Consider the following 57,671-nt stretch of genomic DNA (forward strand, 5'->3'; position numbering starts at 1 on the left):
AATCGTAAACAAATGTGGTAATGCTTGACCGGCACTGTACGCCGCCAGATTATCAAGTCCTGGTTGGTAAAAGACCAGCATCAAGATCGGATAAACAGCCAACACTCCGTGAATGCCAAAGAACCAAAGAAATTCGATAAAAGCCACAATGATCATGCAGGCAAGAATATTCGCTCCTAGCAAGGTCAGTGGAGCTTGTACCCAAGTATAGATCATATCTGTCAGCGTGCCATAAGGGGTTGCCGCCATGCCCACGTAGATGATGCCCATAATGGCTGAAACAATAATTGCTGGCACGATCGCTGCAAAGGATTTGTTGACGATCGGCGGTACCGAATCCGGCATTTTGATCATCAAATTCTTCTGTACACATAAAATGTAAATTCTGGCACCCAACAATCCACCAAACATGGCGACAAACATCCCACCGGAGCCAAGGGTCGACAACTCCATCGTACGAGTTTCTTCTAAAGTCGAAATCGGACTCAAGATCAAAAATGAGACCAAACTCATGATACCGGCATTTAGTTGATCCGCATTTAAATGTTCGGCTAATTTATATCCAACTAGAAAGGCGACATAAACGGAAACGACATCGATCGTCATCGCGTTGACTTGGGTTAATAGTGCTTTCAAACCAATTTGTTCCATTATCTGTTGCGTTGCCCCAATATCGATCGCATTGATCAAGGAAGCAATGGAACTGATCATCATGACGGGCATTAAGCCCATCATTGCATTGGCAATGGCTTTCATATAAATATTGTTTTGTACTTGAATGGCTGCAGCTAGTATTTTATCTTTCAGTGTATTCATAAGGTCCTCCTTCACTTAATCCCGCAAGTATTTATCTTTAAGCAGCTGGATTTTCTGCTGTGAAAAACCCAGTTCTTCTTTTACATACGTTTCAATCCCCCCATGAGCCTCAATCAAATCCAAAGCGGTTTGTAAAAAGCACCGATCAGCTTCTTTGAAGTATCGCATTGCTGCCACAAAATCGGGGTTGTTCGTTTCTTCTTGTATCTGCTTGAGACTCTTGGTATTTTTCTCTCTTTTGTACTCGTTGGTCAGCAGATAATCTTCCATGACCTCTTCATAACTGACACCCAACAGTAACTGAATCAGGGCAACCCCATAACCGGTGCGGTCTTTGCCACCACGGCAGTGCTGAACCACTGCACCTTCAGCTTCCAAATGAATGTCCAATACTTCTTTAAAAACGGTCTTGCATTGACTGTTTTCAACAAATTCATGATTTTGCCGAATCACCAATTCTTTTGCAACTTCGGCGGTGATTTCTTCTGCAGAAAGCGCCATTGGCTCCCCTTCTTCTGAAGAAGCTAAAGCAGCAATATCAGCAATCGGTGTCAAATAAAGCACCTGAGCATTCCCAATGGGTTTGTCTTCATTGTCTACTCTTTCTTGGGCATTACGGTAGTCAATAATTTTCTCGATTCCCAGAGCTGCTAATTTTTTCTGATCGGCTTCTGTCAATTTGCTCAATTCGTCTGAGCGGTATAGTTTTCCAGTCACCACATATTTTCCCTCTTTGGTCCGATAGCCGCCAAAATCGCGAAAATTATATGCACCTTCTAAGGTTACTTTTTCATTTGTCATATACTACTCCTTTAAATAATTAATGAACGACATAAAGTCCGTTGTTGCAGCTAGTTTGTTAACTTTATCCAACGAAGAACATTGTTTGATCAAATGATCATTCAGCGGTTGCACTTTTAAGTGATCTTGTTCAGCAATCACTAATAAGAAAACGAGACGAACCGACTGTTTGTACCAGAACACTGGCTTTTTCAAGTTTGCAACAGCAATCACCGTTTCTGAACCAATCAGTGCATTGGGATGAGGGAAAGCGACCGACGGTAAGAAATCGGTTCCAAAAAAGGCTTCTCGTTCAAAAACTAATGTTTCAAAATTCTCAGGCATTGAATACTGTTCTTTGATTTGTTGGCATAAAAAATGCAATACCGCTTCTTTTGTTTCAAATTCTTGTTCACAGATGAATAATGATTCCTTAAAGTAGTTCAAAAGCACTTCTTCTGTGAAGACAGCGGCCAATGCGGCTTCGATCTTTTTGATCATATCCGGTTGCATAAAATAATCAACATTCATAACAGGAATCGTTCCTTCGTAAGGAAGGGGAATCGAAGAAAAGATGAAATCGAACTCCTGCTCTTCGATCATTTGCAAAAATTCATATTGATTGCATACCGTGACTTTCTTGATATAATTGCGAAAATAAAACTCAAATTTCTCTTTAAGGAAGGTATTGGCCGCTCGGCCTAGGTCATTGACCACTAAAATATACTTGCGCTGTGTTTGCGAATTTTTCTTATTTAAAGCCACATCAAAGTGCATCGCCAAATAGCTGAGTTCATGATCACTGATGGTCTTTTCAAATTGCTTTGCAATGACTTGACCGGCAATGATGGCTAAATCATAAGCGACATTACAGTGTACCTTCACCTCATTCAACAAAGGATTTTTCAGCTCGATCCCCAATTCGATCCGATCGATCAGCGGAGCAAAGTGCAACATCAACATCGTTTGCAGATCCAAGTCTTTGCTGAAATCGATTTGGCGGCTTTCCTTGATCGCTTTTAAAATTTTGCTGACCAATTCTGCTGCTTCATCTGAAACAGTCATCTTTTCATTTCTAGGGACTACTCGTTTGCCAACGATTTGCCCTAAAACATAATTTCGCTCGTATTCGGTAAAGTGTACAGCACATTCTTTTTCAATTCTGGCTATGATTCGCTCTCCTAGTAACGTCTGTTCATCATTGGTCCTGCCGCTGATTGGCAGATTTCGATCCAAGTAGCGGCCGCTTTGCATGCGTAAGACAGCGATCGCTAAATGATTCACCAGATTGTTCAAAATAGCCTCCGACATGGGGTAGGCTTTTTGCGAAAACTCCGACGAAACGATCGCTTTTATCTGCTGATGAAGAAGCGACGGTGTATCTTCGCTGATTGTGCCCTCTTCTAACTGCTTGATATGGGTTCTTTGCAAATAATTACTAGCCATAAACCGTCTCAAGTCAAATTCGCTGCCGCTAAGTTTCATTCCGTAATACGGCTTCGTTTGAATGGAGAGCTGGTAATGGCTTAGTATACGTCGCAGCTTTTTCAATTCTTGAGATAGCTTACTCTGAGAAATGAATAAGCGTTCGCAAAGCATTTCGGACTTAATATACGTTTCTTCTTGAATAAAGAATTCAATAATTCTAGAAACAAAGTCGTCATTGTGTGACGCTTGTTCTTTCCTTCGCTGAAAAGCTTCTTCGTTCGTTATTTGTAAATACAACCCACTCCCTTTTTTCGCTTGGATCATACAACCGTATCGTTCTTGATGCTGGTTGATTTCTTCTGCATAACGGCGAACGGTTTTCCTGCTAACACCCAACTCGGCAGCAGCCGCTTTACTCGTCATAAAACCGTCATGCTTCGAAAGTGTTCTTAACAACAATAGGCTTAATTTTTCCATCTCTCTCTCCCTCGCTTACTAGTTTAGAGTCAAACTCAAGCAACCTCCATAGGTATATCTTCCCTTTCATTAAGGGAAATTTCTACAAGAAGATTTATGGAACGAGTCAAAAAAACCGCCGCAGGCGAAAATCCTTGCGGCGGTTCTGGTTCTATCCGATTGATCAGTCTTCTTACGGATAGGCATCGATAGTCGTGGTGTGTTGCTGAATCCAAAGTCCATGCCCCTCTTTGACAATACGCAACTTGCTGTCAGGCAGCAACCGGCATTCGATTTCTCCCCCTTGAAGCTTCACTCTGATTGCTTCTTGCTGATAAGTGATCGTAAAGGTCAGTGATTCGATTTTCTGTGGCAAATGATTCGCCAAGTGAAGTCCGCGATCATAGGTCAGACCAGCAAAACCATAAATCAAACTCAACCAGCTGCCGCCCATATTGGCAGCATGAACACCGTCTACAACATTCTTTTGCAAATCATTGAGATCCATCAGTGCGGTATCCATGAAGTAGCGATACGCTTTTTCAGTGTCGCCGATTCGGCTAGCCATCACACTAAAGATGGAACGAGACAACGAGGAGTCATGGGTCGTCACCTGCTCGTAATAGTCATAGTCTCTTGTTAATTGATCTGCTGAAAATTCATGAGTAAACAGCATCTCTGCTAAAACAGTATCTGCTTGCTTGCATACTTGATACTTATAAATGATCATTGGATGATAGTGAAGCAGAAGCGGATAATTCTCAGCAGGTGTTTCCTCAAATGGCCACAGCGCTTGATCTAAGAAGGAATCATCTTGTTTCGTTAGCTGCCGCTCTTCATCGTAACCGAAGTACATCAAGTCAGCTGCTTTTTCCCAATCGGCAATCAATTCTTGATAGACATGGTATCGGTTGGCCAATTCGACCGCATAGCGTAAGTTATTTTGTACCATTTTGTTTGTATAAAAATTGTTGTTTACCAAAGCGCTGTATTCGTCTGGTCCTGTCACTCCATGAATACAAAACCGCTCTTGTCCTTCTTTTACAACAAACGTGCCATAATGAAACCAGAATTTCGCTGTTTCAAAAACGACTTCTTTACCAATTTCTTCAATAAAGGGTTGATCACCCGTGATACGTTCATATAATTGAAAACCATAAACGATATCGGCATTGATATGCAGTTGTGCTGTACCTGCTGGATAATAGGCACTCGTTTCATTACCGTCAATCGTACGCCAAGCAAACAATGCCCCAGCTTGATTCAATTCTTTTGCTCGTTTTTTGGCTTGCGGCAAAATACTTGCACGATAGGAAAGCAAGCTTTTGGCTATCTCGGGGTTCGTATAAACGAAGAAAGGCAGTAGATACATTTCTGTATCCCAAAAATAATGTCCTTCATATCCTTCACCCGTCAGCCCTTTTGCGGCGAAATTCGTTTTCCCATCACGCCCTGCACCTTGGTTCAAATGAAACAAATTGAAACGGATCCCTTTTTGCAAATAGTCATCCCCCACGATTTGAATATCGCTGGCTTGCCAGAAAGATCGATAGTAATCCGCTTGTTCTTTTAATAAGACAGAAAACTCGTCGACTTTCTGCTCAAATGGTGTCTCACCAAACCTTTGCAGCAATTTGACCTGAAAAATCGAAGTTGACGGTTCTCCAACTGTCAAATACTGCTTTTCTTGATGCAGCCGAATAGCGATTTGCTTTTGACTATTTGGTGCTGTCCATACTTGGTATGCGCCCATTTGTTCTTTTTCCAATTGATGATTCTTACTGGCAACTCGAGGATCATCTGTTTTATTGACAGAGAATTGCTGATTTAATGTGTGGGATAGTTCGATCGGTTCTGAAAAATCGGCTGTTATCACTTCATAGCGGCAAACATAGAGTTCACAACGCGTCATTGACGCAAACGAAGTTAACCCCAACTCAAAAGACTTTCCGGTCGGAGTAGTGATCCGATAACTTTCCGTCAGAATCCCGTCAGCTAATGCAAGACTCATTTGCGTTCGTTCGACTTGCCATTCCTCAACCGAAGAATCCTCCTCGCCGATTTTCAAAATAACTCCACGCAAGTTTGGCAATTTGCAAATCGTTTGATGTTCTTTTGCATACCCATAAGCCCATTCGCCATACTGAATCGGCTCACTGTCAAAAAAGCCGTTGACAAACGCCCCAGGATTTCCTGGATACAGTTGATTGACCTTCAAAGGATGCCCTGCACGGACGCCGATTTGCCCATTTCCTACAGCGAACAATGTTTCTAGATACTCCATTTTCTGATGGGACAGCTCATCAGCTGTCAATAGAAAGTCGTTTTTCTTCATCCTTTATCCTCCAAGTCTTTTGGTTTATTCCTCGTTATCTTCACTTAGTTTCTATCCTACACTTCTAGCCAATGATTGCAAGGCTCAGCTCTTAGTCCTTTTGCCACAAGCATCTCTTTAGAGCCGAGCAGCGAATGTATGATACCATGAAGCAAACACGAAAGAAGGCGATTTCTTGGATTTATGGCTTACAAATGTTCAACTTGAGACGAGTTATTTAAAAGAAGGCGACTGGTCTTATGGAACCAAAACAGAAAATACAGCAATCGGGATCAATGATGGAAAAATAGCGGAGATCGTGCCGATGACTGAATGGCAGGCATCAAGTGAGGCGACGATCATTGATGGGGAAAATCAGTTATTGTTGCCAGGATTGATCGAAAAACATTGTCATTTGGACAAAAGTAAATTAGGTACTCCTTGGCGTCCAGTAACGCCCGCAGCTAGCTTGGTGGAACGATTTGAAACTGAGATTCCCCAATTAGATGCCTTACCGTTATCAATCAAAGAACGCGGACAAGCGCTGATTGATTTAGAACTACCTCACGGTGTGGTGATGTTCCGCTCACATATCGATATTGAACCAATGACTCAGCTGCGTTATTTTGATGCGATCACTGAATTAGTCGCCGAACAACCTTTTGGCTCGGAGTTGGTCTTATTCCCACAACATGGCTTATTGCGCTCAAATGCAGCTTCTTTGATTGAAGAAGCCTTAGCAACGGGCAAAGCTTCTTATATTGGCGGTGTTGATCCTTATACACTCGATCAAGATTATAAAACTTCCTTACGGACAACTTTTGAACTTGCTCAAAAAGGGCATGTCGGTATTGACCTCCATCTTCATGATCGGCAAGAAGCTGGCAGAGCGACCGTCAAAGAAATGATTCGTTTGACGAAGGAATTCAATATGCAAGGAAAAGTAGCGATCAGTCACGCCTTTGGTCTAAATGACTTTGAGGGAGAAGAACGCAAAGAAGTCTTTCAAGCCTTAGCAGACTTAGAGATCCATATCATTTCAAGTATTCCCATCAGCCCAGGAACGATCCCGCCACTGAAGGAATTGCAAAGCTATGGCGTGGCTGTTCATATCGGTTGCGACAATGTCTATGATTCTTGGTCTTCTCTTGGCGACGGTTCTTTACAAGAAAAGCTGGCGCGCTATTTAGAGATTTTTGCCGTCAAAAGTCAGGAAGACTTGACGCAAGCCCTAGGTCTGGTTACTGATGGCAAAGTGCCCTTAGATAAAAACGGTGCGCAGCAATGGCCTAAGGTTGGTGATTCGGCTGATTTCTTGCTGACACCAGCTGCTTGTACGGCAGAATTCGTTGCCCGCAAAGGCTTCGTCAGCAAAAGTTTTTATCAAGGAACGGTTGTCTTTTCAGCTGAATAAACTATCTGATAACAACGAAAAGAAAAGCCATTGTCTGAACTCAGCAGACAATGGCTTATTTCTTTCGATCATTAAACGTTTCTCAAAAATTCCATTTTACCCAATCAGCAAATAATTCTGGCCAACGGACAACCGACGCTTCGATCCCATGTTGATCGCTGTTGGCGGTTTCTGGCGTTCCTAAACTTAACCCGTGACCGCCCCGAGGGAAAATGTGTAGCTCATAAGGTATATTAAATTTGCGCAGCTGTTCGGCAAAAAGGAGGCTGTTTTCCGCCAAGACTAATCCATCTTCTAACGTATGCCAAAGAAACGTTGGTGGTGTCTGTTCATTGACTAAAGTCTCTAAAGACAAGGCGGCTTTTTCTGTTTCGTAACGATCTGCTAATAATGAACGGAAGGAATCTTGGTGCCCAAGTTCTCCACTAGATAATACTGGGTAGCTCAATAGTAACCCGTTAGGCCGCCATTCTTCATTGGCTCCTTGTAAAGCCTCTGCTAGAAAAGGTTGCTGCCAAGACACACCCAAGTTAGCAGCTAAATGGCCACCAGCTGAAAAACCAGCAACGATGATTTTTTCAGGATCGACGTGCCAGGTGTCATGATTGGTGCGGACAAGACGAACGGCAGCAGCCAATTCCTTTAAGGCTAACGGATAGACAGCCGGTTTGATACTATAATGCAACACAAAGGCTTGGAAACCAAAGCTCATCATTTTGATGGCGATAGGTTCCGCTTCTCGATCCGACAACATTTCATAGCCGCCGCCAGGACAGATGATGACAGCTGGTCGGACACGATCTGGTTCCATTTCAGGAGAATTTTCGATGACATAGGTAGTTAAACTTGCTTGGCTTTCTGGTAAAAGTGCAGATCTTTTTTCATGTATCACGGGTTGCGCCTCATTTCATTGTAATTTTATAGACAATTGGTTGGTCGGTTTCAATTGGTTCAAAAGTTAGTTGCAAGCCTTCATCGGTCACTTGCCAATCAACAGGCTGTTCTTCGTATCCTAGAATCGTGACGGTTTTGATGATGCCGTGAAATTCTGGCAAATTTTGGTCTTTGGATTGTGCCAGTGCTTGGATCCTTGCGTGTCCATTCTGAGGACTTACCATGCCAATCGCATACATCGAATCCCCCTGAACCGTAAAGCGGAAATCTTGGCTCGTGTATGTCGTCGCCTGTGCTTCTTGAAATTGGCCCGAAACTACGGTCGTGGGCCCTTCCCCTGCTTTGCGCCATGGTTTCGCATCATAAATGGCTTCACCATTTACATCCAGCCACGCACCGATTTCTTTTAAGATCGCTTGATCTTTTTCTGGGATCGAACCATCCCCTTTCGGCCCGATATTCAAAAGGAGATTGCCGTTTTTACTGACGACTTCGATCAAATCCTGTAAAATCTCACGTGTTGTTTTATAATCCAATGTCGTGGTATAGCACCATGAATTACGTGCGATTGCTGTGTCTGTTTGCCAGTAAAATGGTTGTGGTTCGGCAAATTTCCCCCGTTCGATCTCCACGATACCGCTACCAAACATCATGGCATCGTGTTTGTAGCAAATACCAACTTGTTTGCCCCATTCAGCCCCACGATTGTAATAGTAAGCAGCGAAAAGTTGCAAATGCTCCTTGAAGGCTTCATGTTGGATCCACCAATCAAAATACAGCAGCTCTGGTTGATAGTTGTCGACGAGTTCACAGGTTCTAAGTAGCCAATCATCTAAAAATTCTTTTGACGGGTATGGCTCGCTAAAGAGACTTTCATGGTCTGGCTCTGGCATCGCTGGCCAGTAAAAGTCGCCTTTTTCTAGCGGCTCCTTGATATCACTGTCAAAATCCTTACCGTGTCCCATAAAAAACCAATGTTCGGCACGATGAGATGAGGTACAAAAATGCAGGCCTTGCTCCTCTGCTGCTTCTTTTAGTTCCCCAAGAATATCTTTTTTCGGCCCCATAACTGACGCATTCCATTCAGACAGTTCGCTTTTATACATCTGAAACCCGTCGTGATGTTCTGCAACGGGAAAAAGATAATTGGCACCGGCTTGTTTGATCAAGCGAATCCATTCATTTGCATCAAATTTATCTGCGGTAAACATCGGAATAAAGTCTTTGTAGCCAAAGTTTTTTTGTGGACCATAGGTTTCAATATGGTGATCATATTCTGGGTGGCCTTTGATGTACATATTTCTTGAATACCATTCATTGTGAAAGGCTGGAACACTGTACAGTCCCCAATGAATGAAGACCCCAAATTTTGCTTTGCGGAACCATTCCGGTAGAACAAAAGCGCCCAATGACTGCCAATTTGGAAAAAAGGGGCCTTGATGTGCGACTTGCTGGATCGTTTCTACTGTGATCATTGTTTTTCCTCCAAAATACCGACTGTTTCCAGCCATGTTTTTGCAATCAACACATGTCCGGCAGTCGAGGGGTGCACGCGATCACTGCTTAAGACATAGGATGATTGATAAAGCAAAAAATCATCAAACTTTTCCTGCGTATCCCCTAAAAGGATACCATACTCTTGCGCTACTTTGGCAAGCACTTGTTGGTAATTGGCAAGCATTTTTCTTAATGGATCTTCTTTGTTGGCTTCAACCATAAACGGGCTCAAAAGAATCATCCCCTTGACATTTGACAAGGTCTGCTCGATCAAATCACGCAGCTCTGATTCAAATCTCTCGATCCCCACTAGTTCCGTTTGAGCAAAGGTTCCATCAAAATGCCGCCACACATCATTCACACCGATCATGATCGTTACCCAATCTGGTTGAAATGCCAACACATCATCCTTCCAGCGCTTCTTCAAATCGACAACCGTATCCCCACTGACACCCCGGTTGACGATCATTAATTCCATTTGCGGGAGTAATGCTGTGGTATAGGCGTTGATCAGATGAACATAGCCGTCCCCCCATGAAGACCAACCTGCGGGTATCGCTTGATAATTTCGATTGCTATCTGTGATCGAATCCCCCATAAAAAGCAAACGATCTTTTTTTTCCACTATCATTGTTTTCCTCCTTAAAGAAAGAAGACTGATCCGCTGGTGCTGGATCAATCTTCTTAAGTGATTGCTTATCCAAAGGCTGTATACTCACTTTTGCCAAGGAACCGTTGGCAAATCACTCGAGCGATTCTTTGTTTGTTTTTGATTAGTCTCCAAATTCTTTCGCTACTTCTATCCGTTTTTCGTTTTGATCTTTTGCATTGTTCATGTCAAATTCCAAAACGGTTTGATAGCCAAGACCATCTGCTGTTTCTTGCATTTCTTTTAGCAATTGATCAAATTCTGCTTCATCTTTGGCAAAAACCATTCGCCAAGAGTACTCGATGATCGTCGCTTTGGCTTGGTTACGCAACGTAGAGATCTCTGAACTATCTTCTGGCGCTACATAGCTGGCACCAGGGGCAACTAACAATTGGTCGTTCTCCTCTAAATAACCAATGGTGGATTCTGCACCACCCATATTTTTTGACCAATCTTCTTTTACAGGATCGGTTGTTTCATTTTGGTAGCTTTCCCACATCGTATAAGCATAAGGGAAGCCTGTATCAGGATTGATATCGATCGGTAATACCGTATTGACGTTGAGTGCAGATACGCCATCTTTGTAACTTCCGCCACCGTATTCTTCTGGCACATCCCCATCACCATCTAGCAATGCTTGTTTTCCGAACTCAGTTAAGACAGGCTCGCCGTCTTTCATTTCCCAAGTCAACCCTTCTGGACCACTACTGCCGCTTGTTTGAGAAGAATTTGCTAACACACCTTCTGATGAGTAGAGCCAGTCAATGAAGGCTGCGATTCGTTCTGGGTCTTCGGCATTAGAACCGATCCCGATAAATTGTTTGCCCCCGTATACTTCCGCACCATAAGAGAAGATTTTTTGGTCTTGGATCGGCGCCAACATAAAGCCTTTTCCTTCAGTCAAGTTCGTGGTCGTATTAAAGGCCGCTTGACCTAACCAAGGCCACCATGAGAATAACACTTGTCCTTCTTGGAATTTTGCAAAAAGTGTATCGTAATTTTGCGTCGTTGATTCTGGGTCAACTAAGCCCATTTGATTGGCTTCGAAGTAAAACTTAAGTGCACGAATATATTCAGAGTCACTATCGAGAATGCTTTGATAATCAGATCCATCGGCTTTTGCCAAGACAAATCCTGATTCATCGTACCCATAGTAGGTGACCAGCTGTTTGCCTGCATTCATCATGTTGCCGTCCCAATCGCTGAATAGAGAAAACCCATAAACTTTTTTGCCAGAATCTGTTGTTGGATTGGCTTCTTGCATTTTTTGAATCACAGGAAGCAGGTCTTCCAATGTCCCGATTTCTGGGTATCCTTGCTCCCCATAAAGATCCCAACGCACGTAAGCACCAAATGTAGGGTCTAATCCTTCTGAAGGATCGGTGGCTTTTAAGGTAGAAACAGAAGTTGGAAAGCCATACAGCCCATCGGCATCTTTGTTTAGATTTTGAACAGCCGCATCGAAGCGCTGAACATTTTCCATAGTTTCATAATACTCGCTCGCATCGGTCAACAAACCTGCTTCAACCAATTCGTTGTATTGTTGGCCATTATCAACAATGATCAAATCACCCAAATCGCCTGCTGCCGTTCTCGTTTGATAAAGGGTATCACCGTTTCCAGCAACGTTTGGTGCGATGATGTTCAATTCCATATTGAATTTATCCCGCACGATTTTGGCAAACCACCCTTCTTGCATCCCCATATAGTTGGCTAGCCCATTATAGACATCGATCGTGATCGTTTCATCGTAGCCACTTTCGCTAGAAGCGGCATCTGTGTCAGATTCAGCTGCTCCTCCACAGCCGGCTAAACTACCTAGCAATGTCATGCCTAACAAACCTGTTGTTACATATTTCGACATTTTTTTCATTTTCTTCCCTCTTTCTTTTTATTAACCTTTCACCGCACCCAACATAATTCCTTTAACAAAATACTTCTGGAATAGCGGATAAATGAACATGATTGGTAAAACAACAATGACTGAAACGGTCATGCGGATCGACGTCGGCGTCTGCGTTGTTGCTGCTGAAGCGATGCTGGAAAGTGATCCCGAGGTATTTTTGACCATTTGTGCCAACGAATTGGCTTGATTGATATACGTATAAAGAAGGTATTGCAAGGAGTAGAGACTTTGATCCGTAATGTAAATCAGTGTATCCTGGAAGGAATTCCATTGACCCACTGCCGAGAAAATCGCTACTGTTGCTAAAATCGGCGTACAGTTGGGTAAAATTACCCGAAAGAATACTTGAATGATGCCAGCTCCATCCATTTCAGCTGCTTCTTGCAATGATTTGGGGATCGACTCAATATAGGTTTTCACCAAGATGATATTAAAGGGCTGAACGACAGCCGGCAATATATAGACCCAAAAGTTATTCGTTAAACCTAATGTCTTCATCGTGATGAATAATGGAATCAACCCTGCATTGAAATACATTGTAATCACGACAAAGCGATACCAAAATTTTCGTTTCCACATTTTTTCTTGGGTAAACATGAAGCCTAAGAAGGCTGAAGCTAAGACAGTCGCGGCGGTACCAATCACCGTTCTAGCCACCGAAACCGTTGCGGCTAGAGGCAATCCTTTTAGCTGTAACACTTGACTATAGTTTTCAAAATGGATCTCTTGTGGAAAAAAGCGAATTTGGCCTAACGCACTCAACTCATTATTACTGATTGAATTAATGATCAAGTAATAAAAGGGATACGCGCAAATCAACGTAATCAAAAAGAAAAAGGTATAGTTGAGAATACTAAACGTCAGATTTTCACGTTTGCGTACTTTTTTCGCCTTTTTCTTTTCACTAATCGATAGTTCCATTGATATCCTCCTCTTCTAAATAATGGATGTCCCCCGAATTTTTTTCGAAGCAATATTGACGATGGCTAACAAGGCAACAGAAATGACGCTTTTTAGCATACTGATCGCGGTCGCTAGCGATAGACTATTTCCGCCCATCCCTAAATTGTAGACATACAAATCGAGGACTTGGATCGTGTTTCGATTGAATGCATTTTGGAAGACAAAGTACTGATCCATTCCGTTGTTCAGCAAGTTGGCGATAGACAGCATCAGCATCACAAGGAACGTCGGCATCAAGGCAGGTAGTGTGATATGACGCATCAGGTGGAAACGATTCGCCCCATCAATTCGTGCCGATTCATACAATTCGGGGTCAATTCCTGAAATGCCTGCAAGATACATGATGGCACCCCAGCCCAAGCCTTTCCAAATATTCCAAAGACACATCATCAGCCACGTATGATTGCCGCTATCCAAAAATTTGACTGGATCGGTAACGAAGCCCCATTCTTGCAGCAACGTGTTTACCAGCCCTGTTGAAGAAAACAAGCTAAAGGCAATCGTATACACCAAAACCCAACTGATAAAATTCGGCAGCGTGGTCAGCGTTTGGACCAAATTTTTAAACCATTTGCACTTGATTTCGTTCAGTAAAATGGCGAAGCCTACTGGTAGGATCGAAGTGGCGATCCCTAAAAAACTCATGGCAAAGGTGTTTTTCATTACTTGTACGATCTGATCCACTTGTGTTGGACTAGAGACAAGAAGTCGAAACCATTTGAAGCCTACGAACTCGCTGCGCGCTAAACCTAATGCTGGTTTGTAATCATAAAGTGAATAAATCCATCCATGCAAAGGAAAATAAGAGAACAAAAACACGAGAATCAGAAAGGGAACGATACATAAAAACAAAATCTTCCCTTCTCGTGTCACCCGCTTATTTTTTCTTGGGACACTGCTTAGTTTACTTTCCATTTTCCTCCCCCTTTTTTTGTAACCGCTTTTACATTTTTAATACTAGCACCTGAATGCTTATTTGCCACCTGTGAAAAATAGAGGTCAATCCGTACATTTTAGACTTCATTTTTCTTTTATTTATAAAGAACGTTGATCTATCAATGTTTTCGCTAGAAACCGCTCGAATGGTAAGGCTTTCAAAATTTGTTTTTTGCGAGTACTATAGGAATATATCAATTTTGGAGGGATAAAAATGAAGTACAATCCTGATGGTCAACTGTACAAAATAACCACCGTTTTTTCACAATTTACATTGTTAAATTTACTATATATCATTAGCTGTTTGCCAATTATTACGATTGGTGCTGCGACAGCTGCCCTTTATGAAGTGACGATTCGTTATGCGGATGAGGAGCGTGGTGAATTGATTGTAGGCTATGTGCGAGCGCTACGAGCAAACTTTATGAAAGCCACCGGTAGTTTTCTCCTTCTTGGGCTCCCCATGGTAGCACTACTGTATAGTAGCTTGTTTTGGTTTTCCTCAAAAACCATTCTTGCCAGTATTTTTGCTTTCGTTCTAATTGTTACAGCTATTTATCTGTTTATTGTGTTAGTCTATTGCCTTGCCTTAATTGGACGTTATGAAAACAGCTTTAGGCAAACACTAAAAAATGCGTTTCTGTTACCGATCGCGGACCCTGTCCGTTCGTTAGCTCTCGCACTTATTCCTATCGCTGCGTTTTGTTTTGTTGTTTTATTTCCGTTGTTTAAATTTCTCTTGTTGATTTTCGGCTTTTCTTTTGTTATTTATTGTAGTTCGTTCCTGTTGCTTTCTATCTTTCGTAATCAACAAGTATGAAAAGAATCAGTCATCTCTCACTTTTTCGTCGTCTGAGTCAGTTTTCCATTCGGCGACAATTGTTCATTCTTTATCTACCTGTTGTTTTTTTATCCACAGTGACTATAGGTCTCTTATTGGTCTACGATTCAACCAAACAGCTGACAGGCAATTACCAACACTTGGCAGAGTTGAATGCTCAGCGTGTCAAATCTGTTCTTTTTGATACAACAAACACGCTGACAAACACGGCGAGTTCCTTATCAAACGATACCCATCTACGTCAACTTTTAACTGCCAATTACCTTGACGATCAAGAAGCGATTGTGGACATCAATAGCTATGATCAGCTAGATGAGATCAGAAATCTTCAAACCTCGATTGCGAAATTAACCATCTATACGACGAATCAAACCATTCCGAACTATAAATATTTTCAACAGGCAGATGACACGATTCAAGCGACCGCCTGGTACCAACGAGCTCTTAAGCAACCCGATGCTTTTTTGATGACGATGCCAGAGGATTACAAAGCAAATCGTTTGAGTCTTTATAAAACGTTGCCTTTGCCTTTATCAAAAGAAACAGCCGTTTTGGAGATCCAAGTCGATTACAATTATCTCAGTAACCGACTTCGTAATTCATCCTATGAATTGGAATTACAGTTAAATGATGATGTCATCTTTTATAGCGACAAAATCAATCAAGTTGGGGAACCGGGACAGCTGACAGCTCTTTCTGAGCCGCAAACGAGTGCTGCCTTTTTAAAAAATGATGGTACCAAGGTGATGCTCACCAAAAGCACCTTACCCATGAGTAACAAAGAAGATATCATCACGATTTATAGTGCGGATACAAATGCCTATCGCAATCTACGCACTAATCTGATCCGGTGGAGCACGATCGTTTTGGTGATTTTGATCACTACTTTCATCATCGTCTTTCTCTTTGCTCGATTCTTTACCAAACGAATCTCTCAACTGCAGCAGGCGGTCTACTTTGCCTCGATCGAGGATTATGATTTCTTTCAAAATATCAGCGGCGAAGACGAGATTTCACAGATCTCTCTTGATTTCCATAAGATCATTCAACGAATCAAGAAAAAAGAAGAAGAGATCTACCGTTCACGTTTGGCACAGCAAGAGCTGTTGACTCAGCAGCAGCAAATGGAATTTAATATCTTAGCGGGGCAGATCAACCCCCACTTCTTGTTCAATACATTAGAAACGATTCGTATGATGGCGCTGACTTCTGGCAATTCTGACGTCGTTTATGCCATCAAGTTACTGGCAAAATCGATGCGCTATACGCTAGAAGCCCACGGAACCAAGCGAACGAGCTTAGAAGAGTCCTTAGACGCGGTTCACGTGTATGTCAAGATCCAGCGGATGCGCTTTGGCGATCGAGTCAACTTTTCCTATTCAGTCTCCAATGAGATCGACCAAAAAGAAGTCCAAATATTGCCCCTCCTGATTCAACCATTGGTGGAAAACGCCATCTCCCATGGCTTGGAAGGCATCACCTATCCAGGGTTTGTCCGTTTGACGATCACCAAAGACGGCCATGATCTGGTGATCGTGGTACAAGACAACGGCAGCGGGATACCGCCAGAAAAACTCGAACACTTGCAGCAAAAAATCAAGACGCCCTCCACCCATGCCAAAAAGAACATTGGGCTAGCCAACGTCAATCATCGGGTCAAAATGTTTTATGGACCTGAATACGGCTTGACGATCGAGAGTGTGTTGGGCAGCGGCACACAAGTCACCTTGCGGATCCACGATCTAAGCCAAGATTCATCTTCTCCTCACTAAAACAGCAAAGCCCCCCTTCGATTCCTGTTTCAGAAATCGAAGGGGGGCTTTTGATTGATTAGAAATCCCGCACACGAAGGGTTTGTTGTGATGAAGAGGCGCTGGCATAGCAGCCTACCATGATTCCAGTAAAGACACCGCCAACTTCAGTAGTCAGATATTTTGTTTCTCCCCTACCTAAAGGTTGTGCTTGTCCTTGCTCATCAACAACAGAAAAACGATAAGTTTCTTTATCTGCGCTCAGCTGCAAGGTGACTGTATCTGCTGCATAAGGCAGTTTCTTTTCCACTTTCCATAGGGAACCGATCTGTCGGCGGAAAACTAACTGCTGACTGGACGCCGTTTTTTCCAGGTATCCCTCATAGTGATGGGTGGCATTTAAGAAAACCGTCAATCCCGCTTGTCCATCCGTTAGTTGCCGACAATCAAAGGTTGCTTGAAATTGTTGATCAAAGGCGGTTTGCCGTTGGAACACAGCCGCAAGTTTGCCTTGATCAGACAGACCCGTCTGATTAGGATGCAGCAAGAAGCCATGCGGCTCTTCTTCAATCAACGTCGAGTCCCATTCGAATAAAGTCACGTAATCAGGCTTGCTGCTCTTCTTTTGTGTTTCCTTTGGTGCCGCCGCTGTGTCTACCTGAATGCTTTCTGGCAAATGACCTTCTTCGCCAAACTCCGGCCATGGGTTTGACCAGTCTACTGGCAGTAGGCATGTTTCCCGCCCTAACAAATGCCTCAAAGGATAGCTGATGGGGCGTACTGCTAGACAGACTGCCCACCAGTTGCCTTTAGTATCTTGCACGAGATCCGCATGCCCTGCGGCTTGCAGCGGCAGATTCGTACTGCGATTGGTCATCACTGGATTGTTGGGGCATGCTTCATAGGGTCCCGTCAAGGAACGGCTGCGGGCCATGGTCAGCATATGCCCATAAGACGTTCCGCCTTCGGAGATCAACAGGTAGTAATAACCGTCTTTTTTATACAAGTGGGGGCCTTCTGGATCAGCCGCTCCGCTGCCCGTCCAAATATTTTGCCGCGGGCCTAGTTCTCCAGAAGCCAAATCGATCGTCCGCAGATAGATCTCCTTATGGGTGCCTAAGTAATAGGTCTGTCCATCGTCATCTACGAAAATTGTTGGGTCGATCCCAGGGGTGTCCAGCCAAATCGGGTCAGACCATTCACCAGCGATGTCATCCGTCCAAATCAGAAAATTGCCTTCTCCTCCTTCGTTTGCGCCAACATTGGTGCAAACGAGGTAAAAGCGGTCCTTGATGAAACGCAAGGTTGGGGCATACAGACCAAAAGCATTGGGGTTTTTCGTCGGTAGCTGCAACTGCTCAGGTCGCGAAAGTCCATGGCCAATCAGCTGCCAGTCTGCCAAGTTTTTACTGTGATAGATTGGTAATCCAGGAAAATATTCAAAGGTACTCGTCACCAGATAAAAGTCTTCACCGACACGGCAAATACTGGGATCTGGATGAAATCCAGGTAAAATTGGATTCGTGATGGTTCGCATGGGCATCTAAAACTCCTTTATCGTGGTTTGGTCAGCCGTCAGCTCATGGCTCGTTTTTCCAGCAGTCGTGTGTATCTGCAAGGATGCTTGCTGGATGCCAGTCAGCTTGACGATCAGTTCTTGATCGACTCTTTCGACAGCCACCTCACCAATCCACTCACCATGGTGATCATAGATAGCGGCAGCGGTCTTGTCTTGCGGATCAAAAAGATGGATCGTTGGATGTTGGGCATAGTCATAGACTGCTTTGGTTTGTTCATGGCCTTCGATAATGACTTGATTTGGTCGGACTAACAGTGGCAAGTGGAAATAGTCATAGGTTTCTTGGTACCAGCGTCCGCCCTCGTATGCTTTGCCAGATAAATAGTCGATCCAATGCCCCTTCGTTTTCGGTACGTAAAAGGAGACTGTTCCTTGATCATTAAAAATGGGCGCCACTAAAAGGTGTTCCCCCAGCATGTATTGCCGATCCAAATGATGGGTCATCTCGTCTTCAGGAAACTCTAAGACCATTGCCCGCATCATCGGAATCCCCGTTTGAGCGGTTAGCACCGATTGGGCTTGCAAGTAAGGCATCAAGGACAGTTTTAACTTGGTAAAGGCTTTAGCTACCGCCACGGCTTCGTCGTCATAGACCCATGGCACTTTGTATTCCCAGCTGCCATGGTAACGGCTATGGGAAGACAGCAGACCAAATTGTGTCCAGCGCTTGTAGAGGTCTGGAGTTGAGCCAGCTTCAAACCCTGAGATATCGTGGCTCCAATACCCAAAGCCGCCTAATCCAAAGGATAGACCTGCTCGCAGCGACTCTGCCATCGATGGATAATCCGAGGTACTGTCGCCGCCCCAGTGTACAGGCAAACGTTGCGAACCAACCGAAGCTGCCCGCGCAAAAACGATGGCTTCTTCTGCTCCCTTGACTTCTTTCAGCAAGTCAAAGACGACCTTATTGTATAGATAGGCGTAATAATTGTGCATTTTTTCTGGATCAGAGCCATCATAGTACACCGCATCGGTGGGAATCCGTTCACCAAAATCCGTTTTGAAGCAATCCACCCCCATGTCTAATAAGGCACGCAGCTTGCTGTTGTACCAAGCGATCGCTTCAGGGTTGGTGAAGTCGACGACCGCCAAACCAGCTTGCCATTTGTCCCATTGCCAGACATCTCCATTGGCGCGTTTCAAAAAGTAGCCATTCGCCATCCCTTCATCAAACAAGGGTGATTTTTGCCCAATGTAAGGATTGATCCAGACACAGATTTTCAATCCTTTGGCTTTCAAGCGCTGCAGCATTTTTTCAGGTTCTGGGAAAGTTCGTTCGTCCCACGTGAAGTTGCACCACTCATATTCTTTCATCCATAAGCAGTCAAAATGAAAGACCTCAAGAGGGATATCACGTTCTGCCATACCGTCTACAAAAGACGTCACGGTTTGTTCATCATAATCCGTCAAGAACGAGGTACTTAGCCACAAACCAAAGGACCACGCAGGCGGCAACGACGGTTTCCCCGTCAAATCAGTGTAGCGCTGAATCACTTGTTTTAACTCATCACCAGCAATCACAAAGTACTGCAACGATTGTCCTGGATTGCTGAATTGAACACGCGAAACTTTTTCACTCCCCACTTCGAATTGCACACGATCTGGTGAATTGACAAAGACGCCATACCCTTTATTACTTACATAAAAAGGAATATTTTTATAAGCTTGCTCTGTACCAGTGCCCCCGTCGGCATTCCAGATATCAACACTCTGGCCGTTCTTCACGAAATTTGTAAAGCGTTCCCCTAAACCATAGATCGTTTCTCCCACATCCAGGGTCAACTGTTCGCTGATATGGGTATTTGCTTGCGGATCGATCACTAAGGCTTTGCTGCGAGGCTTGCTTTGGGTAATCAGCTGTTCTTTGTAATAAAACGAAGCTGTCACATTTTCCTCTTTGGTGATTACGACTTGCAAGTCTCCCGAGCGAAAAACATATGATTGCTCGTCTTCTGAAATATCAGGAGTGATCGCTTCTGTCATTAATTCAAAATCGGGGGCTTTGGCTTGGACCCCTTTATAGTTATAGAGGGTGATCCCAATGATATTGCTTCTAGGGGTAGTGACTTCCATCGTTAACAATCCGCCATCCAGCGTTGCCCCTTTATGTCCGACATAGCTATAAGGCAGATATAAAACCAATTTGTTTTCTTCTTTACGGGCATCGTAGACATGCACCGCAAATTTCACATCAAATCCTTCACGAAATAACCAACCGCCATCTGAAAATTTCATTTTTTTCCTCCTTGTTGGATCAATGTCAACGCCCCTAACAGACCAGAATCATTATAGTAACGACAAGTCTCGATCGGCACTTGGAAATCTGGCCAATGGGGGTTCTCATTGATTGCTTGTTTGATTATAGCTAATAGATCAGGGTGTTGGCTGATGCCGCCGCCGATCAGTATTTTTTCGGGATTCATCGTGACAGCTAGGTTGTAAATCGCAAGTGCGACATAACGTGCCCACTGTTTCAGGATCTCCTGCGTTTCAGGATCACTCGACCACTGTTGCATGATGGTTTCACCTAAAATCTCCTCTGATTCAGGAATCGCTTTTGTCCGCCGATAGGCAGCAATCAGTCCTCTCGTTGAAGCTAGATCATGGAGGGTCGCAAAAGAAGATGCTTGAAAATCAGTGATCATCATTCCAAATTCTCCTGCCCGAAACCCATGTCCGTGAATCAACTGGCGCTGATGAACGAGCGCGCCACCAATACCGGTGCCTAATGTGATCATGACAAAATCTTGTACGTCAGCAGCATTGCCGGTAGAAAGTTCTGCTAAAGCAGCACATTTCGCATCATTTTCGATCCAGATCGGATAGGACTTGTTTAAACGCTGCTGCAGCTCTTGTACAACAGCACAGCCGTGTAAAGGAGCCAACGCCCCCGCCATGATCGCTCGGCCATTGACTGAATCAATGAAACCAGGAAAACTCAGCCCGATCCCTTCGATGACATGCACTTGCTCGACTTCTTGTATTTTGGCAGCTAAGGCAGCAAAAAATTCATCCCGCGTATTACTCGGGGTTTTGATTTTGCCTCGGTCCAGCCATTGATTCTTCTCGGTAAAAACCCCGAATTTGATATAGGTCCCCCCTACATCAAAGCACAGGCGTACATCTGTCATTTCTCCTCCTCCGTTCGAAAAGCGCTTACAGTTTCATTTAAATTATATAAAAGAAAAAAAAGAAAGCCTACTTCTTAGAATAGACTTTCTTACTATAAAAATTAGCTTTTTTCTGTCTCCGATAGGCAATAGGATACTTCTTTTTTATTTCAGCATTGCTCCATTTGAAGCAATGACTTCCTTATACCAATCAAAAGAATCTTTCTTGATTCGATCAAGCGAACCATTCCCTTCATTGTCACGGTCTACATAGATAAACCCATATCTTTTTCGCATTTCACCTGTAGTAAATGAGATGAGATCAATACAGCCCCATGCTGTATACCCAATCACATCAATGCCGTCTTCCTCGATGGCAAGCATCATTTGTTTGATGTGTTCAGCTAAATAGTCAATCCGTTCGGGATCATGAATGCCGGTTTCTGTCATTTGGTCATTAAAACCAAAGCCATTTTCCACAATAAAAATCGGCAGTTCATAACGGTCCTGCAAGAGATTCAGCATATAGCGCAATCCCATGTGGTCAATCGTCCAGCCCCATTCCGTCATCGTTGCATAAGGATTCGTTGTCAGCACACTGCTGCCCAACAGAGGATCATGTAAATAGTTTGCATCTGAGCGGGTAGATACTGTATTGCTTAAATAATAAGTAATCCCGATATAATCAACGGTGCCCTTTGCCAAATCATCAAGATCGGCTTCTGTTACATCGATCGTGTACCCTTTTTTCTGCCATTCATTGAGAATTCTTTTTGGGTAGTGTCCACGGACATGTACATCTGTGAAATAGAGTTGATTATTATCTTCTTGTTGTGCTAACAATTGATCACGAGGATCAGAAGTCAGCGGGTAATTAGGCGTGGCAGCTAAACAGCAGCCAATTTGAAACTCAGGATTGATTTTTTTCGCAGCTGTGACGACACGAGCAGAAGCAACAAACTGATAGTGAGCGGCTTGGTACATGCCTGCTAGTTTCTCCTCATCCTCGTCAAAGATCACACCAGAATTGGTAAAACTGTAAATTGGATTATCGATGATCCGCTGATTGTTGATCTCGTTAAATGTTAGCCAATACCGCACTTTTTCTTTGTAGCGTTCCATTACAGTTTGCGCAAAACGTTCAAAAAATCCGATCATCTTTCTGTTGCGCCAAGCCCCATAGGTTTCAACTAAATGATAGGGCATCTCGAAATGAGACAACGTCACAACAGGTTCTATTCCATATTTTTGCATCTCGTCAAAGACCTGATCGTAAAAATACAGCCCTTCTTCGTTCGGTAGTTGTTCATCTCCTAAAGGAAAAATTCGTGTCCATGCGATACTGATTCGCAAAGCTTTGAAACCCATTTCCGCAAAAAGTTTGATATCTTCCGGGTAACGATGGTAAAAATCAATGCCTTCATGATTCGGGTAATATTCCTCAGGCAAGATTGTGTTGGTAATTTTCCGAGGCCGATCTTTCGTTCCTGCTGTCATCACATCGGCAATACTGATCCCTTTCCCGCCTTCTTGCCAAGCACCTTCCACTTGATGAGCGGAGATCGCACCGCCCCATAAAAAGTTTTCTTTCATTTTCAAACTCCTATCCTTCGTTGTTTACGGTAAACAGAATCCCTTCTACTTCAATTGTTCCGGCCGTTGTTTCGTACTCGATTACTGTATCTGGTCCACAATTTGTAACGATCACGGGTGTCGATAATTGATAGCCTTTATCCAGAATCGCCTGCCGGTCAAAGGTCAACAAACGATCTCCTCGTGCAATTGTCGCACCATTTTCGACGTTAACATCAAAAAACTCACCATTTAGATTCACGGTATTCAATCCGACGTGGATCAATAATTCAACCCCTTGATCAGATTTAATACCAATCGCATGCTTAGAAGGGAAAACAGCAACAACAGTACCTGCAAAAGGTGCCCGAATGATTCCTTCATCGGGGATGACCGCAATTCCTTGTCCAGCGATTCCGCTGGCGAACACATCGTCTTCCACTTCTGCTAAAGGCATCACTTGTCCTTTTACCGGTGAATAAATCGGAGTTGCTGCATTGGTTAAGATACTTTCTACCTCTGATTCAGGCTCTGCTTCAAATTCTGTTAGTTCGCTTTCCTTCACGCCGAAGAAATAAGCCAGTAAAGCTCCTGACAACAATGAAACGGTGATTCCGATCAGATAACCCACCAAAGGACTGTAAACAGGCAAGGAAAAAATATTATGGAAAACATACGCATTCATCGTCACACCAAAAGCACCTAACACTGCTCCGCCTAAACCACCGGAAATAGCTACGATCGGCAAAAGTCTTTTGTAACGAAGAATAATCCCATAGACGATGGGCTCTGTCACGCCGGCAAAGAAGCCAGTCAATGCAACTGGGCCTGCCAAAGCCCGCATTTTCGAATGTTTTTTCGCTCGTAAGAAGAAGCCAACTGCAATCCCGATTTGAGCAAAAACAGCGGCCAATGCCATTCCTTCAATAGGGTCTCCACCTAATCTTGTCAGATTATCTAACGTTACAGGTGTAAAGCCCCAGTGCAAACCAAACATAACCATGAAGGTCATCCCGCCGCCTAAAACGATGCCTGAAAGGATCCGGCTTTTTTCAAATAACCACATTACACTTCCTGATAAAAGATCCCCGAAAAAAGTGCCGAATGGACCAAAAAGGATAACGGTCAATGGAATCATGATCATCAAACTAAGCATTGGTACGGCAAACAATTGAATGTCTTTATAAATAATCTTTTTCAAAAATTTATCTACAAATTGATAAATAAAAATAGCCGCAAAAATCGGAAATAGGGTTGTGGCATAGTCCACGGCTTGAACTGGTATCCCTAAGAAATTTGTATTTTCAACGCCAATCAACCCAGTAAACTGAGGTTCCAACAATGCTGCACCAATCACACCGCCAACGTACATGTTGGCACCTAATCTTTTCGACAACGTGATCCCTAAGAAAATCGGTAAAAAATAAAATATTGCATTACTCGTGGCACTCAAAATGACATAAGTAGAAGATTCTGCTGATAACCAATTAAATTGGGTCAAAACCGTCAGCAGTGCTTTTAGCATCCCCGAACCTGCTAGAGCAGGAATTAAAGGAGAAAAAGCACCTGAGATAATTTCAAATACGGCGTTCAAATTAAAACCTGTTTTTTTCGAAGAACCTGTTTCTTGATCTGATAACCCAGCCATAGCTGAGATCGTCGCATAATAATCTGATACATTGCTGCCGATTACGACTTGATATTGTCCTCCACTTTGTACAACGGACATCACATAGGGTAGTTTTTGAAGTTCCCCTTTATTGGCCTTGGCGTCATCCTTCAAGCCAAAACGCAATCTCGTTGCACAATGAACCAAGCTGTCGATATTTTTTTCACCACCGATCAAGCGAATGATCGCGGCACTTTCGTTTTCAAATTTCATAGTTACTCTCCTTTTGCGTATAATAAAAAGCGTGATCTAGAAGACACCTCAAACAAAAGACTCGTTTGAGTGCTCACTCTAGGTCACGCCTGCTTTACCAGTAACGATCCGTTAAGATGCCAATCGATTTAAATGTAAGGTTAAATACAACACTTCATCTTCAGTGATTTCCCACTGATACCTATTTTCCAGAAATTGCTTGATTTTCATAGCACACTCATAATCCAACGGATATTTCAGTTGAATCACATCTAATAAACTAGACGCTGGTTGAGCTGGTAGCTCATTGCTCATCTGTCGTTTAACAAAGTAGCGAATGTGAGTGATGAATCGGGAAAAATAAATAGAGTCTTGTCTGAATTCTTTGCCATAATGATAATTGATGATCGTCAAAATATCTTTCATGACTTTGGAAATCAGCATTGTTTCTTCCATTCCGTTGTTATCGCCTAAAAAATTCACGAAATGCAGCGTAATAAAAGCAGCCTCATCTTGCGGAATATTCAGATGTGTTCGCTTTTGCATCAGCTCAACCGCTTGAAGACCAATTTCATATTCTTTCGGGTACACCTGCTTTAATTCCCATTCTAAGGGTGTTTGAATTTTCATCCCTTCTCTTGCCCTCGTCAGAGCAAAACCGATATGGTCTGCAAGTGCCACTAGCAGTGCAGGATTGCTTTCGCATTGAAACGCTTCCTCAAACAATTTTAAAATATCGCTGGCCAGTTGCAGATCACGATATTCAATCCGTTTAAGCAGCTGTTCCAAATCTGCAATACTTTTTTGGTCGTTAATGATGAATCGCTTTTCTATTTTCTTTTGATCGACAGTGTCGCCTGGCTTCAAACCAAAGCCGATGCCACTCCCCATCACAACTTCTTCTTGGTGATTGTCGTTCAGGACTAATGAAGCATTATTATTAAATACTTTGACGATTTCCATGGTCAACACCTCCTAAAATAAAACAAAAAAATAACGTCACCAACTAGCTATGATCTTTTTCCAAAACAAACGAATGGAGAAAATCTCATACCTGTGGTCACGCCTGCATTATCAGTAACGATCCGATGCACTTACTATACTTCAAAATGAAAACGACGTCAATAGCTTTTTTAAAGCATTTTCTTGTATGAGCTTCTGACGAGATTATTCAAAAAAATGGCGACAAAAAAAGACGTGTTGTCTCTTGCTGCCGCCATGCGAACCTGTAATGCCGCTTTTTCTTTTCACAAATTTCTCTTTTCATTGCCTATGCGATGGACTGTTTTCCTGAAAAATAGCTGCTCATGTATCAGCGAATTTTCTTATGTTTTCCGAAACTCATTCGGTGAAACCTGATGGTATTGTTTGAACTTTTTGTAGAAATAATCAACATTGCTGTAGCCCACCAATTCAGCAACTTCGTAGACCATTAGATTGGAATGACGCAAGATTTCCACCGCTTTTTCCATTCGAACTTCATCCAAGAACGCCAAATAATTTTTCCCAGTTTCTTTGCGAAACTTCTTGCCTAGATAGGCACTATTGTAATTGAAACGTTCCCCGATTTTTTTCAAGGTCAAATCTTCTTGATAATGCTTTTTCGTGTATTGGATCAATTCTGCAATGATATCGATTTGGTTCAAACTGCTGGCGACTGTTGCTTGCAAGTCTGTTAGTTTTGCGGTGATCACCTCTTGCAGCATTGGAAACGTCTGGGCGAGAAAAATCTGCTGATGCACTTCGTCTGTCGACCATTTGATTGCTAAGGCTACTTTTTCACTGATTTGATGCTGCAGCCATTCGATGTCACCATTGATTTGCCATTTGATCTCTTCTTCCAATGCCAATGAATGATAAAAGGTTTGATAATAGCGGGATAACGGCTGTTCTAACGGATCGTTTGCCAAAATCGCCTTAACTAATTCTTCACGCAAATCACTTCGTTCTTCTGCTTCTTGCGTCGTATCCAAAACATGGTGAGAAATGACTTGATTGGGAAATAAGAAAATCAATTTACTTAATGTCTGGATATCGATCATCAATGGCTTCAAGTTATCTTGCGCCGCAAACCAGCGGGAGATCAAGATTTCTCGGTGAGCCAATTTTTTACGGCACCACGCATCGATCGCCTCGTCGGGAAAGCGCTCCTCGTTTAACAAAACCAAATACCGATGATGCCGATGGATCAAGGTGACGACTTGCGCCACTTGCTCCTGCAATTTCTCAACCAGCTTTTGGGCATCTGCCTCCTCGGAAAGACGCAATAGCTTGATGGCTTGTGCGTCTTTGATCCCCGTTTGATCCCCGCCAAACAATTTCTCCATCAACTGACTCTTCTGATTTTTCTGCTGATCGGTCTTGGCTTTTTGATCGATTTTCGTCAAAATACCGATCAGCTCTTCTTCGTCAACTGGTTTCAGCAAATAGGTCACAGCGCCCAGTTGCAACGCTTGCTTGGCATAGTCAAAATCTGAGTAGCCGGATAAAATAATGGCAAAAAACAAAAGCCCTTCCTCCGATGCTGCTTGCACCATCTCAAGACCATTTTTTCCCGGCATACGGATATCAGCGATCACAACATCTGGCTTCAATTCGCGGATCATTGCCAAGCCAGCTTCGCCGTTTTCCGCCGACCCGACGATTTGATACCCCAGACGTTCCCAATCGATGATCAGAGGTAGCCCATTTCGGATCGATGCTTCATCGTCAACGATCAACACTTTACGCATTTTCCAACCTCCATTTTCAGCTACTCCTTCGTTACATCATGTTTCACTTGTCAAACTTGCCCCGTTGGTGCGAATCACCTCTTGATACCAATAAAAACTATCTTTCGGGATGCGCGCCAACTGACGTTCGCTTTGATTGTCGCGATCAACATAAACAAACCCATAGCGTTTTTTGTATCCATTCAACCAACTCAGTAGATCTGTAAAGGACCAAGCACAATAGCCGATCAGCTCAACCCCATCCGTGATGGCCTTTTGCAGTTCCACCAGATGTTCCTGCAAATAGGTTATGCGATATGGGTCATGGATCTGTTTGTCTTCTGTCAATTGATCGATAGCGCCTAACCCATTTTCAGTAATAAAAATCGGCAAGTCATAATTGGCTTGGATGCGGCGCAAGGCTACACGGAAACCAACGGGATCGATCTCCCAGCCCCAATCTGTTTTTTTCAAGTGAGGATTTTCTGCTGTCGCAAACATGGTTTCTTCGGGTGAGAACTCACCAGCTGCCGCTTGCATCAAATACGGATCGACTTTAGAAAATTCTTTCTTTTCAGCTGACTGCTTTTGCAAATTGTTTTGCTGGGCCGTCCCACCGTGATAGTAATTGATTCCTAAGAAATCAGGTTTTGCCTGTTTTAATAGTGCTTGATCTTCTGGAGTGACTTCAGGAGCCAAGCCAACTTTGGCTAATTGCTTGTACACAAATTTCGGGTATTCGCCTTTGCAATAGACATCTAAAAACCATGCGTTGTTGAAGGCTTCGCCATTTTCTGCTGCCAGCACATCTTCTGGGTCACAGCTAAACGGATACATCGGTCCATAGCCAAAACTTGGACCGATCTTGCCCTGAGGAACCAGCTCATGGCACAAATTGATCGCCTTAGCATTGGCAAGGTTGATGATATGATTGGCTGCATACATCCGTTTTAAGTCTTTCAAGCCCGGCGGATGTGCCGCCCAACGGTACCCAAGAGAAGTGAAGACATTTTGTTCATTCATGGTGACCCAATAGGTGACTTTCTTTCCTAGGCGTTCAAAAAGGATCCGGCAATACCGTTCAAATGCTTCTGCTGTTTCTCGGCCTTCCCATCCTAAGTATTTGTCTTGCAAAGCCTGGGGAAGGTCCCAATGATACAGCGTCAAAATCGGCTCTACTCCTTGCCGAAGCAATTCGTCCACCAGCTTTTCGTAAAACGCCACACCCGCTTCATTGACCGCGCCTTCGCCATCAGGCAAGATTCGCGACCACGCCACGCTGAAGCGATAGGCTTTCAAGCCCATTTGCTTCATCAAAGCAACATCTTCTTTGTACCGATGGTAATGATCGATCGCCACTTTGCCGTTGGTTTCCTCAAAAGTATTGCCAGGAATTTGGGCATAGGTGTCCCAAATCGACGGACCTTTGCCGTCTTCTGCCCATGCTCCTTCAATTTGATAGGCCGCCGAAGCTGCCCCCCATAAGAAGTTTTCTGGGAAAGGATCTAAGTTTGTGTGAAACATCAAGTTGCCTCCTTCATTTCCTAAACCGAAATAAATCGGTTACATTTTATCGTATCATAAGTTGGTTGATTCGTAACAATTGCTAAAAAATATTTTTTAGGTGAAAAAACTGCCGCTCCTCAGAACGACAGTCGTTTCTTATTAAAACAGGTAATCATTCAAACGAGATTTCACATATTCAATGTGGCTGGATTCTAATTCGATTTGATCATGAGCCAATGCGTAATCTGTCAGTGTTTCTAAGTTTTCCTCATCAGCAACGATCTTCGCTCCGATGCCTTCTTGGAAAGAGGCGTACCGTTTTTCCTTCAACTCGTCTAAGAAGCGGTCTTCTTTTAGTTTCGCTGCTGCTTTCAACGCTCTGGCATACGTATCCATACCAGCGATGTGGGCTAACAACAGATCTTCCATTTCAAATGACGAACGACGGACTTTAGAATCGAAATTGATTCCTCCCGGCGCGATGCCGCCGTTTTCTAAGACTTCGTATAAAGCGAGTGTGGAGTCAAAGACGTTGGTTGGGAATTCATCCGTATCCCACCCTAACAGCATATCTCCTTGGTTGGCATCCAGTGAGCCTAATGCGTTATAGCTACGGGCAACGGCGATTTCATGTTCAAAGGTATGGCCAGCTAATGTTGCATGATTGGCTTCTAGGTTTAATTTGAAATCTCCTTCTAAGCCGTAGTGCTGAATGAAGGCCATCGTTGTCGCTGCATCAAAATCATATTGATGTTTTGATGGTTCTTTTGGTTTCGGCTCTAATAAGAACTGCGGTTTATGACCGATTTTTTCGCCATAAGCGATCGCCATTTTGAATAGACGGGCGATGTTGTCTTGTTCAAATTTCATGTCTGTATTCAACAAGGTTTCATAGCCTTCACGGCCACCCCAGAAGACATAGTTTTCGCCGCCTAATTTTTTCGAGATATCTAAGCCTTTTTTGACTTGGGCTGCCGCATACGCATAAACTTCCGCATTATTGGTGGAAGCAGCGCCGTTATTGAAACGAGGATGTGAGAACATATTTGCTGTATTCCATAATAGTTTGATTCCCGTTTGTTCCATTTTTTCTTTGATCAAATCGGTGATTTCGTCTAAGTTTTGGAAAAATTCTTCTAACGTTTCTCCTGCAGGTGCCACGTCAACATCATGGAAACAGAAGAACTCTGCCCCTAATTTTTCGCAAATCTCGAAGAAGGCTTCTACTCGATTTTTCGCCGTTTCCATTTCGGTGTCACCGATCCACGTCCGTTTGTTGACAGGTGCGCCGAAAGGATCAGAGCCGTCTTGCGTCATCGTATGCCAATAGGCGATTGCAAAACGTAGATGATCTTTCATTTTCTTGCCTAAAACAACTTCTTCGGCATCGTAGTGGCGAAATGCAAACATATTGTCTGTTTTAGGACCTTCGTAGCGGATTTTTTCGATCTCTGGGAAATAAGTCATTGTTGTTGCCTCCATTTTATGTTTTTTAGTGTAATAAACTAACTTACTTGTTTCCAATCATTTAGAACCAAAAACGATTCCTTGCTTTGATCATGTAGATTGCCTGCTGCCATTACGCTACTCGATTTGCGCCAATGCATGGCAGATAGGTGCGGTTTGTTGGTAGACGGTGCGGTAGATCGCATAAATTTCTTGGTATTTGGCGACATTTTCAGGAATCGGTGCAATGGCCTTGCCGTATTTGACAAAGGCGTTAACACAGGCACCTGCATCTGGATAAATGCCGCTGCCGATTGCTGCCAGCATTGCTGCGCCCATACCTGGACCTTGCTCAGTAGACAAAGTCAGCATTTCTGCATTAAAAATATCGGCTTGCATTTGCAGCCATTCGGCATTTTTCGCACCGCCCCCCACAGAAACGATCTGGGTGAATTTCCGCTGTGCCCGTTCTTCCATGATCATTTGGGAATCTTTTAAAGAGAAGGTGATCCCTTCTAAGATGGCACGACTGAAATGCTTTTCGCGATGCCGTGTGTCGATGCCGATAAAACTACCCCTGATTTGGCTGTCGGTATGCGGGGTGCGTTCGCCCACGATATAAGGCGTAAACAGCAGGCCTTCTGCCCCTGGGTTTACCTCACTGATCGCTGAAAGCAATTCCTGAAACGATTGGTTGGGGGCAAACGTATCACGATACCAGCTTAAGGAATTTCCAGCGGCTAACGTGACCCCCATTGAATACAACTTGTCTTTGATCGCATGACGGAAAAGGTGTAGATCTCCTTGATAATCAACCTCTTGCGCTTCTTCAAAGGATAAGAACACACCGCTAGTGCCAATCGACACCATGCCGACACCTTCGGCGATGATCCCTGAACCTAATGCAGCACAGGCATTGTCTGCGCCACCTGCATAGATCGTCACCTCTTGTTCAAACCCAAAAGCTTCTTGCAGCTCTTTTCGCATTTGCCCTACAGGCGCTGCTGATTCAAAAAGCGGTGGCAGTAAATCCGATGCGATTGCGAATTTTTCTAGAATGGCTTCAGACCAGCACTTCTTTTCGATATCCAGCAGTAACGTACCCGCCGCATCGGAATAATCCATCGAATAGTTCCCAGTCAGCCAAAAAGCCAAGTAGTCTTTTGGCAGCATCATGTGACGAACTTGTTGCCAATGTTCAGGCTCGTGTTCTTGGACCCATAAAATTTTTGGTAAGGTGAACCCTTCCAAAGCAACATTCTTGGTGATTGCTTTTATTTCCTCTCCAAAGGATGCCATGATCGCTTGGCATTGTTTGGTGGTTCGAACGTCATTCCATAATATTGCCGGACGAATGACTCGGTTTTCTTCATCCAATAAAACAAGACTATGCATTTGCCCAGAAAAGCTGACGCCGATCAATTCCTTCTGCAGCGTTGGAAGCTGCTGGATCAAGGTTTTGATCACCTTATTTGCCGCCTCTTGCCAATGCACCGGCTCTTGCTCACTGAACCCCGGTCTAGGGGATGACAATGGATAGTCAGCACTTGCTGTTCCTTGGAGTTCCCCGGTTTGATCAAAAACTAAGCCTTTTAACGCACTTGTTCCTAGATCCAACCCTAAAAAATAAGCCATCTCTTCTCTCCTTCCTCTGTTTGAAGCAGTTAACCATTGACCCTTAATCGGTTAATTAGCATTCAAAACTAACTAATTGGATAGTAAACGATTCTCGCATTCCTGTCAAGCGCTTTCAACGAATCTTTCATGGTTTTTCCTTCTCAAACTGCTGCTCCTACATTCTGCGTCTTTTCTTTATTCTTCAGCTTGCACAATATTAATTTGCACGGTAAACTAACACTAATCACATCTACGAAGAGGAGAACACATGATTATCAATAAAATGGGCATACGCGAACAAAATGAAGCGGCTGTATTGAAGACGATCATTGACAATGAAAATGTGTCACGAGCGGAAGTGTCAAATTTGACCCATCTCAATAAAGCGTCTGTTTCTCAAATAACCAAAAAACTGATCGACACGGACTTCGTGCGCGAAGTCGGCATTGGTGATTCCACTTCGATCGGTGGTCGCAAACCGATTCAATTGCAATTCAATCACCGTAGCAGCTTAGCTGTTACCTTTGACATCGGCTATAACTATGTTCGAGGGATGCTCTCTTATATCAATGGCGAGATGATCGCCTCTGCCGACCATTCCCATGAATTGATCACCAAAGAAAATGTACTAGCGACGATCGATTCCATGATGAAAGAGTTTTGGCCGCAAATGCCGCAAACCACTCATGGATTAGTAGGAATCTGTTTGGCGATCCACGGCATCGTTCACAATCAGACGGTTACCTTTGCCCCCTACTACGACTTGGAACACTTTGATTTGATCGCCCCTTTGAGCCAAAAATACAATACGGCGGTCTATATAGAAAACGAAGCCAATCTGACGGCTTTAGGCGAGTACTGTTTTTCTTCTGATTCCACGAATTTACTGAGCGTCAGCGTCCATAGTGGGATCGGTGTCGGAATCATCGTTGATGGGCAGCTACAAACCGGTACTCACGGCATGGCGGGGGAAGTTGGCCATTCTACGCTCTTTCCTCACGGCAACTTGTGCCCTTGCGGCAATCGAGGCTGCTTAGAGCAATATGCGTCGAACAAAGTCTTGTTTGACACCTACAGTCACTATACAAAAACAGCGTTCGTTAATTCGGATACCTTTGCACAAGCCTATCATGCCGGAGAAAAATCAGCAGTCGAGTTGGCGCAACAAAATGTTGAGTTTCTTAGTATTGGGCTAAACAATGTCATCACTTTTTCTGATCCCGAAGAAGTCTATATCAACAGCTCGGTCTATCGCAAAATTCCTGATTTATTACTGGCGCTGCAACAAAAATTGACCAGCCAGTTCACCAAAAACACGAAGATCAAAAACAGTCGATTAGGCGATCAGGCCCCGCTGTTTGGCGGCAACGTTTTAGTGGCGAAACATTTCTTGAATATCAACGATTTGCGCTTTGCGGCACTTGATCTCTCCCGTGTGATCCGTTAAATGAATGCTGGACTGAAGACTCAGTCCAGCGTTTTCTTTTGGTAAAAAGGTCTCGCTATCCTTTGATTCCGCCAGCCGTCACACCGCCCACGATGTATTTCGATAGAAACAGGTAAATCAGCAATAAAGGAATAATACTTAAGGAGATCCCTAGATACATACTGCCAAATTCAGTACGGTAAACATCAGTTTTCAGCAATTGGACCAGCATCGGCAACGTATACTTTTCCGTATCGTTGATCAAGATCAAGGGCATCAAGAAATTATTCCACGAGGTCACGAACGAGAAAATCGCCATGGTGGCTAAGCCCGGTTTCATCAAGGGCAACATGATGCGATGGAAAATTTTGATTTCGCCGGCTCCGTCCAAACGAGCAGAATCTGCCAAATCAGGATGATAGATCGTTTCTAAGTATTGCTTTAAGAAAAAAACGGTAGCAGGTGATGCGATCGCTGGTAAAATCAATGGCAGAAAATTATTTAAGAGCCCTAAGCGATTCATAAATTGATAAAAACCGATCATGCTGATTTGCTGGGGAATCATGATCAGCCCAAGAATGACAGCAAACAGGACTTTCTTGCCACGAAACTCATAGGCGATCACGCCATAAGCTGTCAATGCCGAAAAATATACATTGAGAACGGTAGCGCCAGCCGCAATCAAGAAACTATTTTTAAATCCATTGAAAACATTGAAGCCTCTGCCCATTAAGACGGACCAGTTGTATTGGAGATTACCGCCAGGCCACAAGGACAGCCCTTGCTGGATCTGTTCTGCTGAACGGGTCGCATTGACTAAGACGACCCAAAACGGCAGAATACTTAAGATGGTCAGCAACACCAAAAAGACATAGATCAACAATCGTTTTGCTCGATAGCTATTTTCCATTTATTTTCGCCCCACTTTGCTGTTTTCTTTGAAAAATTGAAACAATAACGTGCTTAATACGATCGAAAGTACCAATAATAGCACCGACGCGGTTGCGGCAACGTTGAAATTCCGACTCCCGGTAAAGGCTTGGTTGTAGATAAACATCGTGATCGTTAAGACACTATTGTTGGGATTGCCGTTTGTCAGCAAAAAAGGAATGTCGAACATTTGCAAGCCGCCAATCAAGGATGTCACTAATGTATAAAGCAAGATTGGTTTTAACAAAGGCAGCGTGATCTTGCGGAAAATTTGACCATCATTGGCTCCATCGATCATTGCTGATTCAAAAAGAGCATCATCAATGCTCAAAATGCCCGAAACTAAAACGATCGTTGTCTGACCATACCACATCCAAAATTGGATAAAGGAAACGATCAGCCGAGTGCCCGTTTCACTACGGAAAAAGTCATAGGGCTGGTCCAAAACACCGAAATGCTGCAAGACTAGGTTGATCGGACCTAACGGAAAACTGAACAAAACGAAAAATAAGATTGCTACTGAAGCGGCAGTAATGATGTTGGGTAAGTAAAAAACGACTTTGAAAAAGCCTTTCCCCCGCAAGCGCAACTTGATATTGGTAAACCATGCCGCCAGCAACAAAGCCAAGCCAATTTGAGGGACAAAGTTTACGCCCCACAAAATAAAGGTATTGCTGATGGATTTTAAAAATAACGGGTTGCGAAAAATCGCAAAATAGTTATCCAGTCCGACAAGATTGGCAGCTGGATTCCACCCTTTTAGATCCGTAAAGCTTAGGTAAATCGTATAGAGAATTGGATAAAGCTGAAAAACAAAGAATGCTAGAAAAAATGGTGCGATAAATAATAGCCCATAGCGATGATACTGTTCAAATCTTCTCTTATTCTGCATCGTAATCCCCCTGATATTTTTTTCTTCTACTGCCAACTTCTGCCTGTAAAGACAAGCCCTTTAAGCAGCGCATAGTACCTAGAAAAGGTTGAAACCGACCCCGTCTTCGGTGCCGGTTTCAACAACACCTAATCTACTTGAACATCTGGATAAGCATTGACGACCGCATCTTTAAAGTTTTGGATCGCCGTTTCCTGATCCACTTCGCCTTTTGAATATGGTGTCAAACAACTATCCGTAAAGAGGGTTTCAATCGTTTGGTCATACTCGGTCAGAATTTTCGCGTTGATGTCTTGAACCATATCGGCAAATTCTGCATAGTGGTTTTGACCGCCTAAAAATTCCTCTTCATATTCGCCTTTAATTTCTTCAACGACTCGCTCATTCGATACAAAATCACCGGTATCTTCGGCCCATTGTTTTAAAAATGCTTGATCTGTGGTCAAGTAAGCCACCAATTGCGCAGCTTCTTCTTGCATCTCAGAAATTACCGTAGCACCGATCCATGTGCCGCCCCAGAACCACGACGACGGTCCTTGGATCATGCGCCAGTCCCCTTCTGTTGAGCTGGAGTTATCGGCAGCTGTCGCATTTGGTTTTAACCAATAGTGCAGCCCCCATGTCGGCAAACTATAACCGAATACATTGTCGCCATTCATTCCAGCAAACCAAGCTTCTGATTGTCCTTCTGTATCTTGTGTCAGGCCTTCTTCTACAAATTTTCGTGATACATCCAACAAGTCATACAAACTGTCGTCGATCACTAATTTGCCGTCTTCAACCCAGCCATGTTCGCGTTGTCCATAAAAAGGCTTCGCCAAATCTTGGACACTAGAGATCATATAGGTGGTTCCACCACTTTTTTCTTTGACTGCTTTGGCTTGCTCATAGAACTTGTCATAGTCTGACAATGCCGCTTGCGCAGCCGCTGGATCATCGATTCCTAGCAGCTCTTCTGCCATCGATGCTCGGTAATAAAACCCGCCAGGAGCAGCTTGCCAAGCCAAGGCATGAAGAACCCCGTCTTTTGAAGTCCCTACGTCTTTGACATATTGATACGTATCTGCCGCGGCTTCATCAAGCCCCAGTGAACCAAGGTCTGCCATCATGCCTGATTCCACATATTTTTTGACAAAGGCAGATTCTAAAGCAATCACATCTGGTGCATCTTTGGAACCGAGAATCGGATCGAGCTTGGTCTCGAATTGGTCAGAAGGAATCTCCACGATCCGAATGTCATAGGCCAAGTCGTCATGCGCCGGCAAATAGTAATCATTGATCATCGTTGATAATTCTGAAGTAAAGGTCCAAACCACGAGTTCATCCTTGCCACTACTTCCCGTTGCGCTATTATCTGAGCTGCTGTTTCCAGAACCATTCCCGCAGCCACTAAGCATAAAAGCTGCTAAGCCCGCCAATGACACTGTTTGTAAGACCCGTTTCCAATTTTTCATCTTTCTTCCTCCTCGATTTTTTGATAGTTAAATGAATCAAAATCAGCAGCCAAACGATTGCCGGTCGTATCGATCGCAAACATCCCTACAAAAGCCCCTGTAAAGAACCCACCGTAATGTTCTGCTACATAGTCGTCAGACAATTGCAAGCTGTCAAATAGCTGATCGATGACCTGCCACTCTTTTTGATCAAACGAGTACGCGTATTGATAGTGGGCATAATGAACGATCGTTTTGAAGTAGACTGTTTGTACATCGGCTGGTATCACAACTTCTGGTGCTTTTTGACTCTTCAGTTGGCCCTTTTCGCTTGTCAATACAGTGATGATTCTGCCTTTCGTCTCATCATGAGTGATGTAGATCGCCGACCAGTTTTGTGTATTGTAGTAATTCGTCATGCCTGCTAACTGTAGAAACGAGGTCGGTGAAAATTCGACGGCAGTCGTTGCTTCGAAACGAAAATCGCTCCATCTTCTTGCCACCAGTGCTTGATGGAACAAGGAATTGAACGACTCTCGCCCATACAAGCGCAAGTACCCTGGTCGTGCGGTCAAACTACCGATTTCCTCAGAAAAAGGAATCCGCAAGGTTTGAAACACTGGTGCCAACGACGCCTCTTCAAAATCATCAAAGCCTGATTCTGTTTCCCACGGATGTTCGGGCAGCTGTGGCTGTGGGACTTCCTCTTTTGGAAAGTTTCCGCCTGTGATATACGGCCAATCATTTTCCCAATAAACAGACTGGATCGCTGTTTCTCGTCCGAGCGGGCAATAGCCGCGATTTTCTAAGAGGGGCGTTTCTGGATACTTCAGCGCTCGCCCTGTTAAGTGAACAAAATACCATTCATCGGTCTGCGTTTTCACAAATGAACCATGGCCAGCTTTTTGTAGCAGGATCTCTGGCTGTCCCCAGGAACTGATCAGAGGGTTTTGAGGATGAACTTCATAAGGCCCTTCGATGTGCGTCCCACGAGCGATGGTACTTGCATGTTCAAACTTGGTGCCGCCTTCTGCCGTCAATAAATAATAATAGCCGTTCACTTTATACATAACCGGTGCTTCCGTCAATTTGCGCTCTGTTCCTTTGAAGATGATTTTGGGCTGCCCCACCATTTTCTTGGCTTGCCAATCAAACTCTTGGAGAGCGATCCCATAAAAGGAATGGTTTGTCGGACGATAATCCCAAACCATGTTCAGAAAATATTTTTTGCCGTCTTCGTCATGAAATAACGAGGGATCGAAACCAGAAGAATTCATATAGATTGGTTCTGACCAATCCCCATCAATGGTTTCACAGGTGATCAAATAATTGTTCACATCTTTCCAACTATTAGATTGTGTTTTGACATCTGAATAAATCAACCAAAAACGACCATCACTGTAACTTAAGTTTGGCGCCCAAACGCCCCCAGAATCAGGGTTTCCCAGCATATTCAACTGACTGACACGATTGACTGGTGTACTGATCAAGCGCCAGTTCTTCAAATCCTTCGAATGGAAGATGCGCACACCTGGAAACCATTCAAAGGTCGATGTAGCAATGTAATAATCTTCTCCTGCACGACAAATACTCGGGTCTGGATGAAAGCCTGTTAGTATCGGATTGGTAATCAAAAAAATTTCCTCCTCTTTCCCTTTTTGGCATTTTGTGATTCAACTGAGAGTCAGTAGGAATGAGCTTCATTCAGTTAGTAAGTTTTCTTTACTAATATACCTAACAAAAAAAAGAAACTTGCTGCTGCAGCTCATTTTAAAAAAATTCACTAATCATTGTTCTATTTACTTTCTTCAGCTGAACTGTCATAATTATAGAATGAAATCGCTATCATTCACAGGACGATTTCCACACATCGATAGACAAAAAATGGAGGATAGATCGCGTGACCATTTTAGAAGAATACCATTTCGGCGAATACCTAGGCGTTTCCAGTTACCATCCCTACTCGCTTAATTACATGGAACATTTTCATCGTTCCTTTGAATTGCTTTTTTGTAGTGATGGTCAAGCGGTTGTCAAAATCGAAGAAAGTCCCTATGTCATTACGACAGGCCAAGTGTTATTAGTCATGCCTTATCAGACTCATGCCATTGAAACCCCTAAGGAATCACAATTGCATATTCTTGTGTTTTCACCTGAGTATATTCCAGATTTTTACGCCAAAACGAAAGATTTCGCTTTGTCAGATCCGGTGATCACCATTGATTCATCTGTTGCCAAGCAACTTTACTATCCTTTATTTGAAACGGATTCCCTCTATTTACGAAAATCGGCACTGTATCAAGTCCTTTACCTTTTTGAACACCAAACGACTTTATTGCCAGCCAAAAATCAAGAGGATATCCTGATCCAGCTACTTGTTTACATCGAATCCCATTTCAAAGAAGAACTGACGCTCGAAAAACTAAGCAGCAGTATCGGTTATAGCAGCGTCTACGTTTCCAGAATGATCACCGATAAATTGAAAAGCACCTTTCCTCGGCTTTTGAATCAAGCAAGAATACGCCATGCCTCTTTTTTGCTGACCCATAGTCTCTTGCCGATTACGGAAGTAGCAGAACAAGCAGGCTTTCAAAATGTGCGAACCTTCAATCGAAATTTCAAAGCATTGACCTCACTGACGCCAAAAGAATACCGTTTAAAACACAATGCTCATTTTTCGTTGCTGAAGGAATAGCGTAAAAAAAGCAGCTTCACTTAGCTGTAAAGTGAGCTGCTACAATCTTACTCGTTTTTCTAGTCAGCCTTTTGCCTCATTCCTAGAAACTAGTGAAAAACGCTCTAACTCCCCCTTCTTCATAGAGAAATGAGCAGGAAAAAACCAATTGCCAAAATGAACCTTTGTTGTTTTACTGATTCCACAAAACTATGCCTGTTTTAAAACACCGTACTTTCTTGCTTCATACCCTTTTGCTTTGTCGATACTTCTTGGAATATCGATCAATCCCAAGAAAAATGATTCACGACGAGCCAGTCTTTGACTTCCGTCAGATCAGAAAAAGTTTTCACCTGTGCAGCTACTTCTTGCTCAAGTTTTGGCTGTTTAAGCAAAGGATACTTCCCATTTTTCTTGACTGGCAAAGCACTCAAATCATCCGCAATCAGAAAAGCTGGGATCTCGGCTTGTTTTGCGGCTTTTATGCCAGCTAGAGAATCTTCTAATACCAAGGCTTCTTCAGGCTTTACGCCTAAATGTTGGCAAGCTGTTAGAAAGATTTCTGGATCAGGTTTGCCCTTTCGCACTTGATCCCCAGAAACCACCGTATCAAACCAATCTGGCATCTGTTCCATTTCAAAGTACGCCTTGATTTTTTCTTTCGATGAAGAGGATGCCACGGCTATCAAGCAATCTTGTTTTTTTAATGCTTCCAACAGGTCAAGAAGGCCGGGCTTTTTGAACACCCGTTTTTCTTCAGCTAAAATCACTTCTTTCTGACGATTCATCGCTGCTCGCCACCGATCCGTTGGTACCGTACTGCCATAAAGTTCCTGCATCCCTATACGAATATCTGCTTCCGTTCTGCCAGTCAGGTAATAATAAACTTCTTGGCAAACTTCAAAATCATATTCCTCCGCGGCTCTTAAATAAGCGCGGTAAGCTAGACGACCTGTTTCAAACATCAAACCGTCCATATCAAAAATCACCAGTTTTATCTTTTTCATCCTATAGCCTCCTTTACTTTTCTGCGAATAAAAAAGCAATGGTACCAAAATCCTTTGGCACCCATTGCTTCACCTTGTTTATTTACAGCTGACTGCTCAACTTAGCAATGATTTTACATGCGCCAAATGGCTGTCAGCCTTTTCCCGACCTTCTTTTATTAATGATTCTGAAAGAATGAAGGAGCCGCCAACTGCTAGCACTTGCGGATCAGATAAATAGTCTTGCATATTTTCGAGGTTGATTCCGCCAGTTGGGACAAATCGAATATCATAAAATGGACCCCTGAGGGCTTTGATCGCCGGCAAGCCCCCGTAGATATCCGCGGGGAAAAATTTCACAACTGATAAGCCATAAGCCGCTGCTCGTTGAATGTCATTTGGGGTAGCTGTTCCTGGAAACACTGGAATGTTTTCGGCAAGACAAAATTCCACCACATCAGGTACAAGAGCAGGGGAAACAATAAAGCGCGCCCCTTTCTCAACTGCTGCTTTCGCTTGTTCTAAGGTGCGCACCGTGCCTGCGCCGACGATCAATTTACCTGATTGAGAGAGTTTTTCAATCGCTGCTAAAGCAAGGTCACTGCGGAAGGTCACTTCAATAAAGGGTAGTTCATGTTCGATCAACAGTGATTCTACTACTGGCAAATAGGTAAGATCCGTTGCAGTGTAAAGAGGCAATACCCTTGTTTTTGCCAATTGTTCATAGAGTGTCATACACTCTTTCCTCCCTTCGTTTCCTTCGATTGCATTTGTTCTTTCAAGACGGCTTCATGAAGCCCTTGAAGATAACTGATCCCAATCGCGCGATCATACAGACCATAGCCTGGCATCGCCACTTCCCCCCAGATCGTCCGCCCGTGATCTGGACGGATGACGCCATCAAAACCGACCTCAACCAAGGCTTTCATGATGGCATACATATCTAATGATCCTTCGGTGGATAGATGGGCGGATTCTTTAAATTTACGTTCCCCCATAAACAACACATTGCGGAAATGAACAAAGTTGATGCGTCCCTTTAAGGCATGAACGATCTCCACCATGTCGTTTTCTGGATCGGCACCTAACGAACCGGTGCACAACGTTACCCCATTATAAGGCGAATCCACGATGTCCATGATTTTTTTCAAGTCCTCTAAATTTTTGGTGATTCGTGGCAAGCCAAAAATTTCCCAAGGTGGATCGTCGGGATGGATCGCCATTTTCACATCTACTTCTTCACACACAGGAATGATCCGCTTTAAGAAATAGCTTAAGTTATCAAAGAGGATTTCTTGAGTGACCCCTTCATAAGTTGCCATCAAACGCTGGAACTTTTTCAGTCGTTCTTCTTCCCAACCTGGCAATTGAAAGCCTTTTGATTGGCTATGGATCAGCGTATACATCTCACTAGGTTCCATATCATCCACAACGGCTTGATCATAGAGCAAGGAGAAGCTGCCATCCTCGTTTTGATAAAATAGATTTGTTTTGGCCCAGCCGAAGATTGGTTTGAAGCTATAGCAGATCATATGTACATCACAAGCTGCTAAATTCCGAATCGTTTGAATATATTGATCGATGTAGTGATCCCGTTCCTCTGTTCCAGCTTTGATCGCATCGTGGATCGCCACACTCTCAATCCCTAATAGCGAAAGATGCTCTTTTTCAATTGATGCTTTTAGTGCGTTGATTTCGGAAATCTCCCAGACATCTCCGGGCATTTTATTCAGAAGTGTTCCTACAATGCCGTGCATTCCTGGAATTTGTCGAATATTCGTTAACGGGATCGTATCCCCTTCCCCGTACCATCGAAACCCCCATTGCATTTGCTGTCATCCTTTCGTTTTTAAAAATCATCGTCCTCATCAGTTTCTTCGCTACTATCACCTGCTGAAGAATTGTGCCAAAGCGCTACACTATTTTCTCCTTGCTCAATCACTGCTGCCACCGCCTGTTCAATCGGTGTTGCCAAAAATTGGTGATTGATCGCTTCTAATACCATAGGCAGATTCACTCCGCCGATCACATACGTCTTTTCCTGAAGAGGTTCTTCTAATTGATTGATCGTTACAACCGACTGATTGTAGGGACTCGCACTCAATAGATCAGCAAACACCACTACACCGTCCCCTTGATCTGTTTCGTGGATTGCTTCACGGATTTTGTTTCCCAGAAGTTGAATATCCTCTCCGTGGTTCAAATTAACGACCGCAATATTTTCGACACTGCCCATGATCACCTCTGCAGCATCTTTAAAACCAGTACTCAGCTGTCCGTGAGTTGCCAATACGATTCCTAACAAATGTTGTTCCTCCTTTTTTCGCTTCCTAACCAAATAACGCAAGGACTTTTTGCATATTCCTACTATTCAGCTCTTTTTGCTTTAATTGTTTTCTAGGCAACACATACGTCTGATCCTGCTGCTTTTCTGCACAAAACAGATAGTTGATGCTGCCCATCACTTCACTACTGTGTTCGATCGCCAGCTGCTGCAGTTGCCCTTCATTGAATTGCTTGCCGATAGCTCGAATCGGAGCATCGGCGCCGATAGAATCTAAATAATAAATCTTCGCATTCGGCCCTACTGAATCACGTAACACTTCCAACCCGCGTTCTCCAAAACTTCCTTCATCAAGAAACGCAAAAGCAGTCGCTGTTTGATTGTTTTGACTGATCAGTGACAGCAGCGCTAAGATAGAGGACGTATTGCGGGTCAGATTTTGCTCAAATCCTGCCCCGCGGCTTACGCGATTTAATAGCAGAAAATAAATACCGACTCCTAAAGCAAAAAGCGCTGTTTGCCATGACAACAAGGGAAATCTCCCTGAGGAAAAGTGGATATAAAGCCAGGTACCCAACAACCCAAAAAGAATCATCACTGCTGAAGCAGTCAGAATAAATTGATTTGTTTTGCGCCCTTGCTCCTGCCGATCAAAAAAATGGTAATCGCCGAAATGCTGTGGCGGTGTATCATAATATGTGCAGATGATCCGTTTTGCTTTGGTCAGATCGCCAACATACAAATTGCGTGAGGCGTTTTTTTTCGTGTGATCATACTCGATCACCTGAAGATCTTTGCGAAACGGAATGATATCTGCGATGAGTGCCTTCAAAAATCTTTGTTTGCTTTTATCCGTGGAACGCGATCGGTAGACATACCGATAACGAAAAAGCCAATCACGAAATGTTTCTGTTTGATTCATGGCGGATTCTCCTATTCACAAATTACTGACAAGGAAGGAGGAACTCTATTTTTTATAAGATCCTCCGCCTTCCTCTTCAACAGATGACGAACGCGCTCAATGATTACAAATTGAACTGCTTCAACACATCTTTAAGCGTTGATTTCGGTGCAGAAGGTGTTGCTTGAAAATAGATTGATTCCACACCGTACGCTTCGTTCATTTCTTTGAGTTTTTGCGCATCAGCTTGATTTAAATAAACAGATTTCGTTACCAAGAGATCTTTCTCGGGATCTTTTTGGGCGATACCGCCTATGTTCAATTCTTTCATTGGCACGCCGTGTTCGACTAAGTCGTACATCACACTGACGGTTTTAGCGATCAAAATACAGTTGTAATCTTTGAAGTTGTATTCATCCCAGTAAAATTTGGCTTTTTCTGGTGTAACGACGATCGTTTTTTGCCCTGTGCGGCTACCGGCATTTTTGTATAATTCCCGCATGAACTTATCCTTAGCTACTACCTCATCCACTACAAAAATCGAGTTGACTCCGCTTTTTTGTGACAAGGTCATCATGACCTGACCATGGATCAATCGTTCATCTACTCGTGCTAAATTTACTACACCCATTTTTTCCACTTCCTTTTCTTATAAAATACCGACACCGGCTAAAATAATCAGAATCAAGGTCAGCCATAGTAATGCTTGCGTGACTTTTAATCCTTTCTTTGTATAGAACCAGTAGACGCCCATTACAACTGCTAACGGCAAGATCCCTGGTACAATCTGATCAAGGATATCTTGGATAATAAATTCTCGTCCAGAAATATCAAACTGCAGCGAAGAACTGACTTTGACATAGTTTCCAGCCAGAACCCCCATCATAAACAAACCGAGAACCGACAGTGTTTCAATTGCGGTTTGGACGCCTGTACTCTGCATCAAACCAGTTGCATTGCGCCCCATCGAAAATGCTTGACGGGCGAAAAACATTCCTAGAGAAACTTGATACAGTGCAAAGCAAATGAATGGGAACAACGCACCTAGTGGACTTCCTTGCTGTGCCCAAGGAACAGCAATCGCAATAAAGATATATTGAACGGTTCCTGAGTCGATGGCATCCCCGATTCCTGCTAAAGCACCCATCAAACCAGCTTTCGTGTTGTACATTAGATCATCTTGCATCAAAATCTCTTTTTTCTCATGCTCTTCCTCGGCCCGCTGTTGTTCCATTGATGACATCAGCCCAGTGATGACTCCGCCACCCCAACTCAGCTGGGTATTGAAAAACAGCAGTTGGCGTTTGTAGGCAGCTTTCAGTGCCTCATCGTCTTTGTAAAGTTTGCGCAAAATCGGCATCATGGCGTATAAAAGCGAGGGTGATAAATACCGTTCAAATGAATGCGGGATCTCATTGGCGAAATGCCATCTTAGGTATGCTTTTGTGACATCTTTCTTCGTGATTTCTTCTGGTGCGCCTTGCGCTTTTTGAATTGTTTCGGTCATTACTGCTCCTCCTTATCGATTAGAACCCGTCATCATAGTCATCGTCATCATCAAAGGATGGTGATGCTGTATTCGTTTCTGGGGCTGGGACCAATTTTCCTTTTTGTGACTGAACAAAAATCAACGCGATCAAAATGCCAAAAATCGCATAGGTGACCATGGTAATTTCCAGCGAACTGAAAACTACACTCATGAAATAGGCCAAGAAGAAAAAGACCATATAATCTTTTCGACCGATCACATAGACGGTAGTTGCAATCCCGATCGCTGCCAATCCGCCGCCGACTACTTCTAAAATATGAATAACGACTGTCCCCTCAAGAGCATTGATGACATCAGCAATCAGTGGAGCGCCTAAATAAAGTGCAATAAATACCAGCGGAACAAATAAAATAAATGAAGCCAGCGTTGGGTATAAAATAATTGAACGCGTCATTGCCTTGGCATTAAGATCTTCTACTGCTTTATCCGTATACTTTCCTAAGAAGGTATTGATAAAGAAACGGAACTGATACAAATAACTCCCTAGCAACCCAACAGGAACGGCAACAGCAATCGCTGCTTCTGGTTGCAGATTTCCTAGCAAAGCTACCGGTACAGCAATCGCCGCAGCAATCGAAGGTTCCGCCGGCATGGATCCGCCAGGAGAAAATACCCCCATGTAAATCATTTGTAAAGCGGCAGTAACGATCATGGCTTGAGCCACATTTCCCATCACCAGTCCGACAACTAATCCCGTCATCAATGGTGAAAAACGTAAAGTCAGTGTGGCGCCTCCGCCGAGCCAACGAGACATGACTGCTGCAACCCATAGCGCAATCAGTAAACTTTGTGTAACACTTAATGTATCCATTTTTCCTCCTCCTAAACTTCTTTCAAATAGTTTTCTAAATCAAGAACAGCTTCTTTCAAGCGTTCTTTGGTGATTAAGACTGGAATCAAGTGTACTTTTTCTTTCGAATCTATGAACTGCACCAACTGATCGATGACTTGTGCATCTTCAGGAAAAATACCCATTTGATGTAAACTCATTGGTAAGTGCAATTCTTGATAAAAGGGGATCAACTGATCGATGACCGTCCATTTTTCTTCAAGGGCTAATTGATAAAACATCCCATAGGCAACCTTTTCCCCGTGAAGAAAACGATGACTTTCAGGCAGATATTTACTGATGGCATCATGCATCGCATGCGCCGCTGCATTGCGGGCATATTTATCGCCTAGCCCGCCTACCATTCCAGCAACTGCAATAACGATCTCCGACAAGTGACAAAAGGCGTCTGTCACTTCCTGCCGCTTCATATCTTCAATCGCTTGTTTCGATTGTGTCAAAATAGCTGTTTCGCATAATTTTGCTGTATAGCCTGCCATTTGCAAGAAGGGCTCATTTTTCAAATGTGGTTGGGCTAAGATTGCTTCCGATTCAATCCACTTTGCCAACGTATCTGCTAAACCGGCGATGAAGTAGGAGACTGGTGCATCGATCACTAACGTCGGATCGGTAATCAAAAAAGCAGCCTGTCTTAAATAGTGTTCCGACTTTCCTTCAGATTCTCCCGACTCTTTATACATGACAGACAAGGGTGTCCATGGTGCACAATTACTGGCCAATGTTGGGATCAGTCCAAAGGGTCGATTGACTACATGTGCTGCATATCCCACTAAGTCGGCTAACTTCCCGCCGCCAACCCCCAGAATAAAATCGATCGCCAGTTCTTCAACAAGATCAGCAATCAGCCCAGCGCCATAATAGCTGCATTCTCCCGTGTAGCGATGATAAAAAATTTCCAAATGCGCATCTTCTAAAAAGAGTAATTTTGGTTTTGCTTTTTCCCATGAAACCGTTCCATGTACGAGCAGCAGTCGTTTTACTTTGTACTCTTTTAATACTTCCGGCACATAGTCGATCGCGCCTTCATGGTAACGATAAACTTGCGGTCCAACCTTTACTTTTAAATCCGTTAGCACGAGTTTCACTCTCCTTTATACAGCCAAAAACCGACTTTCCGCTTGAACAGCACGGTCTGGCAGCAGCCCCTTAACGATTCGTTCAATATCCGTTACACATTTGTTTCCCATCTCTTCTAAGCATTCCATAGTATAAGCCGATGTATGCGGTGTCATAACTACATTTTCAAAAGCTAAATACGGATGATCTTTATGACCAGGCTCTTCCTCTAAGACATCGGTGGCAAGACCAGCGATTTTCCCGCTTTTTAATCCGCTTACAATTGCCTCTTCATTCAAAAGTGCGCCACGGGCACTATTGGAGAGATATACTTGATCTTTCATTTTTGAAATTTCTTCAAAGGAAATCATATGATAATTTTCCTCCGTCAAGTTAGCACATAGACAAATAATATCTGATTTTGCTAGCAGCTCGTCTAGCTCGACTTTTTTTCCGCCATAGCTTTGAATATGCAAAGCGGACTTGTATGGATCGTATGCCAAAACCTCGCAGCGGAAACCATTTCTCAATATTTCTACTACACAACTTCCAGTATTGCCGACACCGATCACCCCTACCGTCTTGTTAAATAAAGCCCGTCCGACAAAGTTCGCTCGTTTTTCCCATTGATCTTCGCGGACCTTTGTATTCGATTCAACTGTACAGCGCAGAAGCGCCAATAGATTGGTCACATTATTTTCTGCTACTGCATCTCGCTCGACCAAAGCTGGAATGATCGAAACAATCGTTTGGTGGTCCTTCGCTGCTTCTAAATCAATATTGTTATAGCCGATCCCGTGGCGTGTGATCAGTAGCAATTCATCTTTATACTCAAAAAACTCTTTGGTAAAAAATGGGGTAACACTTGCTATAATGATGTTGTATCCCTTAAGCTTTTCTGCCAATTCTTTCCCATTGATTTCGCTATCGAACGTGAAATGACTGACAGTTCCGATTGCTTTCAACCGCTCGATATGCTGCGGAAAGATTTTTCCAAAGCTGCTGGAATTCACTATAGCGATCTTAAACTGTTCCATATTCCTCCTCCTTACTCTTTTGCAACAATCTCGTGACCACCAAAACCATTCCTTAGCGCAGAGACGACTTTTGCTGAGAAACTGTCATCTTCTTGGGACAAATTTCTCATAAACAAACTCATAGCGATCGTCGGTACAGCAACATTCATCTCCAAAGCCGTTTCCACTGTCCACCTAGCTTCACCAGAAGCTGCAACAACCCCGCGATATTCCTCCAACTTAGGGCTCTCATTAAATTGGGCCGCTGCGATTTCCATCAGCCAGCTGCGAATAACCGATCCATGATTCCATACCTCTGCGACGGAAGCCAAATCAAAGTCATAGGCACTTTGTTCAATCAATTGAAAGCCTTCACCGATGGCTTGCATCATTCCGTATTCGATACCGTTATGGACCATCTTTAGAAAATGACCGCTTCCTGATTCCCCTGCATAAAGGTAGCCTCCTAAAACAGCCACATCTGCAAACAAAGATTCCACCTCTGAAAAAGCGATTTCATTCCCGCCAATCATCAAACATGCATCTTTTCTAGCTCCGGAAACCCCACCAGAAGTCCCACAATCAAAGTAATGCACCTCTTTTTCTTTAAACCAGGCTGCTCGGCGAATCGAATCTTTGTAATTAGAATTTCCGCCTTCAATCACGATGTCTTTCGCTGATACAAGGGGCCATAGTTCTTCAAGAATCCCCTCAGTCACAGTTCCCGCAGGAAGCATCAACCATAAAACCCGTCGGCCGCTAAAATAATTCGTCAAATTAGCTAGCGTTTGATAGAGTGTAATTCCAGCTTCTTGCGCTGTTTTCTGCGCATGTATCGAAAGATCCAGCCCTTTTACTTGATAACCTTGATCTTTTAAATTGAGGGCCAAGTTCAATCCCATTTTTCCAAGTCCGATAATTCCTATCTCCATGACAGCGCCTCCATTTCATACTTTCATTATACAAAAAAATATTTTTTTGTAAACACAAAAAATAAAAATAATTTTTATTTGCTTTTTTTCTTTAAAAGAGGTAACGTAACAATACAAAGATAATAATGTTCATATAAAGGAGGTAACCGTCTTTGACTGTTTCGATTCGCCTGCAAATAAAAACGCTTTATAAAGACTTAAGTCTCAAAGAACAAGCGATTGCCGACTACATTTTGGAAAATCCTAGTAAAGTCAGCCACAGTTCAATCAGTGATTTATCCAATGAATTAGGCATCGCTGATTCGACCTTTTTTCAATTCACAAAAAAACTCGGTTACAACGGATTTAAAGACTTCAAAATGGCAATGCTGATGCAGGAAAATGATTTTTCTGCCATTTCGATCCATGAAAATATCCAGAAGTCTGATAATGAATTGACTATGGCTCAAAAAGTATTTGATTCCAATATGACCACATTGACTGATACCAAAAATCTTTTGAAAGAAGAAGATTTAAAGCTTGCTGCTGCAATGATCAATCAATCTAAACGACTTTTTTTCTTCGGCGTTGGTGGTTCAGAGATCGTGGCAACCGATGCCTATCACAAATTTTTGCGCTCGCCGATCATTGTTTTTCACAGCAGTGATTATCACATCCAACTGATGGAGGCTTCATTGTTGACGCCAGATGATTGCGGCATTTTTATCTCTCATACTGGAAAATCAAGAGAAACCATTGAACTAGCTCAAGTTGCCAAAAACAATGGGGCCAAAATTATCGTCATTACTAGCCATGCTGCTTCCCCTTTAGCCAAACTCGGCGACGTGGTTTTCATCTCTATTTCCGAAGAAACTGAGTTTCGCTCAGAGGCATTGGCATCCAGAATCGCTCAACTGAGCATCATGGATTCCCTCTATGTCATCTTAATGTTTATTAATCGAGACAAAGCGCAACAATCGATTGCCAAAATTCGGCGCTCCATTTCAAAAATCAAAGAACCCTGAGTAGGGAAGAAAAAACTTAGATTTTTCTGCGTTTCGCTAATTCTTTTGTGAATCACAGTTGATATGCAAAAAAACTTGTGCGTTTTTTCTGTACTCTTCTTTGGTTTCTTATCAACTTTTTCAGTTCTGAATCTCAAATGCGCTGAGTCTGCCAAAAATCTTGTCCCTTACTCTCGCAAAAAAACCACATCACAAAGCTATCCGCTCTGTAATGTGGTTTTTTAAGACTATCTTTTTTTAGGTAAATCAATAACGACTAGACACAATCTCTGCTCCAAAGGGCATCAACGCTAAGCGCGCCATTTTCAATGATTGCGCCGCAAATGGAATGCCGATGATCGTGATGGCTAGAATGACTGCACTAGCTAAATGGCCTAAAGCCAGTGGTATACCAGAAAAAATCAACCATAAAATATTTAGAATCACGGACACGCCACCGCCACGGTAAACGATGTCTTTCCCAAATGGTGCGAGTGACAACGTCGCAAACTTAAAACATTGCAGACCAATGGGAATGCCGATGATGGTGATACACCATAAACACCCAGCCAAAAACCATGAGATCGCACCGATCAAGCCGCCAAAGACAAACCAAATCACGTTGCCTAAAAAATTCATCTGATTACCCTCCTTCTTTTTTTAATAAAGACTGCTCCTGTTTTAGCAAAGAAAGCAGAGGACATCGAAAGCACTCAGACGTGCGCTATCGTCTGGTGCTCCTTCCCCTGCGCGCTTCTCTTTTTTCTTAATACAAGCAAAATGTGTTATTTTGTAAAATGCTTATTGCCCAGAATCAACGGTTGATTCGCTGCTATTGTTGGACTCATTTGAGTCATTGCCGAAGACACCGGTGATCGAAGACCAGATGCCACTAAAGAAACTCTTGATATTTTCCCAAAGTCCCTTAGAGGTTTCTTCGATTTGCTTGCGGGCTTCTGACAGATCCAATTCTTTGATGAAGTCATCGAAGATATTGTTGTCTCGCATGTCGCTCATCAAAGAGGTCAATTCAGAAATTTGATTTTCCGTAACGATTCCTTCCAGTCCGTTGTCTTTCAAGGCTTTTTCTACTGTCTCTTGAATATCGGCTTGGGTTAATTCCGTACCATCTGCGGTTTGAGCAGCCAAATCGGTTTTCGCTTGTTCTTGCGCTGCATTCAAAGCTTCATCGGAATAGCCTTCTTTGTCTTTATTCTCTTCGGTGATCGTAGACAGTACATCCATCTCATCTTGAGCTACGGCTACTCGATTCTGATTGATGACACCGCCTGATTCTTCAACGATTTTGTATACCCCAGCTAAAGCTCCGGAACCGTCGATCGGTACGGCAGAAGCGACCGTTAGCTTCGCATCAGTGATCCCTGCCGTCAGCGCTGCATTTTGGTACTGGGCTGCAGTGATGCGGGTAATGTTATCTGGTGTCGCGATATCGACAGTGATTCCTGCCCCGCTTTCTAGAGTCTGCATTCTGACCGAGCTATAGACCGCCCAATCTGCAGTAAAGCCGCCATCGGGAATGTATTTCATCAAGTCATTACCGTTTGTCGTATAAATCGGTGTTTCGCCTTGGATGCCTAAGCGCTCAAGTGTGTAGTCTTCTTGTGCTTTCGTCAAGGCATTTCCGATCGCCACGGCATTGACTTGCAAACGATCTGAACTGCTGTCAGAAGTACTTGTTTGACTGTCGGTAGTGGCTGTCGTTGCGGTAGAACTGCTTGTTGCAGTGGAACTGCTGGTCGTTGAATTGGTTTCGTCAGCAAAAACTTGTGGTGCTGCTAATAAAACTTGGCTAGATACCAAGAGAGTCGCTAAAATCATCGCTGGTTTTCGAGTCTGTTTTTTCATCACTATATCCTCCAAGTGTTGATCTCTTTTTCAGGGATTTTTCCCTCTTACTGCTGTTATTGTACTATAGGTTTTCTTGCAAAGCCTACGTCTAGGGTCTGAAATGAAGAAAAACTTAGAACTCTACTGCTATTTAAAAAAGGCGCAATTTGGTATTATCCTTGGTACAGCAATACTTTAGACGCTTTTCTTTTCATCAACTGTTTTTTTAGCAAAACCATCAGTATAGGATTTCAAACGGCTGCCCACTTTCCTCAAACCAAGAAAGGCTCCCGTTAAAGCTATCGTATAAAAGAACAACGGAAACCCTGCGAGTGAAAAAAAGACCTTCCCGGTTTCTAGAAACAGCGGGTGACTCAGAAAGATCAATCGACTAGCCTCAGCTGCTTGTTTTGCTTGCCAAGTCCGTTTTGGGGGTTGCTGCTTGATCAGCCAAGCAAGGAAAAAAAGAGTCGTCGGCACAAAAAACAGCATGAAATTCTTATCGTCCCCCTGATTGAGATACACCAGTCGACCTTCAATGCCTAATAAGCAGAGAGAGACCGCGAGTTTTCTACCAAGATGCTTCGTAAAAAAAGGGTGTTTTTGGTGTTCTCTTAAACAAACCCCACAAAGTAAAAATAAAAACCCATAAAAGAGTCCGTTTCTCGTTGTAAAAAATAGTGTTCGATAGCTTTGATAGCATACCAATAAAGGTCCACTTAAATAACTGCTGTACGTTTCAAGACAGCCAATCACATACAAACTGATCGCCAGTAAAAACTGCCGCCGATAGCCAAGAAAGCGAGTTTTTCGTACTAACCACATGCCAAAGAGCAACGCTGGAAAATACCAAAGATGGTACCAGACCCCTACTGTAAAAAAGCCAGTAGCCAAACCGATGACCCGTAATGAATCAGCAAGATTTTGCTGCCCTAAGTAAAACCAGCCTAAGGGAAGATACACGATCGACCAACGCAAATAAAGCTTGAGTTGTCGTTTGCACCATTGCTGCCATGAACAGATACTCTTTTGAAAAAAATAGCCATTCAGCAGCAGAAAAAAAGGAACCGCCAAACGACATAAGAGACTCTTTAACAAAAAATGAAGCCCGTTGTTTTCTGCCAGTCGGCCACAATGAACGAGAATCACCAATAAGGAAGCGATGAATTGGATGTAGCCAATTGGAACCATAGGTTGTTTTGTCTTCATTCGATCGTTTCTCCTTTCTCCGTCAAATTTGATCAAACATACTTCACTCTACTGGTCCTTTCTTTTTGTGACCAGCACGGAAAGCTTCCAAGATAGAAAGGCAGCGCAACAAGTAGAAACATTGATAAATAAAGGATGTTACCCTTTGTTGCATCGCTAATTTCATAGATCCTCGTTCGCATAGAAAAGAGTTTGCTATAATATAAGAAGAATGATGGAGGCAAAACAGACACATGGATATTGGGAAAATTATCAAAGAAGAACGCACCAAACGAAATCTCACACAAGAACAATTGGCGCAGGAATTTTTTGTCACTCGGCAACTGATTTCAAAATGGGAAAACGGCAAGAGCTATCCTGATCTAGACCAAGTAGTCAAGCTGAGCAGCTATTTTGAATTGACCTTGGACTATTTATTAAAAGAAGATCAGCAGATGGTCCAAGAACTTAATCTGACCACCCACCGCAAACGAATTGGCCTCGTATTGATCGCCATTTTGACTATTCTCAGTATTAGCTTAAGTACGATTTTGTTGGCAGCATTTTGGATCGATCCAGTCTTTTTTACAAAAGAAGACCTAACGATCACTTCTATAAAAAAGTATCGCTTGCCTGCCACTGAGATAACGAATGAGGCAACCGGACAAGTGATTCAACTGCCTGAAGATACGGAATACTTGATCACTTATACGATCGATCGGCCGCTGGTAAAAACGGTTCGTCTGTCGGGTTATAAAGAATACAGCAGCGAAAATGCCAGCCAATTAACGGCTTTGGGTCATCGCGGTTTTCATTTTGGCGCGCAAACAAGCAAAATCGTCATTCGCAGCAATCGCGAAGACAATTTAGCTGCACCAGAATTAAATGCAGGCAAGGATCTTTATCTTCGTAATATGAATAAAGCGCGCGTCTATCAAAAATCTGCAGCTGGTGTCGCATTTTCTATCGAAGATGAAGGCGACCTCCTCTTTACTGCAGAAGAACTGGCGCAATTGCCCTTTGAACAAGGACAGCTGCCAGAGTAAACAAAAACCACCGAATCGTTTTGATTTGGTGGTTTTTTGCTGACTTTCTTATCCTAGCAAGATCATTGCGATCGCCGCCAAGGCGTTGTTGAGAAAATGCATGGCGATGGCTGTTTCTAGACGCTTAGTTTTAACATAAATCAACGCCATGATCAATCCCATAGCACCATAAATCAAAAACTCGACCAGATTGGTGACGGAATGGATGATACTAAAAACCGCTACACTTGAAATGATCCCGACTATTGGGTATTTCTCGAATAAAAGGCCAATAAACCCACCACGAAAAACGATCTCTTCCATAATTGGCGCAGCAACAGCGATCAATAAAAAGATCAAAAGCGGATTTTCGCCTGTAAACAGTTCCCCTAACAATGCATCATTGGCGGTCGCCTCTTGATCGGATATATGCTGCAGATAGAGCGTTCCGCCAACTGCAACGACTCGACCTAAAACAAACCCTCCGACGATCCATAGCCAATTTTTCTTCGTTGACCAGCCAAAGTCAAAGGTGGCAAGTCCTAACTTTTTAGCCAAAAACATCAGTAGACCAATGTTTGCCAAAAGCAAGGCAATCAACCCATAGCTGATCATCGCAGGAATCGTCGGTTCTCCTGCTTCCAAATAATAGATTTTTACCACGCTAAATGCGGTCATCCCTACTTGACTAAGTAAGAATAAGCCAATCAAAATAAAGACATTCTTTACTGCTTTCATGCTCTCCTCCATTGTTTGCTCATTGCATTTTTCAGGATCGGGTTACGACAGATCATGACACAGCCCATCATTTGGTTCCCCATGTTTCCAGAAAATGCTTAGCCACTATCGGCTGCTTATAATGATACTTAGTTTCCTCATTATTTACAACTAATAAAAAATAAAAATAGTTATTTTGCTCATTTTATCGAATAAACCACGCTTTTTCATTCCTATTCTTTTCAAAAAAAATATAAGTAATGTTTGAAAAAAGCGCTCTCTTATGCTACACTGTTCCTACTTTTGTTTGGCTGACGAACCGCTGCCCCAACCATGTTCGTTTGGACCAACTCGTTGCGAGTATTCGATTTCGAATGCTCTTTTTGTCGCGTTTGTCAAAAGAAAGTGAGTGAATCCAAATGATCCAAGTAGAACACCTCAGCAAGACCTTCCAAGTATCCAAGCGAAAAAGCGGCTTTCGCCAAGCAGCCAAAGCCTTTCTTTCTCGTGAAACCACCACCGTCCATGCGTTGCAAGACATCAGCTTTACCATCAATGAAGGCGAAATGGTTGGCTACATCGGGCCTAATGGTGCTGGAAAAAGTACCACCATCAAAATCATGTGCGGGATTTTGACCCCTGATCAAGGCGTTTGTCACATCAATGGTCGTACGCCTTGGCAAGAACGTATCCAACATGTCAAAGACATCGGCGTCGTCTTCGGGCAACGCAGTCAACTCTGGTGGGATGTCCCCGTCAATGACAGCTTTGATTTGATTCGTGATATCTACAAAGTCGACGCTGCTAGTTATCAACGCAACCTAGAAGAATTAGTCACCTTACTAGATTTAGGTGAGATCTTAAAAACCCCTGCTCGTTCCTTAAGTCTCGGTCAGCGTATGCGCTGTGAGATCGCAGCCTCCTTACTCCATGACCCCAAAATCTTATTTCTTGATGAACCCACCATCGGTTTAGATGCTGTGTCAAAAATCGCCGTGCGTCAGTTCATCAAAAAAAGAAACCAAGAAAAAGGTACCACAGTCATCCTGACGACCCACGATATGCAAGATATCGAGGCGCTGACACAACGAATTCTGTTGATCGGCAAAGGGCAAATTTTGCTAGATGGTCGCCTCGATGAACTAAAGCACCGTTTTTCTGATGTCAAAACGCTGGAGGTCGACTATCAAGGGAATGAGCCCCATCTGCCAGAAAATGTCCAACTTCTTCAAAAAGACGTCGGTCGCCTTGTTCTGAAGCTTGATCCCAAAGAAGTGTCGGTCGCTCAGCTGCTCAGTCTGCTCAGCAGTCAAGTCGAGATCACCGATTTGGCCGTTGCCAGTATCACCGCCGAAGAAATGGTCGCCAAGCTGTATCAGGAGTATCAGATATGAGGAAGTATCAGGCATTTTTCCGCATCCGCTTTATCAATACCTTGCAATACCGCTCGGCGGCAATTGCCGGGATGGCTACGCAACTAGCTTGGGGCTTGATGGAAATTCTGGCATTCCACGCCTTTTACCAAGCAGATCCTAGTGCCTTTCCCATGACCTTTCAACAAACCGTCTCCTATGTTTGGCTCCAGCAAGCCTTCTTGTCTTTATTTATGTTGTGGTTCTTTGAGGCAGAAATTTTCAATACCATCACCACAGGGTCGATCGCCTATGAACTTGTGCGGCCGATGGATCTATACAATCGCTGGTTTTGCCAATCGGCTGCCAATCGCTTAGCAAAAGCCGTCTTGCGTTGCGGACCGATTTTTGTGATTACCTTTTTACTGCCAGCACCTTATCGTTTAATTCTGCCAGCAAACATCGTTGCCTTGTTCTTGTTTCTTTTGTCCATGGCGCTGAGTTTAGGTGTAGTGATCGCTATGTCGCAGCTAGTCTACATCTCGACTTTTTATACATTATCCTCCATCGGGGTGCGGGTCGTCATCAGCTCCATCGGTGAATTTTTAGCTGGTGGGGTCATTCCTCTGCCTTTCTTTCCGCAGCCTTTTCGCCAATTCGTGGAACTACTGCCTTTTGCTTCCATGCAAAACGTCCCGCTGCGAATTTACAACGGGGATCTGACTGACTTGGCGCTAGTTTCAGCATTGCTCTTACAAGCCTTTTGGCTCGTACTTTTGATCGTGATCGGAAAAATTTGGCTGCAGCAGGCGCTCAAACGTGTCGTTGTGCAAGGAGGTTAAGGAATATGGTTTATTGGCATTATTTTTGTATTCATCTCAAAAGTCAGATGCAGTATAAAGTTTCCTTTGTGTTAACCGCTTTGGGACAATTTCTAGGTTCCTTTACTGCTTTTTTAGGCATTTGGTTTATGTTTACCCGGTTTCATCAAGTGGATGGCTTTACCTTTGAGGAAGTCCTACTTTCCTTTGCAACGGTTTTGTTTGCCTTTTCGATTGCGGAATGCTTCTTTCGCGGGTTCGATCTTTTTCCGCAAATGATCAGTAATGGCGAGTTCGATCGAGCACTCGTGCGCCCTCGCTCCTTGATTTTTCAAGTCTTAGCTTCCAAAATGGAATTCTCGCGTCTCGGCCGTTTTATTCAAGCCTTGCTGTTGTTTGCTTATGCGATTCCTAATAGTGGAATTGCTTGGCATTTTGGAAATGTCCTGACTCTTTTTCTGATGATCGTCTGCGGCGCCCTCTTTTTCTCCCTATTGTTCTTAGTGTATGCCGCCATTTCCTTCTTTACGATCCAAGGACTTGAATTTATGAATATTTTTACCGATGGTGCCCGCGAGTTCGGCCGCTACCCCTTCAGTATCTACGGAAAACACGTCTTGCGTTTATTGACCTACGTCGTGCCGATGGCTTGGTTTCAGTATTATCCGTTTCTGTATGTCATTGGTCGCGTAACTAATCCTTGGTGGATCTTATCACCCTTGGTTTGTCTACTCTTTGCCTTTCCCGCCTTCTTCTTTTGG

Annotated in this window: 49 protein-coding genes (2 of these 49 cut by a window edge); 10 read left to right on the plus strand and 39 right to left on the minus strand. The window is 43.4% G+C overall.

What is annotated here, in order from left to right; all coding sequences use genetic code 11:
- The 4 genes from ACTW1R_RS13460 to ACTW1R_RS13475 form a co-directional block, all read right to left on the minus strand.
- Positions 1–816, minus strand: the 5' portion of a protein-coding gene (locus ACTW1R_RS13460; RefSeq protein WP_142968698.1) for a PTS sugar transporter subunit IIC. It extends 450 nt beyond the left edge of the window; the window shows 816 of its 1,266 coding nt (coding positions 1–816); it begins with the start codon at positions 814–816; the stop codon falls past the left edge of the window.
- A 15-nt stretch (positions 817–831) separates the two neighbouring features.
- Positions 832–1,617 (minus strand): tyrosine-protein phosphatase, encoded by a 786-nt coding sequence (locus ACTW1R_RS13465; protein WP_489927297.1) that lies wholly within the window; start codon positions 1,615–1,617, stop codon positions 832–834.
- 3 nt (positions 1,618–1,620) lie between these two features.
- On the minus strand, positions 1,621–3,501 hold the full coding sequence (locus tag ACTW1R_RS13470) for a BglG family transcription antiterminator (RefSeq protein ID WP_422708857.1): 1,881 nt from the start codon (positions 3,499–3,501) through the stop codon (positions 1,621–1,623).
- Positions 3,502–3,673: 172 nt separating this feature from the next.
- Positions 3,674–5,815, minus strand: a complete 2,142-nt coding sequence (locus ACTW1R_RS13475) for a glycoside hydrolase family 65 protein (protein WP_375826493.1) — start codon at positions 5,813–5,815, stop codon at positions 3,674–3,676.
- 175 nt (positions 5,816–5,990) lie between these two features.
- Here ACTW1R_RS13475 and ACTW1R_RS13480 point away from each other — a divergent pair, with 175 nt between their 5' ends.
- The gene (locus tag ACTW1R_RS13480) at positions 5,991–7,208 is read left to right on the plus strand and encodes an amidohydrolase family protein (RefSeq protein WP_375826492.1); all 1,218 of its coding nucleotides are present in this window, start codon (positions 5,991–5,993) and stop codon (positions 7,206–7,208) included.
- A gap of 82 nt (positions 7,209–7,290) precedes the next feature.
- Here ACTW1R_RS13480 and ACTW1R_RS13485 read toward each other — a convergent pair whose 3' ends face one another.
- The 6 genes from ACTW1R_RS13485 to ACTW1R_RS13510 all read right to left on the minus strand — a co-directional run bounded on the left by ACTW1R_RS13485 (position 7,291) and on the right by ACTW1R_RS13510 (position 14,032).
- Positions 7,291–8,100, minus strand: coding sequence for an alpha/beta hydrolase (locus ACTW1R_RS13485; RefSeq protein WP_010749929.1), 810 nt, complete (start codon positions 8,098–8,100; stop codon positions 7,291–7,293).
- Positions 8,101–8,110: 10 nt separating this feature from the next.
- On the minus strand, positions 8,111–9,577 hold the full coding sequence (locus ACTW1R_RS13490) for an alpha-L-fucosidase (RefSeq protein WP_375826491.1): 1,467 nt from the start codon (positions 9,575–9,577) through the stop codon (positions 8,111–8,113).
- On the minus strand, positions 9,574–10,230 hold the full coding sequence (locus tag ACTW1R_RS13495) for an SGNH/GDSL hydrolase family protein (protein ID WP_074933228.1): 657 nt from the start codon (positions 10,228–10,230) through the stop codon (positions 9,574–9,576). Before ACTW1R_RS13495 ends, ACTW1R_RS13490 begins: the two co-directional genes overlap by 4 nt.
- Positions 10,231–10,372: 142 nt before the next feature.
- Positions 10,373–12,121, minus strand: a complete 1,749-nt coding sequence (locus tag ACTW1R_RS13500) for a type 2 periplasmic-binding domain-containing protein (RefSeq protein ID WP_288722115.1) — start codon at positions 12,119–12,121, stop codon at positions 10,373–10,375.
- Positions 12,122–12,142: 21 nt separating this feature from the next.
- Positions 12,143–13,075: a carbohydrate ABC transporter permease gene (locus tag ACTW1R_RS13505; protein WP_005228460.1), complete on the minus strand. Its 933-nt coding sequence runs from the start codon at positions 13,073–13,075 to the stop codon at positions 12,143–12,145.
- Positions 13,076–13,090: 15 nt separating this feature from the next.
- Positions 13,091–14,032: an ABC transporter permease gene (locus tag ACTW1R_RS13510; protein ID WP_005228459.1), complete on the minus strand. Its 942-nt coding sequence runs from the start codon at positions 14,030–14,032 to the stop codon at positions 13,091–13,093.
- Between the two features lie 235 nt (positions 14,033–14,267).
- Here ACTW1R_RS13510 and ACTW1R_RS13515 point away from each other — a divergent pair, with 235 nt between their 5' ends.
- Both ACTW1R_RS13515 and ACTW1R_RS13520 read left to right on the plus strand, forming a co-directional pair.
- Positions 14,268–14,873, plus strand: a complete 606-nt coding sequence (locus ACTW1R_RS13515; protein ID WP_375826489.1) for a YesL family protein — start codon at positions 14,268–14,270, stop codon at positions 14,871–14,873.
- The gene (locus ACTW1R_RS13520) at positions 14,870–16,666 is read left to right on the plus strand and encodes a sensor histidine kinase (protein ID WP_016608393.1); all 1,797 of its coding nucleotides are present in this window, start codon (positions 14,870–14,872) and stop codon (positions 16,664–16,666) included. The genes ACTW1R_RS13515 and ACTW1R_RS13520 overlap by 4 nt, the downstream gene beginning before the upstream one ends.
- A 58-nt stretch (positions 16,667–16,724) precedes the next feature.
- Here ACTW1R_RS13520 and ACTW1R_RS13525 read toward each other — a convergent pair whose 3' ends face one another.
- The 10 genes from ACTW1R_RS13525 to xylB all read right to left on the minus strand — a co-directional run bounded on the left by ACTW1R_RS13525 (position 16,725) and on the right by xylB (position 32,065).
- Positions 16,725–18,188 (minus strand): glycoside hydrolase family 43 protein, encoded by a 1,464-nt coding sequence (locus ACTW1R_RS13525; RefSeq protein WP_375826488.1) that lies wholly within the window; start codon positions 18,186–18,188, stop codon positions 16,725–16,727.
- On the minus strand, positions 18,189–20,459 hold the full coding sequence (gene yicI / locus ACTW1R_RS13530; RefSeq protein WP_284590862.1) for an alpha-xylosidase: 2,271 nt from the start codon (positions 20,457–20,459) through the stop codon (positions 18,189–18,191).
- Positions 20,456–21,355, minus strand: coding sequence for an ROK family protein (locus ACTW1R_RS13535; RefSeq protein WP_375826487.1), 900 nt, complete (start codon positions 21,353–21,355; stop codon positions 20,456–20,458). Before ACTW1R_RS13535 ends, yicI begins: the two co-directional genes overlap by 4 nt.
- 144 nt (positions 21,356–21,499) lie before the next feature.
- The gene (locus ACTW1R_RS13540; RefSeq protein WP_218213432.1) at positions 21,500–22,927 is read right to left on the minus strand and encodes a 6-phospho-beta-glucosidase; all 1,428 of its coding nucleotides are present in this window, start codon (positions 22,925–22,927) and stop codon (positions 21,500–21,502) included.
- Positions 22,928–22,937: 10 nt separating this feature from the next.
- On the minus strand, positions 22,938–24,788 hold the full coding sequence (locus tag ACTW1R_RS13545) for a beta-glucoside-specific PTS transporter subunit IIABC (protein ID WP_375826486.1): 1,851 nt from the start codon (positions 24,786–24,788) through the stop codon (positions 22,938–22,940).
- A 111-nt stretch (positions 24,789–24,899) separates the two neighbouring features.
- On the minus strand, positions 24,900–25,730 hold the full coding sequence (gene licT, locus ACTW1R_RS13550) for a BglG family transcription antiterminator LicT (protein WP_010749938.1): 831 nt from the start codon (positions 25,728–25,730) through the stop codon (positions 24,900–24,902).
- A gap of 362 nt (positions 25,731–26,092) precedes the next feature.
- Positions 26,093–27,499, minus strand: a complete 1,407-nt coding sequence (locus ACTW1R_RS13555) for a response regulator (protein WP_489927298.1) — start codon at positions 27,497–27,499, stop codon at positions 26,093–26,095.
- 36 nt (positions 27,500–27,535) lie between these two features.
- Complete coding sequence (locus ACTW1R_RS13560; protein WP_375826484.1) at positions 27,536–29,002, minus strand: glycoside hydrolase family 1 protein; 1,467 nt, start codon at positions 29,000–29,002, stop codon at positions 27,536–27,538.
- A 141-nt stretch (positions 29,003–29,143) separates the two neighbouring features.
- Positions 29,144–30,451 carry a xylose isomerase gene (xylA, locus tag ACTW1R_RS13565; protein WP_008380597.1) on the minus strand — a complete coding sequence of 436 codons (1,308 nt, stop codon included), beginning with the start codon at positions 30,449–30,451 and terminating at the stop codon, positions 29,144–29,146.
- Between the two features lie 117 nt (positions 30,452–30,568).
- Positions 30,569–32,065: a xylulokinase gene (gene xylB / locus ACTW1R_RS13570; protein WP_270289786.1), complete on the minus strand. Its 1,497-nt coding sequence runs from the start codon at positions 32,063–32,065 to the stop codon at positions 30,569–30,571.
- Positions 32,066–32,315: 250 nt separating this feature from the next.
- Between xylB and ACTW1R_RS13575 the strand changes: the two genes are divergently transcribed.
- A complete protein-coding gene (locus tag ACTW1R_RS13575; RefSeq protein WP_015510297.1) occupies positions 32,316–33,494 on the plus strand; it encodes an ROK family transcriptional regulator in 1,179 nt (392 codons plus the stop codon).
- A 55-nt stretch (positions 33,495–33,549) separates the two neighbouring features.
- Here the strand turns inward: ACTW1R_RS13575 and ACTW1R_RS13580 are convergent, their stop codons facing one another.
- From ACTW1R_RS13580 to ACTW1R_RS13595, 4 genes are all read right to left on the minus strand, one after another.
- Positions 33,550–34,383 carry a carbohydrate ABC transporter permease gene (locus ACTW1R_RS13580; RefSeq protein ID WP_005228444.1) on the minus strand — a complete coding sequence of 278 codons (834 nt, stop codon included), beginning with the start codon at positions 34,381–34,383 and terminating at the stop codon, positions 33,550–33,552.
- A complete protein-coding gene (locus ACTW1R_RS13585) occupies positions 34,384–35,295 on the minus strand; it encodes a carbohydrate ABC transporter permease (RefSeq protein WP_489927299.1) in 912 nt (303 codons plus the stop codon).
- 128 nt (positions 35,296–35,423) lie between these two features.
- A complete protein-coding gene (locus tag ACTW1R_RS13590; RefSeq protein WP_489927300.1) occupies positions 35,424–36,749 on the minus strand; it encodes an ABC transporter substrate-binding protein in 1,326 nt (441 codons plus the stop codon).
- Positions 36,746–38,362 (minus strand): glycoside hydrolase family 43 protein, encoded by a 1,617-nt coding sequence (locus ACTW1R_RS13595; RefSeq protein WP_489927301.1) that lies wholly within the window; start codon positions 38,360–38,362, stop codon positions 36,746–36,748. The genes ACTW1R_RS13590 and ACTW1R_RS13595 overlap by 4 nt, the downstream gene beginning before the upstream one ends.
- A 266-nt stretch (positions 38,363–38,628) precedes the next feature.
- Here ACTW1R_RS13595 and ACTW1R_RS13600 point away from each other — a divergent pair, with 266 nt between their 5' ends.
- Complete coding sequence (locus ACTW1R_RS13600) at positions 38,629–39,423, plus strand: helix-turn-helix transcriptional regulator (protein ID WP_270289781.1); 795 nt, start codon at positions 38,629–38,631, stop codon at positions 39,421–39,423.
- A 263-nt stretch (positions 39,424–39,686) separates the two neighbouring features.
- On the opposite strand, the gene ACTW1R_RS13605 is transcribed toward ACTW1R_RS13600, so the two are convergent.
- From ACTW1R_RS13605 to gnd, 11 genes are all read right to left on the minus strand, one after another.
- Positions 39,687–40,409, minus strand: a complete 723-nt coding sequence (locus tag ACTW1R_RS13605) for an HAD family hydrolase (RefSeq protein ID WP_270289780.1) — start codon at positions 40,407–40,409, stop codon at positions 39,687–39,689.
- A 96-nt stretch (positions 40,410–40,505) separates the two neighbouring features.
- Entirely contained in the window at positions 40,506–41,123 is a 618-nt protein-coding gene (locus tag ACTW1R_RS13610; RefSeq protein WP_270289779.1) for a bifunctional 4-hydroxy-2-oxoglutarate aldolase/2-dehydro-3-deoxy-phosphogluconate aldolase, read from the minus strand.
- Positions 41,120–42,217, minus strand: coding sequence for a mannonate dehydratase (gene uxuA, locus ACTW1R_RS13615; protein WP_142964570.1), 1,098 nt, complete (start codon positions 42,215–42,217; stop codon positions 41,120–41,122). Before uxuA ends, ACTW1R_RS13610 begins: the two co-directional genes overlap by 4 nt.
- 20 nt (positions 42,218–42,237) lie before the next feature.
- On the minus strand, positions 42,238–42,693 hold the full coding sequence (locus ACTW1R_RS13620) for a PTS sugar transporter subunit IIA (protein ID WP_142964569.1): 456 nt from the start codon (positions 42,691–42,693) through the stop codon (positions 42,238–42,240).
- 25 nt (positions 42,694–42,718) lie between these two features.
- The gene (locus tag ACTW1R_RS13625) at positions 42,719–43,594 is read right to left on the minus strand and encodes an MATE family efflux transporter (protein WP_142964568.1); all 876 of its coding nucleotides are present in this window, start codon (positions 43,592–43,594) and stop codon (positions 42,719–42,721) included.
- Between the two features lie 103 nt (positions 43,595–43,697).
- Positions 43,698–44,204 (minus strand): PTS sugar transporter subunit IIB, encoded by a 507-nt coding sequence (locus ACTW1R_RS13630; protein WP_208769631.1) that lies wholly within the window; start codon positions 44,202–44,204, stop codon positions 43,698–43,700.
- A gap of 18 nt (positions 44,205–44,222) precedes the next feature.
- On the minus strand, positions 44,223–45,080 hold the full coding sequence (locus ACTW1R_RS13635; protein WP_074535421.1) for a PTS system mannose/fructose/sorbose family transporter subunit IID: 858 nt from the start codon (positions 45,078–45,080) through the stop codon (positions 44,223–44,225).
- Positions 45,081–45,099: 19 nt separating this feature from the next.
- The gene (locus ACTW1R_RS13640; protein WP_005228432.1) at positions 45,100–45,933 is read right to left on the minus strand and encodes a PTS mannose/fructose/sorbose/N-acetylgalactosamine transporter subunit IIC; all 834 of its coding nucleotides are present in this window, start codon (positions 45,931–45,933) and stop codon (positions 45,100–45,102) included.
- A gap of 11 nt (positions 45,934–45,944) precedes the next feature.
- On the minus strand, positions 45,945–47,048 hold the full coding sequence (locus ACTW1R_RS13645) for an iron-containing alcohol dehydrogenase family protein (RefSeq protein ID WP_005228431.1): 1,104 nt from the start codon (positions 47,046–47,048) through the stop codon (positions 45,945–45,947).
- A 15-nt stretch (positions 47,049–47,063) separates the two neighbouring features.
- Positions 47,064–48,065: a D-isomer specific 2-hydroxyacid dehydrogenase family protein gene (locus ACTW1R_RS13650; RefSeq protein WP_010749950.1), complete on the minus strand. Its 1,002-nt coding sequence runs from the start codon at positions 48,063–48,065 to the stop codon at positions 47,064–47,066.
- 11 nt (positions 48,066–48,076) lie between these two features.
- Positions 48,077–48,976, minus strand: coding sequence for a phosphogluconate dehydrogenase (NAD(+)-dependent, decarboxylating) (gene gnd / locus ACTW1R_RS13655; RefSeq protein WP_375826483.1), 900 nt, complete (start codon positions 48,974–48,976; stop codon positions 48,077–48,079).
- A 152-nt stretch (positions 48,977–49,128) separates the two neighbouring features.
- On the opposite strand from gnd, the gene ACTW1R_RS13660 reads away from it, so the two are divergent.
- Positions 49,129–49,980, plus strand: coding sequence for a MurR/RpiR family transcriptional regulator (locus tag ACTW1R_RS13660; protein WP_270289775.1), 852 nt, complete (start codon positions 49,129–49,131; stop codon positions 49,978–49,980).
- A 246-nt stretch (positions 49,981–50,226) separates the two neighbouring features.
- On the opposite strand, the gene ACTW1R_RS13665 is transcribed toward ACTW1R_RS13660, so the two are convergent.
- The 3 genes from ACTW1R_RS13665 to ACTW1R_RS13675 all read right to left on the minus strand — a co-directional run bounded on the left by ACTW1R_RS13665 (position 50,227) and on the right by ACTW1R_RS13675 (position 53,016).
- Entirely contained in the window at positions 50,227–50,598 is a 372-nt protein-coding gene (locus tag ACTW1R_RS13665) for a YccF domain-containing protein (protein WP_010749951.1), read from the minus strand.
- Between the two features lie 162 nt (positions 50,599–50,760).
- Positions 50,761–51,825 carry a DUF1002 domain-containing protein gene (locus ACTW1R_RS13670; RefSeq protein ID WP_008380562.1) on the minus strand — a complete coding sequence of 355 codons (1,065 nt, stop codon included), beginning with the start codon at positions 51,823–51,825 and terminating at the stop codon, positions 50,761–50,763.
- Between the two features lie 177 nt (positions 51,826–52,002).
- Complete coding sequence (locus ACTW1R_RS13675) at positions 52,003–53,016, minus strand: acyltransferase family protein (RefSeq protein ID WP_375826482.1); 1,014 nt, start codon at positions 53,014–53,016, stop codon at positions 52,003–52,005.
- A gap of 233 nt (positions 53,017–53,249) precedes the next feature.
- Here ACTW1R_RS13675 and ACTW1R_RS13680 point away from each other — a divergent pair, with 233 nt between their 5' ends.
- Positions 53,250–54,041: a helix-turn-helix domain-containing protein gene (locus tag ACTW1R_RS13680; RefSeq protein ID WP_005228419.1), complete on the plus strand. Its 792-nt coding sequence runs from the start codon at positions 53,250–53,252 to the stop codon at positions 54,039–54,041.
- A gap of 48 nt (positions 54,042–54,089) precedes the next feature.
- Here the strand turns inward: ACTW1R_RS13680 and ACTW1R_RS13685 are convergent, their stop codons facing one another.
- Positions 54,090–54,758, minus strand: coding sequence for a CPBP family intramembrane glutamic endopeptidase (locus ACTW1R_RS13685; RefSeq protein WP_060791459.1), 669 nt, complete (start codon positions 54,756–54,758; stop codon positions 54,090–54,092).
- A 398-nt stretch (positions 54,759–55,156) separates the two neighbouring features.
- Between ACTW1R_RS13685 and ACTW1R_RS13690 the strand changes: the two genes are divergently transcribed.
- The 3 genes in view from ACTW1R_RS13690 to ACTW1R_RS13700 are tightly spaced (at most 5 nt apart) and all read left to right on the plus strand, a layout consistent with a single transcriptional unit that may run on beyond the window.
- Entirely contained in the window at positions 55,157–56,131 is a 975-nt protein-coding gene (locus ACTW1R_RS13690; protein WP_015510305.1) for an ABC transporter ATP-binding protein, read from the plus strand.
- A complete protein-coding gene (locus ACTW1R_RS13695) occupies positions 56,128–56,931 on the plus strand; it encodes an ABC transporter permease (RefSeq protein WP_270289773.1) in 804 nt (267 codons plus the stop codon). Before ACTW1R_RS13690 ends, ACTW1R_RS13695 begins: the two co-directional genes overlap by 4 nt.
- Positions 56,932–56,936: 5 nt before the next feature.
- Positions 56,937–57,671, plus strand: partial view of an ABC transporter permease gene (locus ACTW1R_RS13700; protein ID WP_270289772.1) — the 5' portion only. 39 nt of this gene lie beyond the right edge of the window; only the first 735 of its 774 coding nucleotides appear in the window; the start codon lies at positions 56,937–56,939; its stop codon lies beyond the right edge, outside the window.

This window comes from Enterococcus sp. R12, assembly GCF_058135755.1.

Coding starts and splice junctions, on each gene's coding strand:
- ACTW1R_RS13500 (WP_288722115.1), bottom strand. CDS start 12,121: ATGAAAAAAATGTCGAAATATGTAACAACAGGTTTGTTAGGCATGACA.
- ACTW1R_RS13505 (WP_005228460.1), bottom strand. CDS start 13,075: ATGGAACTATCGATTAGTGAAAAGAAAAAGGCGAAAAAAGTACGCAAA.
- ACTW1R_RS13665 (WP_010749951.1), bottom strand. CDS start 50,598: ATGAATTTTTTAGGCAACGTGATTTGGTTTGTCTTTGGCGGCTTGATC.
- uxuA (WP_142964570.1), bottom strand. CDS start 42,217: ATGCAATGGGGGTTTCGATGGTACGGGGAAGGGGATACGATCCCGTTA.
- xylA (WP_008380597.1), bottom strand. CDS start 30,451: ATGACTTATTTCCCAGAGATCGAAAAAATCCGCTACGAAGGTCCTAAA.
- ACTW1R_RS13470 (WP_422708857.1), bottom strand. CDS start 3,501: ATGGAAAAATTAAGCCTATTGTTGTTAAGAACACTTTCGAAGCATGAC.
- gnd (WP_375826483.1), bottom strand. CDS start 48,976: ATGGAGATAGGAATTATCGGACTTGGAAAAATGGGATTGAACTTGGCC.
- ACTW1R_RS13545 (WP_375826486.1), bottom strand. CDS start 24,788: ATGAAATTTGAAAACGAAAGTGCCGCGATCATTCGCTTGATCGGTGGT.
- ACTW1R_RS13650 (WP_010749950.1), bottom strand. CDS start 48,065: ATGGAACAGTTTAAGATCGCTATAGTGAATTCCAGCAGCTTTGGAAAA.
- ACTW1R_RS13680 (WP_005228419.1), top strand. CDS start 53,250: ATGGATATTGGGAAAATTATCAAAGAAGAACGCACCAAACGAAATCTC.
- ACTW1R_RS13625 (WP_142964568.1), bottom strand. CDS start 43,594: ATGAATCAAACAGAAACATTTCGTGATTGGCTTTTTCGTTATCGGTAT.
- ACTW1R_RS13510 (WP_005228459.1), bottom strand. CDS start 14,032: ATGGAAAGTAAACTAAGCAGTGTCCCAAGAAAAAATAAGCGGGTGACA.
- ACTW1R_RS13560 (WP_375826484.1), bottom strand. CDS start 29,002: ATGTTTCACACAAACTTAGATCCTTTCCCAGAAAACTTCTTATGGGGG.
- ACTW1R_RS13630 (WP_208769631.1), bottom strand. CDS start 44,204: ATGGGTGTAGTAAATTTAGCACGAGTAGATGAACGATTGATCCATGGT.
- ACTW1R_RS13635 (WP_074535421.1), bottom strand. CDS start 45,080: ATGACCGAAACAATTCAAAAAGCGCAAGGCGCACCAGAAGAAATCACG.
- ACTW1R_RS13515 (WP_375826489.1), top strand. CDS start 14,268: ATGAAGTACAATCCTGATGGTCAACTGTACAAAATAACCACCGTTTTT.
- ACTW1R_RS13675 (WP_375826482.1), bottom strand. CDS start 53,016: ATGAAGACAAAACAACCTATGGTTCCAATTGGCTACATCCAATTCATC.
- ACTW1R_RS13610 (WP_270289779.1), bottom strand. CDS start 41,123: ATGACACTCTATGAACAATTGGCAAAAACAAGGGTATTGCCTCTTTAC.
- licT (WP_010749938.1), bottom strand. CDS start 25,730: ATGGAAATCGTCAAAGTATTTAATAATAATGCTTCATTAGTCCTGAAC.
- ACTW1R_RS13490 (WP_375826491.1), bottom strand. CDS start 9,577: ATGATCACAGTAGAAACGATCCAGCAAGTCGCACATCAAGGCCCCTTT.
- ACTW1R_RS13695 (WP_270289773.1), top strand. CDS start 56,128: ATGAGGAAGTATCAGGCATTTTTCCGCATCCGCTTTATCAATACCTTG.
- yicI (WP_284590862.1), bottom strand. CDS start 20,459: ATGAAATTTTCAGATGGCGGTTGGTTATTTCGTGAAGGATTTGATGTG.
- ACTW1R_RS13575 (WP_015510297.1), top strand. CDS start 32,316: ATGATTATCAATAAAATGGGCATACGCGAACAAAATGAAGCGGCTGTA.
- ACTW1R_RS13685 (WP_060791459.1), bottom strand. CDS start 54,758: ATGAAAGCAGTAAAGAATGTCTTTATTTTGATTGGCTTATTCTTACTT.
- ACTW1R_RS13670 (WP_008380562.1), bottom strand. CDS start 51,825: ATGAAAAAACAGACTCGAAAACCAGCGATGATTTTAGCGACTCTCTTG.
- ACTW1R_RS13585 (WP_489927299.1), bottom strand. CDS start 35,295: ATGCAGAATAAGAGAAGATTTGAACAGTATCATCGCTATGGGCTATTA.
- ACTW1R_RS13580 (WP_005228444.1), bottom strand. CDS start 34,383: ATGGAAAATAGCTATCGAGCAAAACGATTGTTGATCTATGTCTTTTTG.
- ACTW1R_RS13640 (WP_005228432.1), bottom strand. CDS start 45,933: ATGGATACATTAAGTGTTACACAAAGTTTACTGATTGCGCTATGGGTT.
- ACTW1R_RS13690 (WP_015510305.1), top strand. CDS start 55,157: ATGATCCAAGTAGAACACCTCAGCAAGACCTTCCAAGTATCCAAGCGA.
- ACTW1R_RS13525 (WP_375826488.1), bottom strand. CDS start 18,188: ATGCCCATGCGAACCATCACGAATCCAATTTTACCTGGATTTCATCCA.
- ACTW1R_RS13590 (WP_489927300.1), bottom strand. CDS start 36,749: ATGAAAAATTGGAAACGGGTCTTACAAACAGTGTCATTGGCGGGCTTA.
- ACTW1R_RS13540 (WP_218213432.1), bottom strand. CDS start 22,927: ATGAAAGAAAACTTTTTATGGGGCGGTGCGATCTCCGCTCATCAAGTG.
- ACTW1R_RS13465 (WP_489927297.1), bottom strand. CDS start 1,617: ATGACAAATGAAAAAGTAACCTTAGAAGGTGCATATAATTTTCGCGAT.
- ACTW1R_RS13605 (WP_270289780.1), bottom strand. CDS start 40,409: ATGAAAAAGATAAAACTGGTGATTTTTGATATGGACGGTTTGATGTTT.
- ACTW1R_RS13535 (WP_375826487.1), bottom strand. CDS start 21,355: ATGACAGATGTACGCCTGTGCTTTGATGTAGGGGGGACCTATATCAAA.
- ACTW1R_RS13475 (WP_375826493.1), bottom strand. CDS start 5,815: ATGAAGAAAAACGACTTTCTATTGACAGCTGATGAGCTGTCCCATCAG.
- ACTW1R_RS13495 (WP_074933228.1), bottom strand. CDS start 10,230: ATGATAGTGGAAAAAAAAGATCGTTTGCTTTTTATGGGGGATTCGATC.
- ACTW1R_RS13520 (WP_016608393.1), top strand. CDS start 14,870: ATGAAAAGAATCAGTCATCTCTCACTTTTTCGTCGTCTGAGTCAGTTT.
- xylB (WP_270289786.1), bottom strand. CDS start 32,065: ATGGCTTATTTTTTAGGGTTGGATCTAGGAACAAGTGCGTTAAAAGGC.
- ACTW1R_RS13555 (WP_489927298.1), bottom strand. CDS start 27,499: ATGCGTAAAGTGTTGATCGTTGACGATGAAGCATCGATCCGAAATGGG.